This is a genomic window from Amycolatopsis sp. NPDC049691 (genome assembly GCF_040675005.1).
In the GTDB taxonomy this organism is placed as follows: Bacteria; Actinomycetota; Actinomycetes; order Mycobacteriales; family Pseudonocardiaceae; genus Amycolatopsis.
This window is the reverse complement of sequence record NZ_JBFANX010000028.1, coordinates 57,672-112,333: the sequence shown is the minus strand read 5'-3', so window position 1 is coordinate 112,333 and position 54,662 is coordinate 57,672. Positions and strand designations below refer to the sequence as shown.

At 69.1% G+C, this 54,662-nt stretch carries 61 protein-coding genes (2 of these 61 cut by a window edge); 18 read left to right on the top strand and 43 right to left on the bottom strand.

The window, feature by feature from the left end:
• Positions 1-331, top strand: the final stretch of a protein-coding gene (locus tag AB0J40_RS41760) for a BTAD domain-containing putative transcriptional regulator (protein WP_364465165.1). 2,831 nt of this gene lie to the left of the window's left edge; 331 of the gene's 3,162 nt are visible here — the last part of the coding sequence; its start codon lies beyond the left edge, outside the window; its stop codon occupies positions 329-331.
• Positions 332-402: 71 nt separating this feature from the next.
• Here AB0J40_RS41760 and AB0J40_RS41755 read toward each other — a convergent pair whose 3' ends face one another.
• Both AB0J40_RS41755 and AB0J40_RS41750 read right to left on the bottom strand, forming a co-directional pair.
• Positions 403-1,209 (bottom strand): ABC transporter permease, encoded by an 807-nt coding sequence (locus tag AB0J40_RS41755; protein ID WP_364465163.1) that lies wholly within the window; start codon positions 1,207-1,209, stop codon positions 403-405.
• A complete protein-coding gene (locus AB0J40_RS41750) occupies positions 1,206-2,192 on the bottom strand; it encodes an ATP-binding cassette domain-containing protein (RefSeq protein WP_364465161.1) in 987 nt (328 codons plus the stop codon). The genes AB0J40_RS41755 and AB0J40_RS41750 overlap by 4 nt, the downstream gene beginning before the upstream one ends.
• A 104-nt stretch (positions 2,193-2,296) precedes the next feature.
• On the opposite strand from AB0J40_RS41750, the gene AB0J40_RS41745 reads away from it, so the two are divergent.
• Together AB0J40_RS41745 and AB0J40_RS41740 are read left to right on the top strand one after the other, a co-directional pair.
• The gene (locus AB0J40_RS41745; RefSeq protein ID WP_364465159.1) at positions 2,297-3,313 is read left to right on the top strand and encodes an endonuclease/exonuclease/phosphatase family protein; all 1,017 of its coding nucleotides are present in this window, start codon (positions 2,297-2,299) and stop codon (positions 3,311-3,313) included.
• A 25-nt stretch (positions 3,314-3,338) separates the two neighbouring features.
• Positions 3,339-4,433, top strand: a complete 1,095-nt coding sequence (locus tag AB0J40_RS41740) for a hypothetical protein (RefSeq protein WP_364465157.1) — start codon at positions 3,339-3,341, stop codon at positions 4,431-4,433.
• Here the strand turns inward: AB0J40_RS41740 and AB0J40_RS41735 are convergent.
• A complete protein-coding gene (locus tag AB0J40_RS41735) occupies positions 4,387-5,208 on the bottom strand; it encodes a Sir2 family NAD-dependent protein deacetylase (RefSeq protein WP_364465155.1) in 822 nt (273 codons plus the stop codon). The genes AB0J40_RS41740 and AB0J40_RS41735 overlap by 47 nt on opposite strands.
• Positions 5,201-5,512, bottom strand: a complete 312-nt coding sequence (locus AB0J40_RS41730) for an antibiotic biosynthesis monooxygenase (RefSeq protein WP_364465153.1) — start codon at positions 5,510-5,512, stop codon at positions 5,201-5,203. Before AB0J40_RS41730 ends, AB0J40_RS41735 begins: the two co-directional genes overlap by 8 nt.
• Positions 5,513-5,563: 51 nt before the next feature.
• Between AB0J40_RS41730 and AB0J40_RS41725 the strand changes: the two genes are divergently transcribed.
• Positions 5,564-6,949, top strand: a complete 1,386-nt coding sequence (locus AB0J40_RS41725) for an ATP-binding protein (RefSeq protein ID WP_364465151.1) — start codon at positions 5,564-5,566, stop codon at positions 6,947-6,949.
• Here AB0J40_RS41725 and AB0J40_RS41720 read toward each other — a convergent pair.
• A complete protein-coding gene (locus tag AB0J40_RS41720; protein ID WP_364465149.1) occupies positions 6,935-8,341 on the bottom strand; it encodes a M1 family metallopeptidase in 1,407 nt (468 codons plus the stop codon). The genes AB0J40_RS41725 and AB0J40_RS41720 overlap by 15 nt on opposite strands.
• A 68-nt stretch (positions 8,342-8,409) precedes the next feature.
• Between AB0J40_RS41720 and AB0J40_RS41715 the strand changes: the two genes are divergently transcribed.
• Positions 8,410-9,156: an alpha/beta hydrolase gene (locus AB0J40_RS41715; protein ID WP_364465147.1), complete on the top strand. Its 747-nt coding sequence runs from the start codon at positions 8,410-8,412 to the stop codon at positions 9,154-9,156.
• Here AB0J40_RS41715 and AB0J40_RS41710 read toward each other — a convergent pair.
• From AB0J40_RS41710 to AB0J40_RS41690, 5 genes are all read right to left on the bottom strand, one after another.
• On the bottom strand, positions 9,146-10,102 hold the full coding sequence (locus tag AB0J40_RS41710) for an N-acetylmuramoyl-L-alanine amidase (protein WP_364465145.1): 957 nt from the start codon (positions 10,100-10,102) through the stop codon (positions 9,146-9,148). The genes AB0J40_RS41715 and AB0J40_RS41710 overlap by 11 nt on opposite strands.
• Before the next feature lie 62 nt (positions 10,103-10,164).
• Positions 10,165-11,040 (bottom strand): A/G-specific adenine glycosylase, encoded by an 876-nt coding sequence (locus AB0J40_RS41705; RefSeq protein ID WP_364465143.1) that lies wholly within the window; start codon positions 11,038-11,040, stop codon positions 10,165-10,167.
• 9 nt (positions 11,041-11,049) lie between these two features.
• The gene (locus tag AB0J40_RS41700) at positions 11,050-11,991 is read right to left on the bottom strand and encodes a nucleotide disphospho-sugar-binding domain-containing protein (protein ID WP_364465141.1); all 942 of its coding nucleotides are present in this window, start codon (positions 11,989-11,991) and stop codon (positions 11,050-11,052) included.
• 3 nt (positions 11,992-11,994) lie between these two features.
• On the bottom strand, positions 11,995-12,486 hold the full coding sequence (locus tag AB0J40_RS41695) for a carbonic anhydrase (protein WP_364465139.1): 492 nt from the start codon (positions 12,484-12,486) through the stop codon (positions 11,995-11,997).
• 99 nt (positions 12,487-12,585) lie between these two features.
• Positions 12,586-13,686: a LacI family DNA-binding transcriptional regulator gene (locus AB0J40_RS41690; protein WP_364465137.1), complete on the bottom strand. Its 1,101-nt coding sequence runs from the start codon at positions 13,684-13,686 to the stop codon at positions 12,586-12,588.
• Between the two features lie 177 nt (positions 13,687-13,863).
• Between AB0J40_RS41690 and AB0J40_RS41685 the strand changes: the two genes are divergently transcribed.
• From AB0J40_RS41685 to AB0J40_RS41675, 3 genes are read left to right on the top strand one after another with little or no spacing between them, the layout of a single operon-like run.
• Complete coding sequence (locus tag AB0J40_RS41685; RefSeq protein ID WP_364465135.1) at positions 13,864-14,775, top strand: zinc ABC transporter substrate-binding protein; 912 nt, start codon at positions 13,864-13,866, stop codon at positions 14,773-14,775.
• Between the two features lie 2 nt (positions 14,776-14,777).
• Complete coding sequence (locus AB0J40_RS41680; protein ID WP_364465133.1) at positions 14,778-15,623, top strand: metal ABC transporter ATP-binding protein; 846 nt, start codon at positions 14,778-14,780, stop codon at positions 15,621-15,623.
• A gap of 3 nt (positions 15,624-15,626) precedes the next feature.
• Positions 15,627-16,502, top strand: coding sequence for a metal ABC transporter permease (locus AB0J40_RS41675; RefSeq protein ID WP_364465131.1), 876 nt, complete (start codon positions 15,627-15,629; stop codon positions 16,500-16,502).
• On the opposite strand, the gene AB0J40_RS41670 is transcribed toward AB0J40_RS41675, so the two are convergent.
• From AB0J40_RS41670 to AB0J40_RS41660, 3 genes are read right to left on the bottom strand one after another with little or no spacing between them, the layout of a single operon-like run.
• On the bottom strand, positions 16,499-17,707 hold the full coding sequence (locus tag AB0J40_RS41670) for a DUF445 domain-containing protein (RefSeq protein WP_364465195.1): 1,209 nt from the start codon (positions 17,705-17,707) through the stop codon (positions 16,499-16,501). The genes AB0J40_RS41675 and AB0J40_RS41670 overlap by 4 nt on opposite strands.
• A gap of 37 nt (positions 17,708-17,744) precedes the next feature.
• Positions 17,745-18,917, bottom strand: a complete 1,173-nt coding sequence (locus AB0J40_RS41665) for a DUF445 family protein (protein ID WP_364465193.1) — start codon at positions 18,915-18,917, stop codon at positions 17,745-17,747.
• A 59-nt stretch (positions 18,918-18,976) separates the two neighbouring features.
• Positions 18,977-20,149: a DUF445 family protein gene (locus AB0J40_RS41660; protein WP_364465191.1), complete on the bottom strand. Its 1,173-nt coding sequence runs from the start codon at positions 20,147-20,149 to the stop codon at positions 18,977-18,979.
• Positions 20,150-20,326: 177 nt separating this feature from the next.
• Between AB0J40_RS41660 and AB0J40_RS41655 the strand changes: the two genes are divergently transcribed.
• Positions 20,327-21,238 carry a hypothetical protein gene (locus AB0J40_RS41655; protein ID WP_364465129.1) on the top strand — a complete coding sequence of 304 codons (912 nt, stop codon included), beginning with the start codon at positions 20,327-20,329 and terminating at the stop codon, positions 21,236-21,238.
• Positions 21,239-21,328: 90 nt separating this feature from the next.
• Positions 21,329-21,979: a class II aldolase/adducin family protein gene (locus tag AB0J40_RS41650; RefSeq protein WP_364465127.1), complete on the top strand. Its 651-nt coding sequence runs from the start codon at positions 21,329-21,331 to the stop codon at positions 21,977-21,979.
• On the opposite strand, the gene AB0J40_RS41645 is transcribed toward AB0J40_RS41650, so the two are convergent.
• From AB0J40_RS41645 to AB0J40_RS41615, 7 genes are all read right to left on the bottom strand, one after another.
• Positions 21,976-22,242, bottom strand: coding sequence for a hypothetical protein (locus tag AB0J40_RS41645; RefSeq protein WP_364465125.1), 267 nt, complete (start codon positions 22,240-22,242; stop codon positions 21,976-21,978). The two genes, AB0J40_RS41650 and AB0J40_RS41645, sit on opposite strands and share 4 nt — an antisense overlap.
• Positions 22,243-22,680: 438 nt before the next feature.
• Entirely contained in the window at positions 22,681-23,352 is a 672-nt protein-coding gene (locus AB0J40_RS41640) for an HD family phosphohydrolase (protein WP_364465123.1), read from the bottom strand.
• A gap of 72 nt (positions 23,353-23,424) precedes the next feature.
• Complete coding sequence (locus AB0J40_RS41635) at positions 23,425-24,063, bottom strand: hypothetical protein (protein ID WP_364465121.1); 639 nt, start codon at positions 24,061-24,063, stop codon at positions 23,425-23,427.
• A gap of 2 nt (positions 24,064-24,065) precedes the next feature.
• Positions 24,066-25,079 (bottom strand): hypothetical protein, encoded by a 1,014-nt coding sequence (locus tag AB0J40_RS41630; RefSeq protein ID WP_364465119.1) that lies wholly within the window; start codon positions 25,077-25,079, stop codon positions 24,066-24,068.
• A 183-nt stretch (positions 25,080-25,262) separates the two neighbouring features.
• A complete protein-coding gene (locus tag AB0J40_RS41625) occupies positions 25,263-25,844 on the bottom strand; it encodes a transglutaminase family protein (RefSeq protein WP_364465117.1) in 582 nt (193 codons plus the stop codon).
• A 73-nt stretch (positions 25,845-25,917) separates the two neighbouring features.
• Positions 25,918-26,523 (bottom strand): histidine phosphatase family protein, encoded by a 606-nt coding sequence (locus tag AB0J40_RS41620; RefSeq protein WP_364465115.1) that lies wholly within the window; start codon positions 26,521-26,523, stop codon positions 25,918-25,920.
• The gene (locus tag AB0J40_RS41615; protein WP_364465113.1) at positions 26,523-26,876 is read right to left on the bottom strand and encodes a hypothetical protein; all 354 of its coding nucleotides are present in this window, start codon (positions 26,874-26,876) and stop codon (positions 26,523-26,525) included. The genes AB0J40_RS41620 and AB0J40_RS41615 overlap by 1 nt, the downstream gene beginning before the upstream one ends.
• 122 nt (positions 26,877-26,998) lie before the next feature.
• On the opposite strand from AB0J40_RS41615, the gene AB0J40_RS41610 reads away from it, so the two are divergent.
• Positions 26,999-27,367: a VOC family protein gene (locus AB0J40_RS41610; protein ID WP_364465111.1), complete on the top strand. Its 369-nt coding sequence runs from the start codon at positions 26,999-27,001 to the stop codon at positions 27,365-27,367.
• A gap of 85 nt (positions 27,368-27,452) precedes the next feature.
• On the opposite strand, the gene AB0J40_RS41605 is transcribed toward AB0J40_RS41610, so the two are convergent.
• The 9 genes from AB0J40_RS41605 to AB0J40_RS41565 form a co-directional block, all read right to left on the bottom strand.
• Positions 27,453-28,712 (bottom strand): site-specific integrase, encoded by a 1,260-nt coding sequence (locus tag AB0J40_RS41605; protein WP_364465109.1) that lies wholly within the window; start codon positions 28,710-28,712, stop codon positions 27,453-27,455.
• The gene (locus AB0J40_RS41600; protein ID WP_364465107.1) at positions 28,712-28,903 is read right to left on the bottom strand and encodes a helix-turn-helix domain-containing protein; all 192 of its coding nucleotides are present in this window, start codon (positions 28,901-28,903) and stop codon (positions 28,712-28,714) included. The genes AB0J40_RS41605 and AB0J40_RS41600 overlap by 1 nt, the downstream gene beginning before the upstream one ends.
• Positions 28,904-28,915: 12 nt before the next feature.
• Positions 28,916-30,520 (bottom strand): replication initiator, encoded by a 1,605-nt coding sequence (locus AB0J40_RS41595; RefSeq protein ID WP_364465106.1) that lies wholly within the window; start codon positions 30,518-30,520, stop codon positions 28,916-28,918.
• Positions 30,520-30,906, bottom strand: coding sequence for a hypothetical protein (locus tag AB0J40_RS41590; protein WP_364465104.1), 387 nt, complete (start codon positions 30,904-30,906; stop codon positions 30,520-30,522). The genes AB0J40_RS41595 and AB0J40_RS41590 overlap by 1 nt, the downstream gene beginning before the upstream one ends.
• Entirely contained in the window at positions 30,903-32,456 is a 1,554-nt protein-coding gene (locus AB0J40_RS41585) for an FtsK/SpoIIIE domain-containing protein (protein WP_364465102.1), read from the bottom strand. The genes AB0J40_RS41590 and AB0J40_RS41585 overlap by 4 nt, the downstream gene beginning before the upstream one ends.
• Before the next feature lie 335 nt (positions 32,457-32,791).
• Positions 32,792-33,043, bottom strand: coding sequence for an AMED_5909 family protein (locus AB0J40_RS41580; RefSeq protein WP_364465100.1), 252 nt, complete (start codon positions 33,041-33,043; stop codon positions 32,792-32,794).
• Positions 33,024-33,290, bottom strand: coding sequence for a hypothetical protein (locus AB0J40_RS41575; RefSeq protein WP_364465098.1), 267 nt, complete (start codon positions 33,288-33,290; stop codon positions 33,024-33,026). Before AB0J40_RS41575 ends, AB0J40_RS41580 begins: the two co-directional genes overlap by 20 nt.
• A gap of 246 nt (positions 33,291-33,536) precedes the next feature.
• Positions 33,537-33,983, bottom strand: coding sequence for a hypothetical protein (locus AB0J40_RS41570; RefSeq protein ID WP_364465096.1), 447 nt, complete (start codon positions 33,981-33,983; stop codon positions 33,537-33,539).
• 19 nt (positions 33,984-34,002) lie between these two features.
• On the bottom strand, positions 34,003-34,230 hold the full coding sequence (locus tag AB0J40_RS41565) for a hypothetical protein (RefSeq protein WP_364465094.1): 228 nt from the start codon (positions 34,228-34,230) through the stop codon (positions 34,003-34,005).
• Between the two features lie 236 nt (positions 34,231-34,466).
• On the opposite strand from AB0J40_RS41565, the gene AB0J40_RS41560 reads away from it, so the two are divergent.
• The 3 genes from AB0J40_RS41560 to AB0J40_RS41550 are packed head-to-tail and all read left to right on the top strand — an operon-like array spanning position 34,467 to position 36,449.
• Positions 34,467-35,210: a DUF5919 domain-containing protein gene (locus AB0J40_RS41560; RefSeq protein WP_364465092.1), complete on the top strand. Its 744-nt coding sequence runs from the start codon at positions 34,467-34,469 to the stop codon at positions 35,208-35,210.
• Between the two features lie 8 nt (positions 35,211-35,218).
• Positions 35,219-35,689 carry an NUDIX domain-containing protein gene (locus AB0J40_RS41555; protein WP_364465090.1) on the top strand — a complete coding sequence of 157 codons (471 nt, stop codon included), beginning with the start codon at positions 35,219-35,221 and terminating at the stop codon, positions 35,687-35,689.
• A 16-nt stretch (positions 35,690-35,705) separates the two neighbouring features.
• On the top strand, positions 35,706-36,449 hold the full coding sequence (locus AB0J40_RS41550) for a hypothetical protein (protein ID WP_364465088.1): 744 nt from the start codon (positions 35,706-35,708) through the stop codon (positions 36,447-36,449).
• Positions 36,450-36,456: 7 nt separating this feature from the next.
• Here the strand turns inward: AB0J40_RS41550 and AB0J40_RS41545 are convergent, their stop codons facing one another.
• From AB0J40_RS41545 to AB0J40_RS41490, 12 genes are all read right to left on the bottom strand, one after another.
• Positions 36,457-36,921, bottom strand: coding sequence for a phosphoribosyltransferase (locus AB0J40_RS41545; protein ID WP_364465086.1), 465 nt, complete (start codon positions 36,919-36,921; stop codon positions 36,457-36,459).
• Between the two features lie 287 nt (positions 36,922-37,208).
• Positions 37,209-37,958 (bottom strand): DNA-processing protein DprA, encoded by a 750-nt coding sequence (locus tag AB0J40_RS41540; protein ID WP_364465189.1) that lies wholly within the window; start codon positions 37,956-37,958, stop codon positions 37,209-37,211.
• Between the two features lie 161 nt (positions 37,959-38,119).
• On the bottom strand, positions 38,120-39,520 hold the full coding sequence (locus AB0J40_RS41535) for an SIR2 family protein (RefSeq protein ID WP_364465084.1): 1,401 nt from the start codon (positions 39,518-39,520) through the stop codon (positions 38,120-38,122).
• A 573-nt stretch (positions 39,521-40,093) separates the two neighbouring features.
• Complete coding sequence (locus AB0J40_RS41530; protein WP_364465082.1) at positions 40,094-41,527, bottom strand: MBOAT family protein; 1,434 nt, start codon at positions 41,525-41,527, stop codon at positions 40,094-40,096.
• 53 nt (positions 41,528-41,580) lie between these two features.
• Positions 41,581-42,537 carry a 23S rRNA (guanosine(2251)-2'-O)-methyltransferase RlmB gene (rlmB, locus tag AB0J40_RS41525; protein ID WP_364465080.1) on the bottom strand — a complete coding sequence of 319 codons (957 nt, stop codon included), beginning with the start codon at positions 42,535-42,537 and terminating at the stop codon, positions 41,581-41,583.
• A gap of 28 nt (positions 42,538-42,565) precedes the next feature.
• Positions 42,566-43,954: a cysteine--tRNA ligase gene (gene cysS / locus AB0J40_RS41520; RefSeq protein ID WP_364465078.1), complete on the bottom strand. Its 1,389-nt coding sequence runs from the start codon at positions 43,952-43,954 to the stop codon at positions 42,566-42,568.
• Between the two features lie 42 nt (positions 43,955-43,996).
• The gene (locus tag AB0J40_RS41515; protein ID WP_364465076.1) at positions 43,997-44,683 is read right to left on the bottom strand and encodes an HAD family hydrolase; all 687 of its coding nucleotides are present in this window, start codon (positions 44,681-44,683) and stop codon (positions 43,997-43,999) included.
• Between the two features lie 22 nt (positions 44,684-44,705).
• Complete coding sequence (locus tag AB0J40_RS41510; protein ID WP_364465074.1) at positions 44,706-45,095, bottom strand: PPOX class F420-dependent oxidoreductase; 390 nt, start codon at positions 45,093-45,095, stop codon at positions 44,706-44,708.
• Positions 45,096-45,104: 9 nt separating this feature from the next.
• Positions 45,105-45,500: a PPOX class F420-dependent oxidoreductase gene (locus AB0J40_RS41505; RefSeq protein WP_364465072.1), complete on the bottom strand. Its 396-nt coding sequence runs from the start codon at positions 45,498-45,500 to the stop codon at positions 45,105-45,107.
• Positions 45,501-45,989: 489 nt separating this feature from the next.
• Positions 45,990-46,460: a 2-C-methyl-D-erythritol 2,4-cyclodiphosphate synthase gene (ispF, locus tag AB0J40_RS41500; protein ID WP_364465070.1), complete on the bottom strand. Its 471-nt coding sequence runs from the start codon at positions 46,458-46,460 to the stop codon at positions 45,990-45,992.
• Entirely contained in the window at positions 46,457-47,074 is a 618-nt protein-coding gene (locus AB0J40_RS41495; protein ID WP_364465068.1) for a 2-C-methyl-D-erythritol 4-phosphate cytidylyltransferase, read from the bottom strand. Before AB0J40_RS41495 ends, ispF begins: the two co-directional genes overlap by 4 nt.
• A 40-nt stretch (positions 47,075-47,114) precedes the next feature.
• Positions 47,115-47,606, bottom strand: a complete 492-nt coding sequence (locus AB0J40_RS41490; RefSeq protein ID WP_004559016.1) for a CarD family transcriptional regulator — start codon at positions 47,604-47,606, stop codon at positions 47,115-47,117.
• 275 nt (positions 47,607-47,881) lie between these two features.
• Between AB0J40_RS41490 and AB0J40_RS41485 the strand changes: the two genes are divergently transcribed.
• A complete protein-coding gene (locus tag AB0J40_RS41485; RefSeq protein ID WP_364465067.1) occupies positions 47,882-48,562 on the top strand; it encodes a hypothetical protein in 681 nt (226 codons plus the stop codon).
• A 39-nt stretch (positions 48,563-48,601) separates the two neighbouring features.
• The gene (gene radA / locus AB0J40_RS41480) at positions 48,602-49,960 is read left to right on the top strand and encodes a DNA repair protein RadA (protein WP_364465065.1); all 1,359 of its coding nucleotides are present in this window, start codon (positions 48,602-48,604) and stop codon (positions 49,958-49,960) included.
• Here the strand turns inward: radA and AB0J40_RS41475 are convergent, their stop codons facing one another.
• Both AB0J40_RS41475 and AB0J40_RS41470 read right to left on the bottom strand, forming a co-directional pair.
• Positions 49,961-51,022 (bottom strand): hypothetical protein, encoded by a 1,062-nt coding sequence (locus tag AB0J40_RS41475; protein WP_364465063.1) that lies wholly within the window; start codon positions 51,020-51,022, stop codon positions 49,961-49,963.
• Positions 51,015-51,608, bottom strand: a complete 594-nt coding sequence (locus tag AB0J40_RS41470; protein ID WP_364465061.1) for a sigma-70 family RNA polymerase sigma factor — start codon at positions 51,606-51,608, stop codon at positions 51,015-51,017. The genes AB0J40_RS41475 and AB0J40_RS41470 overlap by 8 nt, the downstream gene beginning before the upstream one ends.
• A 301-nt stretch (positions 51,609-51,909) precedes the next feature.
• On the opposite strand from AB0J40_RS41470, the gene AB0J40_RS41465 reads away from it, so the two are divergent.
• Together AB0J40_RS41465 and AB0J40_RS41460 are read left to right on the top strand one after the other, a co-directional pair.
• Positions 51,910-52,977 (top strand): hypothetical protein, encoded by a 1,068-nt coding sequence (locus AB0J40_RS41465; RefSeq protein ID WP_364465059.1) that lies wholly within the window; start codon positions 51,910-51,912, stop codon positions 52,975-52,977.
• Positions 52,978-53,069: 92 nt separating this feature from the next.
• On the top strand, positions 53,070-54,662 hold the 5' portion of the coding sequence (locus AB0J40_RS41460) for an AbfB domain-containing protein (RefSeq protein WP_364465057.1). 441 nt of this gene lie beyond the right edge of the window; 1,593 of the gene's 2,034 nt are visible here — the first part of the coding sequence; it begins with the start codon at positions 53,070-53,072; the stop codon falls past the right edge of the window.

Here is a 54,662-nt window from a genome sequence, read left to right as displayed (position 1 = left end):
CCTGCTGGCCGAGGGTCGTCCGGACGAGGCCGAGTCCCACGTGGCCATCGCGATCCGGGCGACGAACCGCCGCGGCGACATGCCGGACCTGGCCGGCTCGGTGGAGCTGCTGGCGATGGTGCGCGCGGCCCAGGGACGTCCGGAGCAGGCGGCGCGGGTGCTGGCCGCCTCCGCCGTCGTCCGCGGGCGCCTGGACCTCGGCAGCCCGGAGGTGCGAGCCTTGATCGAAGACCTGCGCGCGGCACTGCCGGACTACGACGCGCGTTACGAAGAATTCCGCACTATGTCCAAAAAGGACACGATCACCTGGCTGCTGGACGAAATCGGCTGAAGGGGACGTTCGCAGCCGCGAACGTCCCCTTCAGCTCCCCCTGGCGCGGGCACCCCCGTGTCGCGCGCCTTTCAGACCCGCCGGCGGTAAGCCCAAGTCGCCAGCGGGAAGAACACGATCACCGCGCCCGCCATCCACGCGAGCGCCCCGGCCAGCGGGCCGGCCACCGCGCCGCCGTTCATCAGGCCGCGCAGCGCGTTCGCCATCAGGCTGACCGGGCTGATGTCCGCCCAGGCCCGCAGCCACCCCGGCATCGTGGACGTCTGGACGAACACGTTGCTGCCGAAGGTGAGCGGCATGATGAAGACGAACATCAGGGCCTGCGCCGAGCCCGGCGACTTCATCACCATGCCGACGAACACCGAGCCCCAGCAGAAGCACAGCCCGAACGCGAGCGCGAGCAGGATCGCCACCGCGAACTCCGCCGGGCTGGTCGCGATGCGGTAGCCCATGATCGTGGCCACCACCATCAGCACCGTCAGGCACACGACGTACCGCACGATGTCCGCGAGCACCGCGCCGATCAGCGGTGCCGACCGGGCGATCGGCATGCTGCGGAAGCGGTCGAACACGCCCTTGGTGATGTCGGTGTTGAGGTTCGTCCCCACGGCCAGGCACGCCTGCAGGATGTTCATCACGATGATGCCGGGCACGACCATCTGCAGGTAGGCGTCGGTCGAGCCGGACAGCGCGCCGCCGAACAGGTACACGAACATCACCAGGAAGATGATCGGCATCAGGGTGACGTCGGCGAGCTGTTCGGGGTTCTTGCGGATCTTCAGGATCCCGCGCCACGCCAGGGAAAGCGCGTGGCCGAAGCCCTTGGCGGGGCTGATGTGCCGCGGCGGGGCCGGGCGGTCGAGCGCCAGCGTCGTCATGCCAGGCTCCCTTCGAGGGTCTTGTCCGAAGAAGACACCGGGGGCTGTTCGGCCGTATGTCCGGTCAGGGCGAGGAACACCTCGTCGAGGCTGGGCAGCCGCAGCGCCAGCTCGTCGGCGGTGATCCCGGCTTCGTCCAGCTTCCGGACCAAAGTGGACAGCAGGACGGGGTCGTTCACCGGCGCGGTGAGCAGGCCGGTCGTGTCGTCGCGGGTCGGCCGGACGCCGGAGAGGTCGCCGAGGATCCGGTTGACGGCGTCCATGTCGGACAGCTGGGTCGGCCGGACCTGCAGCGTCTGCCCGCCGACGCGGCGCTTGAGCTCGTCGGCGCGGCCGTCGGCGACGACGCGGCCGTGGTCGAACACGGTGATCTTGTCGGCCAGCTGGTCGGCTTCTTCGAGGTACTGCGTGGTCAGCAGCACCGTCGCGCCCTCGGCGACGAGGGTGCGGACGACGTCCCAGACCTCGTTGCGGGCGTGCGGGTCGAGGCCGGTGGTCGGCTCGTCGAGGTAGAGCACCTCGGGCCGGCCGACCAGGCTGGCGGCGAGGTCGAGCCGCCGCCGCATGCCGCCCGAGTACGTCCGGATCGGCCGCTTGGCCGCCTTGGTCAGCTCGAACCGCTCGATCAGCTCGGTGGCGCGGGCCTTGGCCTGGGCGCGGGAGTGGCCGTACAACCGTCCGATGAGGACGAGGTTCTCGATGCCGTTGAGGTCCTCGTCGACCGACGCGTACTGGCCGGTGAGCCCGATCAGGCTGCGGACCCGCACCGGGTCGGTGACGACGTCGTAGCCGCCGACGGTGGCTCTGCCGGCGTCCGGTTTCATCAGGGTGGCCAGGATCCGGACGGCGGTCGTCTTGCCGGCGCCGTTCGGGCCGAGCACCCCCACGACCTGCCCGAACGGGACCTCGAGGTCCACCCCGTCCAGCGCCTTGGTGTCCCCGAAGTGTTTGACCAGGCCCTCGGCCTGGATCGCGTGCGACATGGGCGTCCTCCTTCGCTGTCGCTGTGGTCTTCACTGTGGCCGGGGGCGCTGGCAGCACGCGCACAGCGCGCTGGCAGCGGCTGGCAGGCGCTGGTGGAGATCTTGTGGAGGTGTTGTCGGCGCCCGGGCCGCGCGGCGGTGGGCTCGGCATACTCGGCACCATGACGGTTGCGGAAGAGACGCGCGTCCGGCGGAAGAACCCGCTGGTCACGGCCCTGTTGGTGGTGCCGCTGGTGCTGCTGGCCGGCCTGGCCGCGCTGCGCCTGATCGGCTACGACGGCGACTGGTACACCCTGGCCGCGTTGTCGCTGACGCCGTTCGCGGCGGTCGCGGGCCTGCTGCTCGGCGGGCTGGCGCTGGCGTTGCGGCGGTGGTGGGTCGGCGGGACCGCGCTGGTGCTCGCGGTCGCGCTGGCCGTGCTGGTCGTGCCGCGGCTGTCGGCGAGCGATCAGCGCGAAGTGCACGGGAAGACACTGCGCGTGCTCGCCTCGAACCTGCTCTACGGCCAGGCGGACCCGAAAGCCGTCGTCGACCTGGTGCGCGAGCAACGGATCGACGTGCTGAACCTGGTGGAGATGACGCCGCGGGTGGTCGACGGCCTGACCGCGGCCGGGCTGTTCCAGCTGCTGCCGTACCGGGTGCTGCACCCGGCGCCGGGTGCGTTCGGCTCGGGGATCGTGTCGCGCTTCCCGCTGAAGGAGGTCAACCTGACCGGTGATTCGGCGGCCAAGCAGCCGGGCGCGCAGGCCGACCTCGGCGACGGCGTGGTGGTGGAGATCGTCGCGGTCCACCCGATCTCCCCGGACGTCGACACGCCGCAGTGGGAGCGCGAGATCAAGGACCTCTCCCGCGCGGCGGGCGAGCACGGCCTGCGCATCCTGGCGGGCGACTTCAACGCGACGCTCGACCACGCGGCGTTCCGCACGGTGCTGTCCCGCGGCTACAACGACGCGGCGGAGGAGCGCGGCGCGGGGTTGACGCCGACGTGGCCGTCTTCGTCGCCGGTGGTGACGATCGACCACGTCGTCGTCGACAACCGGGCGGCGGTCCAGGACTACCGCGTGTTCGACGTCGCGGGCAGCGACCACCGGGCGGTGTTCGCCGAAGTGCGCCTGCCGTGATCGCGTTCCTGGCAAGGTGGCCGGTATGCGAAGACTCGTGCTCGCCCTCGTCCTGGTCGCCGCCGCCTGCGGGCAGCCCGAGGCGGCGCCGGCGGACGATGGCCCGAAGAGCGCGCTCGGCTTCACCGCGCACGCGGGTGCGGTGGAGTTCCCGTCCGACACCGACTGGATCCCCACGACCGGCGGGCTGAACGCCCTGGTCCCGGTGGGTGGCTGCGTGCTCGGCATCGGCGACTACGCGACCGGCAACCGCATGCTCAACGCGAACTGGACCGGTGGTGCGGACTGCACGACGTTGCGGATCGGCCCGATCGGCGGCGGCCTCCCGGCGGTCGCCGCGGTACCGGACCCGGACGGCTCGGTGTTCGGCGTCCGCGCGAAGTTCTCGCACCGGGACGCCGGCGGCACCGTCACCGAGCTCGGCGAGCTGCGCGGCCGGCGTGACGTGCGGGCGCTGGCGCGTTCGGGCGGCAACCTGGTGGCGGTCGGGACGGCGTTCCTGGACGGGCAGACGACCCGGCCGGTCGCCTGGGTGTCGGACGACGGCGGCAAGACGGAACGCACGGTCGTGATGCCGCTCGCCGCGGGGGTGACCGGGGCGAACGGGCCGTCGACGGTGGCGGCCGCCGGGCCGGAGCTGCTCGCGGCCGGTTTTTCGAACCCGCGGCTGCAGCTGTGGGCCTCGCACGACGGCGGCGGCAGCTGGACGGTGTCGGAGCTGGCAACGCCGTCGGACGAGACGCTGGTGTACGGGATCCTGCCGGTCGGCGGACAGTGGCTGCTCTACGGCGAAACTTCGAACGGCTACGCGCAGAAACCGTTCGTGGTCACCGGGAAGCCGGGCAAATGGTCCACAGTGGACACTCCGGGGCCCGGCGGCGTCGTGGCGGGCACGCTGGACGGGCACGGCAACCTCGTGCTGGCCACGCGGACGCTCGAACCGAACCGGGGCAACCAGCGTCCGCGTTCCTGTTCGGCCGTGCTGGCGCGGGACGGTCAGGGCTGGCAGCGCGGGGAGCTGGGCTGCGCGGAATGGCCGGTGCGGGTGGCCACGACGCTGGCCGACGGCCGGGTCATGCTCGCCGGGAACCGCGACCTGTGGCTGCGGCCAGCGCGGTGAGTGTTTCCAGTGCGCCGGCGGGGATCGACACCCCGCGCCCGTGGCGGATCTCCGGTTCGCGGGGGTTGATGCGGATCAGTGCACCCGTCGCCGCGCTCGCCAGTTCGCTGTAGCGGCGGACCGTCGGGACCGCCTGACCCGCGCCCAGTTCCACCACCACGAGGTCGCGCGCGGTCCGGCGCCACGCCGTCAGCTCGTCGAGCTGGGCCTGGCTGCGGTCCGGGACCCAGTCGAAGTCGCCGAACATGAGGATGTTGGGCCGCGCGAGCCCGCCACACCGCGGGCACGACGGCAGGGGCGGCACGGCCCGCATGGTTTCTTCGTCGATGACGACGGCCGTTCCGGAAGCCGGCCAGATGTCGTCCGTGCAGCGGGAAAGGCACTGCAGGTGGTGGATCGAGCCGTGCGCTTCGGCGACGTGCTCGAAGCCGGCCTTCTGGAACTGTCCGTCCACATTGGACGTGAAGACGCGCACGGACGGCGCGAAGCCCAGCAGCAGCCGGAAACCCTCGTGTGGCACGGTCTTCCGGTACAGGTCGAGCCGGTGCCCGTAGAAACCCCAGGCCAGCTCGGGGTCGTCGGCGAAGTGGCGCGGGTCGGCCAGCTCCTCGAACCGCAGCCCGAGCCGGGCGTACGGCGGGTAGGCGCGCCAGAACCCTTCGCCGCCGCGGAAGTCCGGCAGCCCGGAGTCGACGCCCATCCCGGCGCCGGCGCAGATCAGCAGCGCGCCGGCGCCGTCCAGGAGCTCGGCGGCCCGCTCGAGCGCGTCACTCACCCGGCTTGGAACCGAGGACGACCTCGAACTCCAGCAGGTTGGCGCCGGTGGACACGGGCTTGGCGCGCTCGCCCGAGTGCGCCGCCGCGGCCGGGCCGCCCTTGGCCCACGCCTGGTAGGCCTCCTCGGTCTCCCACTTCGTGTAGACGAAGTAGCGGGTCTCGCCGGAGACCGGGCGCAGCAGCTCGAAGCCGAGGAAGCCGGGCTGCTGGTCGACGGAGTGCATCCGGGCGGCGAACCGCTTCTCCAGCTCGGGGCCGGCGCCTTCGGGGACCTCGATCGCGTTGATCTTCACGACACTCATGCCTCCCAGCGTAGTTGGCTCCGGGGTGTGACCCGTGCCACTGTGGAAGCCATGGGGAGCACCGAGCGCGACTTGGCCACCGACCTCGCCCGGATCGTCCGCGCCACCGCCGAGGAGGTCGAGGCCGGCCAGGGCAACGAGCTGATCGAGCGCGTGACCGGCCACCTGGGGGCACCGCTGCCGGAGGTGGTGGTCGTGACCCGCAACTGGCCGATGTGGGAACACGCCAACATCCAGCGCGGGGTCGACGCCTACCTCGCCGAGCACGGCACGGCCGTAGCCTGGTTCGGCGTCGCGGGCGGCCAGCGCACGCACGAGGACCTCATCGGGATGCTCGCCACCGCGCGCAGCAAGGGGATGTACGACCTCGGCTCGGTGGACTACACCACCACGGCGACGGGTCCGCACGACGCGACCGAGGCCGTGCAGCTGGGGCTGGTCGGGACCAGCGCGCCGGGCGGGGAGCCGGTGCTGCTCGCCATCCGCGGCGCGACCCCGCAGTGGGGTCTCGAGCAGTGCCGGCTGGAGGTCCTCGCGACGTCCCGGGCGACCGCCACCGAGGTGCGCAACCGCGTCGAGCAGCTGATGGCCGAACGCGATCTCCTGCGTGGGCAGGTGGTGGCCTTCGGCACCAGCGAGCACCGCGCCAACGAGCTGCTCACGTTCCTCCCGCGGCCGGCGTTGACCGGCGAGGAGGTCGTGCTGCCGGACGGCGTGCTCGACGCGATCGAGCGGCACACGGTCGGCATCGCCGAGCACGGCGAGCGGCTGCTGGCGGCCGGGCAGCACCTCAAGCGCGGGCTGCTGCTGCACGGCCCGCCCGGCACGGGCAAGACGCACACGGTCCGCTACCTGATGGGCCGCCTGCCGGACACGACGGTGATCATCCTGACCGGCACGGCGATGCGGTTCGTCGGCAAGGCCGCGGAACTGGCGCGGCGGCTGCAGCCGAGCGTGGTCGTGCTGGAGGACGTCGACCTGATCGCGCAGGACCGCAGCTACGGGCCGATGGTCCAGCCCCTGCTGTTCACGCTGCTCGACGCGATGGACGGCGTGGGCGGCGACGCCGACGTGACGTTCCTGCTGACGACCAACCGCGCGGGCGAGCTGGAGAAGGCACTGGCCGACCGCCCGGGCCGGGTGGACCTGGCGGTGGAGATCCCGCTGCCGGACGCGGCGGGCCGCGAGGCGCTGCTTCGCCTGTACTCGCGAGGTCTCCGGCTCGAAGCGGACCTGGCACCGATCGTCGAGGCGACGGAGGGGGTGACGGCGTCGTTCGCGAAGGAACTGCTTCGTCGGGCAGCGCTGCGGTCGCTGGCTTCGCGGCCGGACGAGGAGGTCGTGGTGGGCGACGAGGAGTTGACGGCGGCGTTGCGGGAGATGCAGGAGGCCCACAACGCGTTGACGCGGTCGTTGCTGGGTTCAGCTGCGCAGTGAACCCGGGAAGAGGTCGGCGTCCGCGGGGAGCTTCGTCCCGCGGAACCACTCGTTGAAGAACGGCTTCAAGTTCTGCCCGCTCACCGAAGAAGCCATCTTCTCGAAGTCGGCCCACGAGGCGTTCCCGTGGCGGTAGCGCGTCGGCCAGTCGCGCAGGAGCCGGTCGAACGCCGGGTCGCCGATCTGCCTGCGCAGTGCGTGCAGTGCCAGGATTCCCTTGTTGTACACGCCCTCGAACTCGTGGCCCTGGCCCATGCCGACCAGCTTCTGGCTCCAGAAATCCGTGCTGCCGCGGGTGATCTCGATCGCCGCGCGGTAGCGGTCGTCGAGGCTCTGGCCCTCGCGCTCGGCCCACAGCCACTGCGCGTACGACGCGAAGCACTCGTTCAGGCAGATGTCGGACCAATCGCGCAACGTCACCGAGTCGCCGAACCACTCGTGCGCGTTCTCGTGCACCAGCGTCGGCAGGTCCGCCCACTTCGCGTACGTCGGCCGGGTTTGCGTCTCCAGGGAGAAGTGGACGTCCTCGTTCAGGAAGATCCCGCCCGCCGCCGACTGCGGGTACGGCCCGAACTTGCTCGTCAGGAACCCGAGCACCTCCGGCAGGCGGTCGCCGATCGCGCGGCGGGCCTCGGCGCCCGGCGAGTACGCGTTCACGACCGGGGTGCCGTCCGGCAATGTCGACCTGTCGACACTGAACTTGCCGATCGCGATCGTCGTCAGGTAGCTCGCGACCGGGTTGGGCTCGGTCCACGTCCCCGGCGGGCCTTCGCGGCCGTTCGAGACCACCGTCCAGCCGGCCGGGACGTGCGCGGTCAGCGTGAACGTCGCCTTGTCGCGCGGGGTTTCGTCGACCGGGTACCAGAACGCCGCCGAGTGCGGCTCGCCGACCATGTACGCGCCGCCGTCGGCCGAGTGCTGCCAGCCGTTCTCGCTGCCGCCCTCGTGCGGGGTCTTCGCCGGGTCGCCGCCGTAGCGCACCCGCGTGCGGAACGTCGTCCCGGCGCGGATCGGCGACGCCGGCGTGATCACCAGCTCGAACGCCTTCTCGCGCGTGAAGTGCGCCGGTTGCCCGTCGACCTCGACGCCGTGGACGTCGAGACCGCGCAGGTCGAGGTCGAACCGGCTGAGGTCCTGGGTGGCCTTCGCGGTGACCGTCGTGTCGCCGTCGAGGTGGCCGCTCGGCGGGTCGTACGTGACACCCACCTGGTAGCCGAGGGCGTCGTAGCCGCCGTTGCCGTCGTCCGGGTAATACGGATCACCGGCGCCGGCCGCGCCCGGAAGCGGGTGCATGGGCGGCGGTGGGGGCGGCGCCGTGACGGCGTCACCGCTGCACGCCGCGGCGAGGACCACCGCGGCGCAGACGGCGAGGGCGGCGAGTCGGCGGCGCATACCCACCACCATAGGTGATGGATTGCGATCGCCCGGTCACGTTCCGCACCAGCCATTATGGTGGCCGCGTGCTCTGTTTCGGCGGCACCGGCGTGCCGATCGTTCTGCTCCACGGACTGATGGGCCGCGCGCGGACGTGGTGGCGGGTGGCGGAGTGGCTCCGGCCCTACGGCGCGGTGTACGGCCTCGACGCGCGCGGTCACGGCAGCGCCCCGCGCGTCGGGCCGTGGACGACCGAGCGGTTCGCCGACGACGTCGCCGCCGCCCTGCGGACGCTCGACGCCGGGCCGGCCGTGCTCATCGGGCACTCGATGGGCGGCCTGCACGCCTGGACGACCGCCGCGAAGTACCCGGAGCTGGTGCGCGCGGTCGTCTCCGAGGACTTCGCGCCGGACCAGCGCGGCCGGACCGTCGAGACGTGGCGCGGGTACTTCGAGAGCTGGCCGGTGCCGTTCGAGTCGCTGGACCACGTCCGCGCGTTCTTCGGCGACGCGGGCGAGTACTTCGCCGACTGCTTCGAGGAGCGCTCCGACGGGTTTCACCTCGTCGCCGACCTCGAAGACCTGTACGTCATCGCCGCCGAATGGGGCAGAAGGGACTACTGGGACGTCGTCGACGCGATCCGCTGCCCGCTGCTGCTCGTCGAGGGTGAGCACACGGCGATGCCGCCCGGCCAGCAAGCCGAAGTCGCTGCACGCGTCGCCGGCGCGAAGCACCTCGTGGTCCCCGGTTCGGCCCACCTGCCCCACGACGAAGCCCCGGAGACCTACCGGGGCGCCGTCGAAGCCTTCCTGAGCCAGGTCCTCAAGCGCTAGCGAGGTCCGCCCGCCAAGCCGCCGTGGAGCGGTCCGCGGGGACGATCAGCGGCCAGACGTCCGCGCCGAGGAAGCCGGTCTCGTCGGTCACCTTGGTCGCGGTGCACGTGTGGCGCGGCAACCCGGCCTGACCGGACAAAGCGGCCACGGCGTCCTTTGTGGACTTACCGAACACGCCGTCGGTCGGCACGTCGTACCCGGACGCGCGCAGGAACCGCTGTGCCTGCTGCACCTGACGGCCCGTGTCGCCGGGCTTCAGCAGCGGCCACTCGGCTTCGGCGCGCGCGACCGGGACGCCGAGGATGCGGCCGACGGCCGTCCGCAGCTCGGGCAGCCGGTTGTAGAGCACCTGGCCGGGGCATTCGGTCGAGTTGAAGTCGCGGTGGCCCTTGATGAATTCGGGCGAAATGCCGTACTGGTGGGCGATGTAGGCGACCAGGCCGACCAGCGAGTCCCAGAGCGCCTGTGGCACGTCGACCGTGCTGTAGAGGCCCTCGTTCTCGATGCCGATGACCTCGCTGTTGTGGTTGCCGACGTTCGCGCCCACGACGTGCTGGGTGCCGCCGCGCAGGATTTCCAGGCTGCGGTGCCTGCCCTCGGTGACGAACCCGCCGCGGCTGTTCGTGAACTGCTGGCCGCTGTCGATCCAGCCGTTGGAGTCCATGTGCAGGTTCTGGATGTACCGCGAGACGTAGAACGCGCGCGCCAGCGAGAAGTCGTTGTTCATCGGCGGATCGACCGCGTGGTGCACGACGATGTAGGTCGGCTTGTGGTTCTCCACCACGATCGGGCCGGCGGCGGGCCGTGCGCCCCATTCGGCGCAGCCGTGGATGGCCGGTGTCGGTACCGCCGCCGACGCCGTCCCGGTGGTCGTCATCCCCAGTGCGCCGGCCGCGGTCGCGGTCACCCCCGCTTTGAGCAGGGTCCGGCGGTCAACAGTGACCATGCGGGAAAGGTAGCTCCGCATCGCGCCGATGACAACTATTGACCAACTTTTGTTGTAGCGCGTTAGTGTTCGCCCGGGAGAGCGAAGAGGCCGCCGCTGGTCTGCTCCAGCAGGCCGTCGACGAGCAGGGAGTCCAGGCAGCGGTCGCGCTGGCCCCCGTCGTGCCACACGAGGTCGAGGCGCGCCTTCTCGACCGGGCCTTCACTGCCGCGCAGGACGTCCAGCAGCAGGCCGCGGACCTGCCGGTCGGTGCCGGCGAACTTCTGCACGGGCTTGGCCGGGCCGGCGTACTCGGGCCGGCCGGCGAGCTGCCACGCGCACTCGTCGTAGATCGGGCAGTCCGCGCACTTCGGCGACCGCGCGGTGCAGATCAGCGCGCCGAGTTCCATGATCGCCGCGGAAAAGCGAGCCGCTGGCGCGTCTTCGGCGGGCAGCAGCGCCTCGACGTCGGCCATGTCCCGGGTGTTCGACGCGGGCCCGGCGTCCCCGGCCCCGTGCACGGCCCGCGCGACGACCCGCCGCACGTTGGTGTCGACGACGGGCGCGCGCCTGCCGTAGGCGAACGCGGCGACGGCGCGCGCGGTGTAGGCCCCGATCCCGGGCAGCGCGAGCAGGGTGTCCACATCGGACGGAACGACGTCGCCGTGGTCGCGCGCGATGACCCCGGCGGCTTCGTGCAGCCGAAGGGCCCGACGCGGGTAGCCGAGCTTGCCCCAGGCGCGCACGACCTCACCCTGGCTCGAGGCGGCCAGCGCCGAGGGCACCGGCCAGCGCGTCATCCACTCGTGCCAGATCGGCTGCACGCGGGCGACCGGGGTCTGCTGGAGCATGATCTCGCTGACGAGCACGCCCCAGGCCGAGCAGCCCGGCTCGCGCCAGGGCAGGTCCCGGCCGTGCGTGGAGAACCAGTCGAGCAGTACGTCAGCGTCCACAGCCACGCGGCGAGGCTACTTCGCGTACTTCGGCAGCTCGCGAGCGACCTCGGCCGGCGACGGCAGTTCCGCGATCTCCGCGGCGACCGCCTGGGCCGCCTCGCGACACGAGTACGCGTTCCGAGCCTGCTCGGCGACGGCGTCCGCGCTCAGTTCCCCGGGCAGGAGCCGCACCCCGGCACCCACGCCGACCAGGGCCTCGGCGTTGGCGAACTGGTCAGCCCCCTGCGGCAGGACCAGCTGCGGGACACCCGCGGCCAACGCGCCCAGCGTGGTGCCGCTGCCGCCGTGGTGGACGACCAGGTCCGCCTGGGAGATCGCCGCCGCCTGCGGCACCCAGGACCGCGCTGTCACGTGGGCCGGCTGCGGCCCGAGCGGCACCCCGCCCGTGGCCACCACGATGGGCGTGCCGAGCGTGGCCAGCCCCTCGAGCGCCGTCTCGAGCACCTCCGGGGTGCCGAACGCCGTGCCGAGCGTCAGGTAGACCAGCGGCCCCCGGAAGCCGCCCGGCTCGGCGAACGGCACCGGGCGCAGCGCGATCCGGTCCGCTGTCGCGAGGAAGTCCTTGTCCTGCAGCGACGGCGGGCAGATGTCGAGGTGCGTGCCGCCGGTGGGGCGCTCGAACCCGATGCCCTCGGGGACGAAGCGGCCGAAGCCGTGCCACAACGCCGGGATCCCGGCCCGCTCCGCGGCGACGGCCACCTCCGGAACGCCCCACCCGTGCACGACGAGCTCGGGCCGCAGCCGCTCCAGGTCCGGCTCGAGGTCCTCGGCGTAGATCTCGTAGAACGAGTCCGCGGGCCGGAACGGGTGCAGCCCGAGCCGGCCCAGCGGCGCGTGGACGTGCTCGCCGGCGGCGAAGTGCACCTCGTGCCCGGCGTCCCGCGCCGCGACCGCGAGCGGGACCATCGGGTACGTGTGACCGGCCGACGCGAGCGCCGCGAAGAGGACTCGCAAGGTCTACTCGACCTCGGTGAGCCGTCCGGTCTTCACGTCGTAGACGAACCCGCGGACGTTCTCCGTGTGCGGCAGGTACGCACTCCGCCGCACCCGCTCCACCGACGTCCGGACGCTGTTCTCCACGTTCCGGAACGCCTCGACCGACCACGTCGGCCGCAGCCCGGTGTCGCTCTCCAGCTCGTCCTTGAAGTCGTCCTCGGTGACCAGCGACAGGCCGCACTCCGTGTGCTGGACGATCAGCACCTCGCGCGTGCCCAGCTTGCGCTGCGAAAGCGCCAGCGAGCGGATCATGTCGTCGGTCACCACGCCGCCCGCGTTGCGGAGGACGTGCGACTCGCCCTGCAGGAGACCGAACAGCTCGAACACCCGGATGCGGGCGTCCATGCAGGTCAGGATGGCCACCTGGAGCGAAGGCTTCGGGGACGACCGGTCGCCGGGCGTCACCTCGCCGAGTTCCTGGTTGCGCTTGAGCAGTACGTCGATCGAGGTCATCGGTCACCTTCCGGCCAGTGGCCCCGCGGCGCGGGCGGGCCACTCCATTTGACCGGGTGAGTACCCCGATGGGCAATGCACTACGAGCTAAGTCACGGGTCAGCCCCCGAACCAGGGCTCCTCGACCGTCCGCGGGGGTGCCGACGTGCGGCCGACGCGCAGCTCGGTCGGCAGCGTGATCACCTTCGGCGCGCTCCGCTCGGCCGAGCCGAGCAGCAGCCGTCCGGCCGTCTTGCCCTTCTCGAGCACCGGCTGGTGGACCGTGGTGAGGCCGATCCGCTCGGCTTCGGCGATGCCGTCGAAACCGGTGACGGTCAGGTCCTGCGGCACCCGCAGCCCCCGCCGCTCGGCCTCGGCCATCGCGCCGAGCGCGAGGATGTCCGAGGTGCAGATCACGGCCGTGATCTGCGGGTACGCGTCCAGCAGCTGCCGGGCGGCGGACGCGCCGTCGTCCACCGTGTGGTCGAAGCGCTCGACCACCGGGACGCCGGCCCAGTCGACGCCGGCCGCCGAGAACGCCACGGCGAGCGCTTCCAGCCGGGTGCGCTGGACGTGGAAGTGCGCGCCGCTCTGCCGGGCCGGGGAGACGAAGTCGTCGTTGCGCTCGCGGGCCAGGCGCATGCAGATGACGCCGACCTGCCGGTGCCCCAGCGTCACGAGGTGCTCGGCGATCTTGCCGACCGCCGCCGCGTCGTCCGGGCCGACGCGGTCGATGCCCTCGAGGCTCGGCTGGTCGATGATCACCGTCGGCACCGGGCGCTCCAGCACGGCGGCCAGGTGCGGGTCGTCGTCCGGGACGGAGTAGACGACGAAGCCGTCGACGCCCGCGCGGTGCACCGCGGCGACGTCTTCCCGGCCGGGGCTGGCGGGCACCAGGTGCAGGCCGACGCCGGCGTCTTCGCAGGCCAGCGCCAGTCCTTCGAGCACGCCGACGGCGGCGGGGTCGCGGAAGGCGTAGGAGAGGTTCTCGGTGAGCAGCAGGCCGACCGCGCCCGCCTTGCGCGTGCGCAGGGAACGGGCGACCGGGTCGGGGCCGGGGTAGCCGAGCCGCCGCGCGGTCTCGAGGACCCGGCGGCGCAGTTCCGGGGACAGCTGGTCCGGCCGGTTGTAGGCGTTGGACACCGTGGTCCTGGACACACCGAGCTCCGCCGCGAGCGACGCCAGTGTCGCCTGCCTCCGGGTGCGAATAGGACGTCCCATCAGCAAACCGTAACGGTTCAGATCGTTTTCCTGAAGAGACACCCCGGGTGGTCGATGTCTCGATCCGCATGCATGAAGACGCATACACCAAACCACGATCGGATGGCCAGGAAGTCATCCGGATGGGGTAAGGTGAATCTGACAACGGTTTCCATTAGCGTCTCCAGGAGTCCTTCGATGAGTTCCCGCCGCACCAGGAGCGTGCTCGCCGCCGCTTCGGCTCTCTCCGTCCTCGCGCTCTCCGCGTGCTCCGGCGGAACTTCCGGCTCGGACGGCGGCGCCCAGTCCGGCGGGTCCGACAAGGTCAAGGTCGTCGCCTCGACCGACGTCTGGGGCAGCGTCGTCAGCGCCGTCGGCGGGGACAAGGTGGAGGTCAAGTCGATCATCCACGACCCGTCGGCCGACCCGCACTCGTACGAGACGACCGCGGACGACGCTCTCGCGGCGAAGGACGCGAAGCTGCTGCTGTCCAACGGCGGCGGCTACGACGAGTTCTTCGACAAGCTCACCGCGCAGGCCGGGGACGCGAAGAAGCTCGTCGCCTACGACATCGCCGCGACCGGCGACGAGAACGAGCACGTCTGGTACGACCTGCCGGGCGTCGACAAGGTCGCCGACCAGGTCGCCGCGCAGCTCGGCGAGCTGCAGCCGGCGTCGAAGCAGGCGTTCACCGACAACGCGGCGGCGTTCAAGGCGAAGGTCGACGAGCTGGAGAAGCGGCTCGGCGAGCTGGGCGCGGCGCACCCGGGCACGAAGGTCGTCGTCACCGAGCCGGTCGCGCACTACCTGCTGAAGAGCGCGAAGCTGACGGACGCGACGCCGAAGGCGTTCTCCGACGCCGTCGAGAACGACACCGACGTCCCGGCCGGCGCCGTCAACGAGTACAAGCAGCTCATCGCCACCAAGCAGGTCAAGGCGCTGATCAACAACGCGCAGACGGTGACCCCGCTGACCCAGGACGTCGTCGGGCAGGCGAAGGCCGCCGGGATCGGCGTCGTCGACGTGACCGAGACGCTGCCGCAGGGTGTGACCGACTACATTGGCTGGATGACCGGGGAAGTAGACGCGCTGGCTGGGGCGTTGAAGTAGCCATGTCTCCCGTCTCAGAGGACGTACGCCCCGCGGTCCGGGTCCGCGGGGCGGGGCTCGCGTTCGGACCCCGGACCCTCTGGTCGGGGCTGGACCTCGTCGTCGAGCCGGGGGAGTTCCTCGCCGTGCTCGGCCCGAACGGCTCCGGCAAGAGCAGCCTGCTCAAGGCACTGCTCGGCATGCAGGGCCTGTCCGCGGGCACGGTCGAGATCGCCGGCGGCCGCCCGGGCGGCGCGAACCGCAAGGTCGGCTACATCCCGCAGCAGCGCGCGATCGACGAGTCGCTGACGCTGCGCGGCGTCGACCTGGTCGGCCTCGGCCTCGACGGGCACCGCTGGGGGCCGGGCCTGTTCGGCATGGCGGCCCGCCGCCGGCGCGTTTCCGAAGCGATCGACGCAGTGGGCGGGACGCGGTACGCGAAGCAGCCGGTCGGCCGGCTGTCGGGCGGTGAGCAGCAGCGGCTGCGGGTGGCGCAGGCCCTGGTCGGCGACCCCGAGGTGCTGCTCTGCGACGAGCCGCTGCTGTCGCTGGACCTGGCGCACCAGCGCGCGATCAGCGAGCTGATCGACTCCCGGCGGCGCACGGCTGGCACGGCGGTGCTGTTCGTGACGCACGAGATCAACCCGGTGCTGCCGTTCGTCGACCGCGTGTTGTACCTGGTCAACGGCCAGTTCCGGATCGGCAAGCCGGACGAGGTCATGACCACCGAGACGCTGTCGGAGCTGTACGGCACCCGCGTCGAGGTGCTGAAGGTCGGCGGACAGATCCACATCGCGGGCGCGCAGAGCGCGTTGTGCGAGCAGGAGCCGCACCACCACGAACACGACGTCGAAGAGCAAGTGGGCTGAGTCTTGGATCTGTTCGACTTCGGCAAGACCTGGGAGCTGATCACCGAGCTCCCCGGCGTCCAGACGGCCCTGCTGGCCGCTCTCATCCTCGGCCTGGTCGCGGGGGTGCTGGGCCCATTGATCGTGATGCGGCGCATGTCGTTCGCGGTGCACGGGACGTCCGAGCTGGCGTTCACCGGCGGCGCGGCGGCGCTGCTGCTGGGCATCGGCGTCGAGTACGGCGCGCTGATCGGCGCGGTGGCGGCGGCGCTGCTGCTGGGCGTCCTCGGCGCGCGCGACGCGGACCGCGACTCGGTGATCGGCGTGATCCTGTCGTTCGGTCTCGGGATGGGCGTGCTGTTCCTGTCCTTCTACAAAGGACGGTCCGGGAACAAGTTCGGCATTCTCACCGGGCAGATCATCACGATCGACTCGACGAACCTGACCTTGTTCGTGGTGTCGTCGGCGGTGGTGCTGGCGGTGCTGGCGCTGGTGTACCGGCCGTTGCTGTTCGCTTCGGTGGACCGGAACGTGGCCGTGGCGCGCGGGGTGCCGGTGAAGACGCTGACGGTGGTGTTCGCGCTGCTGGTGGGGGTCTCGACGGCGTTGAGCGTGAAGGTCGTCGGCTCGCTGCTGGTGGTGGCACTGATGGTGACCCCGGCCGCGGCGGCCGCCCGCGTGACGGCGTCACCGTGGAAGGCGACGGTGCTGTCCGTGGTGTTCGCGGAGGTGTCGGCGCTCGGCGGGATCGTGCTGTCGCTGGCGCCGGGGCTGCCGGTGAGCGCGTTCGTGACGGCGATTTCGTTCTTGATCTACGTGGTCTGCCGGGTGATCGCCTGGCGGCGCGACCGCCGGACGCGGGTGCGCGCGGTGGAACCGGCCCTCGTCGCGGCGGCCTAACCCAGCATCAGCAGGACCTGGAGTTCGCCGACCACGAACCCGATCACCCCGCCGACCGCGATGAGCTTCCACTCGTCCTGCCGGAACGCCGGCCGCAGCAAGCCCTCGAACTCCAGCGGCGTCAACGCCAGCATCCGCTGCTCGATCACCTTCGCGACGTCCATCGCCTCGGTCAGGTACCCCTCGGCGTACCGGGCCGTGTCCGGCAGCTGCTCCAGCGCCTTCACCGCCGCCGCGTGCTTCATCTCCTTCAGGCGCGTGCCGCCCATCGTGCGGGAGAAGGGCACCTGCTTGTCGACCGCTTCGGAGACGGCGTGCTCCACCAGCGCCGCCAGCCGGTCGGCGCGCGGCCCGCGCAGCACCGCGTCCAGCAGGTTCTGGACCGTCAGCACCTCGTTCGCGATCAGCTCGCCGTACTGCCGGGCCACCTCCGCTCGTCGCCGCTGGAACTTGCCCTGGAAGATCATCCGGCCCAGCCGGACCGGCTCGCGCGGGACGAAGATCAGCTTGATCGCGAGCCAGTCCGTGAACAGCCCGATCGCGCCGCCGAAGATCGGCAGGACCAGCGGTTCGCGGGTGAACGCCCACACCAGGGTCTGGACGAGCCCGAGGCCGAACCCGAAGTAGATGCCCATCCGCGCGATGAACGCCATCTCCGGGCGGGACGTCTCGCGGATCAGCCGCACCAGCAGCGCGCGGTCGCGCGTCAGCCGCTGGACCGTCATGTGCTGGACGTCGAGGACCTCGTCCAGGTTCTCGCGGACGTCGTCGAGGAACTCCCGGACCAGCCGCGGCGCCGCCGCCTGGACCTGCTTGATCAGCATCTCCTGCGCCAGCGTCGGCATGACCTCCCACAGCCGCGGGTGGTGTTCGGCGAGGACTTCACGCGCGATGTGGTCGACCGCGCGCAGCAGCGGCTGCTCCAGCTCGCTGGTGATGATCACCGGGTCGATCCGGCCGAAGACCTCGCGCAGGTCCAGCAGGTTCGCCGTCAGCAGCTCGGTCGCGACGGCCGCCATCCGCCCGCCGTGCTTCGGGACGACGCCCTGCCAGCCCAGCAGCGGCGGGATCCCGACGAAGTCGAGCGGCCGGAACATCATCTCGATGGCGACGCGCTTGGTGACGTACCCGATCAGCGCCGCGATGAACGGCATCGCCGCGTACAGCGGCCAGTGCAGCGCGAGGTCGTGCAGGACCGCGTCCAACTCCGACCTCCTCATGCCGAGAGCGAAACCGTACCGGCTACCCCAGCAGGGCGAGCACCTGCAACTCGCCGACGAGCCCGCCGATCACCGCGCCGACGGCGATCAGCTTCCACTCGTCCTGCCGGAACGCCGGCCGCAGCAGCTGCTCGAACTCGAGTGCGCTCAGCTTCTTCATCCGGTCGACGATCGTGTTGCGCACGTCGAGGGCGTTGATCGCGTAGTTCTCGGCGTACCGGATCGTCTCCGGGACGCGCTCCGCGGCCTTCGCCGCCGCCGTCTGCTTCATCTCCTGGAACTTCTTCGTCCCGACGGCGATGGCGACGAACGGCTTGACGACGCTGGCCTGCGCGTCGATCGTCTTCTGCACCTCGCGGGTGATCATCGCGAACAGCTTGTCGGACTTCGGCCCGCGCAGCACCGCTTCCAGCAGGTTGGGGATGGTGATGATCTCGCGCGCGATCATGTCGCCGTAGTCGGCGGCGACCTGGTCGCGGCGCTTCTGGAAGATGCCCTGCCAGGTGTAGAGGCCGAAGAACCGCTTCGGCTCGCGCGGCAGGAAGATCATCTTGAGCGCGAGCCAGTCGGTGAACCAGCCGATGCCGAGGCCGAACAGCGGGAGCACGATCGGCGACTTCGTCAGCGCCCACACCACCAGCTGGACGCAGCCGAGGACGAACCCGAACCAGATGCCCGAGCGCGCGATGAACCGCATCTCCGGCCGCGAGATGTCCCGGATCAGCCGGTTGAGCAGCGCTTTGTCGCGGACGAGGTTCGTCACGACCATGTGCTTGAGGTCGAGGACGTCCTCGATGTTGTCGGCGATCTCCCGCATGATCTTCGTGATCGCCTTCGGCGCTTCGGCCTGGACGCGCTTGAGCAGCAGCTGCTGCGCGCCGTTCGGCAGGACCTCCCACAGCCGCGGCTGGTAGGTCTCCATCACCTCGCGCGTGACGTCTTCGACGACCCGCAGCAGCGGCTGCTCGATCTCCTTCGCGACCTGCGCCGGGTCGAGCCGGGCGAAGATCTCCTTGGGGTCGACGAGGTTGGTCGTCAGCATCTCGGTGGCCGTCGCCGCCATGCGCTCGGCGTTCGCCGGCAGCACGCCTTGCCAGCCGAAGGGCTTGACGCCGACGAACTCCAGGGGCCGGAACATCATTTCGATGGCGACGCGCTTGGTGACGTAGCCGATCAGCGCCGCGATGAACGGCATGGTGACGTACACCTGCCAGTGCGTGCCGAAGTCCACGCGCGCACGCTATCGGCCCGGCGTCAGTGCAGCAGGAGCAGCACCTGGAGTTCACCCACCAGGCCACCGATGACCGCCCCGACGGCGATCAGCTTCCATTCGTCCTGCTTGAACGCCGGGCGCAGGATCCCTTCGAACTCCAGCGGGGTCAGCTGCTGCATCTTGCCGACGATCGTGTTGCGGACGTCGAGCGCGCCGGTGGCGTAGCTCTCGACGTGCTTCACCGTTTCGGGGAGGTATTCGATCGCTTTGGCGGCCGCCGCGCGTTTCATCTCCTGGTACTGCCGCCCGCCGATGGTCAGGGCGACGACCGGCTTGGCCAGGCTGACCTGCGCGTCGATCGTGCGCTGGACCTCGCGGGTGATGAGCGCGAACAGCTTGTCCGCGCGCGGTCCGGTGAGCACCGCCTCCAGGACGTTCCGCACGGTGAGGACCTCGTCGGCGATCAGCGCGCCGTAGTCGGCGGCGACCTCCTGGCGGCGCTTCTGGAACATGCCCTGCCAGCGGAAGAAGCCGAACCCGCGCGGCTCGCGCGGGTAGAAGATCATCTTGAGCGCCAGCCAGTCCGTGACGAAGCCCGTGACGAAACCGAAGACGGGCATGATCAGCGGCTGTTTCGTCAGCGCCCAGGCGACGAACTGGACGAGCCCGATCACGAAGCCGAACCAGATCCCCGAGCGCGCGATGAACCTGAACTCGGGCGCGGCGACCTCGCGGATCAGCCGGCAGGTCAGCGATTTGTCGCGCACCATGGCGCCGATGAGCATGGCGTTGACGTCGAGGACGTCGTCGATGTTGGTCGAGACCTCCCGCAGCAGCCGCTTGACGACCTGCGGCGCCTGCGCGCGGACCTGGTCGACGAGCAGGCGCTGCGCGCGCGAGGGCAGCATTTCCCAGAGCCTGGGCTGGTAGGTCTCCATGACTTCGCGCGTGACGTCTTCGACGGCCTTGAGCAGGGGCGCTTCGAGCTCTTTGACCATTTCCTCCGGATCGAGGCGGCTGAAGATCTCCTGCGGGTCGACGAGGTTGCGGGTCAGCAGGTCGACGGCGGTGGTGGCCATCCGCCGCGCGTTCGCCGGGATGACGCCCTGCCAGCCGAAGACGGGCTTGATGCCCTTGAACTCCAGCGGCCGGAACATCATCTCGATGGCGACGCGCTTGGTGAGGTAGCCGATGAGCGCGGCGATGAGCGGCATGGTGGCGTAGACGTGCCAGTGCGCGGCGATGTCAGCGAGTATGTCCACAGTGGCCTCCTCGCTTTGACCGCTGGTCAACACCGGTCAGGATGCCATGCGTCACCGGGGGTTCCAATATCCGTGATGCATCCGTTTGGCGGTACGTGCGAACGGGTCCCAGCTCATTAAGGTGGCGCGATGGTCGCGCCTGAGAAGCCCCAGTCCGCCCCGAAGACCGCCCAGTTCGCCGTGGGTGTCCGCGGCTACAACCAGCGTCAGGTCGACGAACGCCTCGCCGCGCTGGAGAAGGACCTGCGCGAGACGTCCCGCAGCCGCGACGAAGCCGTCGCGACGTCGGCGGACCTCTCCAAGGCCCTCGCGTACGCGCAGAAGGAGCTCGCCGAGACGAAGGCCGCGCTCGCGCGGATGAGCTCGAGCCCGTCCGGCGCGGGCGCGATGGCCGAGCGCGTCCGGATGATGATGCAGCTGGCCGAGGAGGAGATCGCGGACCTGCGCGCGGCGGCGGAGGCGGACGCGGCGTCGACCCGCGAACAGGCCGACAAGTACGCGCACGAGACCCGCCGCACGGCCGACAAGCTGGCGAAGGACGCGGAAGAAGAGCGCGCGCGCCTGCTGTCGGAGGCGAAGGGCGAGATCGAGAAGCTGAACGCGGCGGCGGGCGCGAAGCGGGTCGAGCTGGCGGCGGCGGCCGAGCGGGCCCGCAAGGAAGCGGACGCGGCGGCCGAAGCGGCGGCGGCTTCGTTGCGGGAGGAAGCGGACCGGAAGGCCGCGGAGGAGCTGGCCGCGAAGAAGAAGGCGTTCGACGACGAGTACGCCGCGAAGAAGAAGGCCTTCGACGACGAGATCTCGCGGAAGAAGCAGGAGACCGAGGCGGCGCTGGCTTCGGCCCGGTCCCAGCAGGCCGAGGCGGACCGGAACCGGAAGCTGGCGCTGGACCTGCGGTCGAAGGTCGCCGAGCGGATCGCGGCGACGGATGTCGCGGTGCAGGAGGCCATGCGGTTGCTGGCTCCGGAGCCCGCGGCCGCGGAGAACGGCGACCGCAAGCCGACTCCCGCTCCTGCGGCGAAGGCCGCACCGGCGAAGGCGTAAATCCCCCGGCCGGAGAGGTGGCCGAAGCTCGTGGGTGGCTGGCAGTCTGCATGACAGCTGCTTGATCACCCACGAGAACGGACCCGCCGCATGCTCCTCGAGACCGAACGGGCCGCCGTGTGCGCCTACGCGCGGCGGATGGTCGGGGACGGCCTCGTCGTCGGGACCTCCGGGAACGTCTCGGTCCGGGCCGGCGACCTCGTCGCCGTCACCCCGACCGGCGTGCCCTACTCCAGCATGAACCCGGCGGACGTCCCGGTCGTCGACCTCGGCGGCGAGGTCGTCGACGGCTCGCTCAAGCCGACCAGCGAGCTGCCGATGCATCTGTCGGTCTACTGGGACGTGCGCGATCCCGACGGCGAGCCCGTCACCGCGGTCGTGCACACGCACTCGCCGCACGCCACCGCTGTCTCCACCCTCGTGCGCGAGGTGCCGCCCATCCACTACATCCTCGCCACGGTCGGCCCTTCGGTGCGCGTCGCGCGCTACGCCACGTACGGAACGCCGGAGCTGGCCGCGGCGGTGCTGGAGGCCATCGAAGGGCGCCGCGGCTGCCTGATGGCCAACCACGGCACCCTCACCTACGGCGACGGCCTGGAGGCGGCCTACCACCGGGCCCAGCAGCTGGAATGGGCGTGCCGGGTCTGGCTGCTGGCGCAGGGCGCGGGCCGGCCGGCGCTGCTGCCGCCGCCCGAGGTGGCGAAGGTCGTCGACCGGCTGCGCGGCTACGGCCAGACCTAGTGCGGGACGACCTGGTTGGCCACCATGATCATCCCGGCCACCAGGGCGAGGAAGGCCACCACGGCACCGATCGCGGCCGCGGGCTTCCCACGCCGCCGCCCGATGCAGCCGAGGACGCCGAGGACCACGCCGGCGAGCCCGAACGGGAACGCGACGTAGGCCCGGAACCCGGTCATGTCCACCGGCAGGAACGGCAGCACGAGCCCGAGCAGGCCGAGGACGAGGGCGGCGATGCCGAGCCCGGGTCCCTTCGGCGGGGGCAAGGGGCCGCCGGGGTTGGGCCACGGCTGCTGGTACCCGTACGGCGGCGCGGCCGCGCCAGGGTAGGGCGGTTGGCCGAGCGCGCCCGGGTAGGGCTGGCCGGGGGCGCCCGGGTATGGCGGTTGGCCGCCCGCACCCGCGTGCGGCGCGGACGCTTGTGGCGGAAGGCTTCCGTGCGGCGCGGCCGCTTGTGGCGGAAGGCTTCCGTGCGGCGCCGCCTCCGGTTGACCGGCGCCCGGGTACGGCGGCCGGCCACCCGCGCCCACGTGCGGCGCGGCCCCCTGCGGCGGAACGCCTCCTTGCGGCTGCCCACCCACCGCGTCCGGGTCTGCCGGATTCGGCTCTGCTCCTGGGCCCTCGGTCATGCGGACTCCTCACTTCCGGAGCCGCCTGCGTATCAAACCCGCCGCGCCGCCGCCGGGGAATTCACGAAAAATTGCCTAGGACGCCAGCGCGTCGACCGCGTGGACCGCGTCCAGCAGCTCCGCCACCGTCGGGTCGTCGACCGCCTCCTTGATGCACTGCCACAGCTGGAGGTTCGCCATCGCCCAGCGCGAGTACGTCGCCGCCGCCTCGGGGTTGTAGAAGTAGTACCCCTCGTCGTGGACGTCGCACTGCTCGCCGACGATCTTGTCCGCCAGCTCGCGCAGGCTCAGCCCGTTCTCGCGCAGGTACCGGTGCGCGAGCACCACCGGCGTCACCGGCAGCGCCTTGAACAGCGTGTCCGCGTCGCTCAGCGCCTGCGCCTCCAGGGAAATGTCGCGGCCGCGCGTGGCCATCTCGGCTTCGTCGACGATTTCGTCGATCCACCGGGCGACGCCGGCGGGCACCCCGCACTCCGCGAGGATCTCCAGCCGCAGGCTCCGGCCCGCCGCCGCGGGCGAATTGCGGAGCACCAGGTAGTTGACGTCGTGCACCAGCGCCGCGACCTCCACCACCGCGCGGTCGGCGCCGTTGTGCTGGGCGAAGCCGGCCGCCTTCGCGCGGACGAAACTCACATGGTGCCAGCCGTGGAACGGCAGCCGTTCGGCATAACGGCGGCAGAGCCGGTGAACCCGGTTCGCGACGGCGTCGACGATGACGTGGTCGATCGTGCTTTCCTGCGTGCGCATACACCTCTCCGATCCCGGCCGTGGTGTTCAGACGGGTGGAGTAATGGTAAGCGCCGTGACGCCGGTGGGTAGCTAGATGCGGTCGGCCAATTCCCCCAATCGGACCTCTACCGGAACGTGACGATGACCGATTCCCGTGGCGGGATCGAAAGAAAGGCTGAAACTGCTCACCGGGCGTGATTTCACCAGGAACGTCATCGTGCCGTCGGCCGCTTCGGGGATGCGGTGGAATTCGTCGGCCAGCATGGTGGCGCAGGCACCGGCCCGGCACAACGTCCGGCGCCGCAGCCGCGCGCCCGCGATCAGCCCGGTGCCGGCGTCGATCGTCGTTTCGTACCTCTCGTGCAGGTAGTCACCACGGAGAATGGTGGTGCAGAAGTGGTATCTGTGGTTGTGCACGGAATCCGCGTAGCCCTCCCGCCAGTCCTCCTGCGCCTTGTATTCGTGCAGCCAGAAGGAAAACGGGTCGGTCGGCGAATCGAGCAGGCACCACGCGAAGTGCGTGGTCGTTTCCCGGGACGAACGCAGGATTTTCACGGATTCCGCGGTGGTCAACGCGCGCAGCTGCGAGCGCAGCTCCTCGCGCAGCCCGGGCTGGGCGGCCCACGGCCGGAACCACTCGTCGACGGCACGCCAGCCGGCGGCCAGTGGGAACTCGGCCGCGCGCAGGCGCGTGGCCAGTTCGGAAAGGGGGGACAGGCGGGTGAGCAAGGTCAGCTCCCTAGCTCGGCGACTTCGGAGAACTCCGCGCGGAAAGCGTGGAACTTGCTTTCCAGCGCACGGAACTGCTCCTCGGACAGGGGGGATCCGGTGATCTTTTCGAACAGCGCCAGGAAATCCGTCCGCGTCGTCGCGGACGTGATGCGGAAGTGGCGGCCGGTCCGGGACTGCGAGACGCGCACGAACTCGGCGCGCTCCATGTTGTAGAGGAAGGAACCCTCGGTGAACCGCAGGGACCGCGGGTACAGCTTCGTGGCGCCGCGCACGTCGCTGTAGAGCGACACCCACACGCTGTCGTCGAACAGTTCGAGCCGGTCCAGCGGCGGGTCGGCGACCACGGTGATGTCGACCGACGCGCAGCGGCTGCGCGCCAGGAAGAGGCCGACGAGCCCGATCCGGATCTCTTCGTCCAGCCGGGTCTGGATCTGTTCGGAGTCGACGTCGCCGGCTTCGCGGCGCAGCAGGTAGCGGGCGCGCCCGCTGATCGAGCTGGCGTCGCGCGGGTCGGCGATGACGGCCCGGAGTTCGCGTTCGGTGCGGGAAAGCAACAGGCGGGCGGCCGCGTGCCGCCCGGAGAAGCCGCGGAAGAAGTACTGCCGGGTCGCGTTGAGGTCGGCCATCAGCAGCCGGTTGAAGCCGGGGTCGGGGTCGGTGGTCGCCTCGAACACGTCGGTGGGGAAGAACTCCTTGTTCAGCGCGCGGTATTCGGCGCTCAGGTCCTCCAGCGCGCGCCTGCTTTCCTCGATCACCGGGGTCACCAGCGCCTTCTGCGACGCGCTGGCGGTGATCAGCGTGGTGCCGAACCCCACGATCGCGGAGATCAGGGTGCCGGTGCCCAGCGACGTCACCAGGTTCTTCCCGGTGCCGGGGTCCATCAGGCCGGCGAGCCACAGGCTGAGGCCGGCGACGACGACGAGCACCGTGAGGAGCAAGCTCGTCCTGGTCCAGAAGATCTCCTGCAGTGGGGTACGGCGGCGGGGTCCGCCATCCGCGACCACGTGCTTCACCTCCCTCGAGCCACCCGAACGGACGTAAGCTGAAAGTGTCTGTTCGAGCGCGGGGAGTCACTTTACGCTCCCTACGGGACGCGCGAAATAAGAAGTTCGGGGGACAGAGCTGACGGACAGACGTCACTCTCGGCAATAATTAACCAGCTTGGCGCGGTTTTCGAAAATCGCGGAAAACCGGCTTCAGAGCGTGGCCGGGAGCCCCTTTTCGTACCAGTCCGGGCCGGGTTCGGCGGTCATCAGGAACTCCACGACGACCGGCACGGGGGCCGGGTGGATCTCCGGGTGATCGCGTTCGCCGCGCGCGAAGTCCACCGGCCAGGCCAGTTTTTCCTCGTCGAGCGAAAACTCCCCGCGCGCGCCCGTGCGGTTGCCGCGGGCGTCGAGACGTGCCCATTTGCTGTGCAGGTACACGGCATTCAGCCCGTGCAGCGCGGACAGCTCCTGGTAGCAGAACCCGGCCGGAATCCCTTGTGCGCGCAGCAAAGCGGCGAGCAGGTGCGCCTTCGCGTGGCAGATCCCGACGCGCTCGCGCAGGACGTCCGACGCCCGCCAGGTGACGCGCGGATCGCGTGCGTCGATCACGTGGTCGACCTCGTCCCGGACGAACCGGAACGCGGCCTCGGCGCGGGCGACGGGATCGTCCCCGGCGGTCCGGAGGGCGTCGGCTTGGGCGCGGACGGCCGGGTGGTCGTGATCGACGACGGCGTCCGCGGCGAGGTAGTCGCTCAGCCGAACGGAGGTAGGTGCGGGAACCGGGCTCATCCGGCCATCCTGACAGCTGCGGCCATTCGGGCGAGCCTCTTTTTCCGGGGTGGCGACGCTCCGCGTTCGCCGGTTACGGAAGGTAAAAGTCGGGTGAGAAGCCCGTCCAGCGCAGATCCGCGGTCAGGTGCGCGACGTCGTTGTACGTCAGCAATGCGGCGGGCCGTCCCGGCGAGTAGCGGATCACGGTCAGCGCGGCGTTGGCGTGGTTGAGGGCGAGCCACCGCCACGGCGGCGCGTCCTGCGAGGCGCGCACGAGCCAGCCGGCGAGGAAGTTGTGCGTGACAAGCACTTCGTACCGCGTCTCGGCGCCCGGCACGGGCCCGGTGAACCGCCGTTCGGCCTCGGCGGCGAGCTCTTCGTCGGCGGGCGGGAGCCGTCGGACGAAGGCGTGCAGGAGGTCGCCGGAGGTCTCGGGCAGTTCCTCGCGCATCGGCGTGTAGGGGACGAAGTCGTCGGCCGCTTTGTCGACGTAGACGGGGACGCCGGGCAGCTGGGTGGCGATGAGCGCGGCGGTCTGGCTCGCGCGCGTCAGGGGACCGTGGTGGACGGCGTTGATCGGGATCTCACGCAGGCGCCTGCCGAGCAGGAGCGCCTGACGGCGGCCGGCTTCGGTGAGGTCGCCGGTGGGTGCCGCTTCGCCGTGGCGGGTGAGGAAGAGGTACCGCGTCGCGAGCATCAGCCGACGGGGACGAGGGCACCCTGCGGGCCTTGGCTCGGCGTGAACTGGGCGAGCAGCCGGATCGGGGCGGGGTGCGGTGGGAGGACGGTCGAGGCGAACGGGGTGATCGTGTGCTCGTAGCCGCTGTTGGTGTGCAGGTGGACGCTCACGTGGACGTTGCGGTCGGCGGGGATTTCGAAGCTCACCGAGCCCCACGACACGACGTACTGGCGGCCGTCGATGCTGGCGATCGGGGCGTACGCGCGGACCGTGTGGCCGAGGTGCGGGATCTCGACCGCGAGCAGCCGGCGGGGGCCGTCGTGGTGGTCCACGTACGGGATCACGCCCGGTGTCCTGGCCAGCTCGGTCATTGCGGGTGCCCCTCTCGATCGTGCTCATGCTGCCAGGCGGCTTCGGGGAGCGGGCGGTTGACTCATGTCAGGATCCTGACATACAGTGGTTCGTGTAAGGAACCTGACATGAGGAGTACGACATGCCCGTCACCGGCCCCGACTTCGTTTCGCTCCAGGCGCGCGATCTCGCCGCTTCGCAGGCGTTCTACGAGAAGTACCTCGGCCTGGTCCGCTCGCCGGCCGGACCGCCGCACGCCGTCGTCTTCGAGACGAAGCCGATCGCGTTCGCACTCCGCGACGTCGTCCCCGGCACGGATCTCGACTCCGTCGCCCAGCCGGGCATCGGCGCCGCGATCTGGCTCCACGCAACGGAAGTCCAGGCGATTCACGACGCATTGGTCGCGGACGGCCACCGGATCGTGGCCGAGCCGATCGACGGCCCCTTCGGCCGGACGTTCACGTTCGCCGACCCCGACGGCTACCGGATCACCCTCCACGACCGCGCCTGACCGGCCGTCGCTGCGTGTCGGGAGGGCGTCAGAACTGGTAGTACAAGGCATGGAACCGCGCTTGACCTGCGGTTCATGACCTAGATCATGCCGCCAGGCCGTCATCAGGCCGTGCCGGGGGTTCAGGCCGGACGCCGAGCACGTTGTCGACGGCCCGCCGGGTCCGGTCCTTGCTCGACGGCATGAGGTGCGTGTACGTCCGCAGTGTGAACCCGGGGTCACTGTGGCCGAGGTGTTCGGCGAGTGCGGTGATGGACTCCCCGGCGTCCAGCAGTGTCGAGGCGTAGAAGTGCCGCAGCGCGTGGAACCCGTCGACGCGCTTGACCCGGGGAACTTCAGCCTTCTTCAAGGCCGGTCCCCACGCCCACTGGTTGTAGACGGGCCGGGAGACGGCGGTCCGGTCCCGCGTGTAGACGATCACGCGCGCCGAGACGAGTTCGCCGCCGGGATGCTGCCAGGGCAGCGTGACGACGATCGGCGGGAACTTCGCGACGTGCTCCTCTATGTCTCGGGCGACCGACGAGGGCAGCGGGACTTCGCGGATCTTGCCCCGCTTGGGCGGCCCGAAGCACGGCTTGCCGTAGACGAACTTCACCTGCCGCTGGACCGTCACCATGTCTTCATCGAAGTCGACGTCGTCGAGGGCCAGGCCGAACGCCTCGCCCTGCCGCAGGCCGAGCCCAGCGCCGAGGGACACCGTGACCTTGTACCGCTCGGAGATGGCGTCGCGCACGGCGTGAACCCGGTCGGTTGTCCACGGAACGATCTTGCGCGCGGGAATGGCCGGCTTCCGCACGGACGACGCGTTGCACGGGTTCTTCCTGATCAACTCGTCATCGATCGCAGCGTTGAAGATGCTCTGCACGTGGACGAAGAGCACCTGCCGGTAGCTCGCGGCCAGCTTGCCGTCCTGCAGCGCCCGGTCCCACTCCCGGATGCTCGACGGCTTCACCATGTCCAGGTACTTGTCCCCGAGGTAGGGATAGATGTGGTTCTTGAGCCGGACACCGACCGACTCACGCGTGGACTCCTCGAAAGTCTGCGTGCGCAGCCACTTGTCCGCGTACTGCCGAAACGGCACCTTCCCCGCCTCAGGGTCTGTGTACACCCCCTGATTCATCTCGTGCTCGACCTTGGTCAGGAAGTCGTCGGCCGCGCGCTTCTGCTTGTCCGCGAACGACTTGCTCCGCTCCGCGCCGGTCGGATCCTCGTACCGCACCCGATAACGCTTCCCGATGCCGTACAGCTCGGTCTTCTCAAGCACCGGCTTGCCGCGCCCGTTGAGCACGACCTTGCCCGCGTTGTCCTTCTTCGGCCGGTACCAGCGGTCCTGGACGTGTCCCATCAGGCAGCCTCCAGCCCGGCCACCCATGCCCGGACCAACGCGGCGTCGTACCGCAGGTGCCGTCCAACCTTGCTCACCGGCGGCCCCTCGCCCCGCCACTTCCACTGGTAGAGCGTCTTCACCGGCACGCGGAGGTAGGCAGCGACGTCCTCAACTGACCAGAGCTGGTCAGTGCTTTCGAAGTTGTTCATGGTTCCCCCTGGTTAAGCCGCGAGCTGAGTTGCCGAAGTTTCCGGACCGTCCCCTGGTGGTCCGGCGGCCGCGAGTAGCGCCCGGTCGTATTCGGCCTTCCACGTGATCCGTTCCGCGATCGCGCGCATGACCAGGTGTGGCCGGGGCGGTACCTGCGGGTCTCCGGGCTCGACCTTCCGCCACACGAGCCGGGCCGGGTCCGGTTGCGGCTTCTCGATCCCGATCGCGGCCAACGCCTGCGTGACGAACGCCTTCCGGTCGGCTTTGTGGTCGTCGAGGGTCTTGCCCGACCACTTGCGCGACACCAATACCCGACGCCCCGGCAGCCCCAGCGTGGTCCGCCGATGAGCCCGTCCCTTGCAGTGCCCCGGGGTGGTCTTGCTGCCCGCGCCCTTGGGCTGAACCCCGTACAGGAGCCAGACCGCGCAGCGAGGCGAGCACGGGGTGACCGACAGCTCGGCGTGCAGCCGGTCGTGGTGATCCCGCAGCCGCGCGGTATCGGCCTCGACCACCTCACCGGTGGACTTGGTCAGGTACTTCGTGAGGTAGCCGATGTGGCGGCCGGCCTCTTCGGTGCCGCCGAGGATGCCCTTCGAATGCACCTGCTGCCCGAAGGTCACCACGTGCGCCGGGTCCTCCACCTGGTCCACGGCGTCGTCCCAGGTGATCAGCGGCTCGCGGGTATCCGGGTCGAGGAACGCCCGGGTGTCCGGGTCCCAGACCGGCAGCCGGTCGACGTAGACCACCTGGTCGTGGTAGGGCCACCAGACCTGGTGGTAGGTGGCTTCGGTGACCTGGCGGATGACGTCGTGCGGGATCGCCCCGCGGATCGCCGCGTGCAGGTGCGGAGCGGTCCGCTTCTGCGGCTCGACGGTCGCGAAGTACTGCGCATCCCAGCCCACGACCCGGCGCAGGTTCTGCCACCACCTATCCACCAGCGCGGAGAAGTGCACGGCATCCCGGGCGGCCCGCCGATAGTCGTACCGCGACGGGTCGACCGGCGCACCGTCGCGGACCGGGCCGTAGGTGTCGCAGGTCAGCGTGACGAACATCGACGGCCTGAATTTCCCCGCGAACTCTCGCCCGACCGTCGTCTTGACGACCTTCCGCCGGGGCAGGTTCGGCGCGTCCTGCCGACGACGGGTCGACCGCTTCACCGCCCGCTTGGTCGGGACGTCGAGGGCGGGCAGCCGACCGCGTATCCCGAGTTGCCGAAGTTCCGCATCCACACCCGCGATCTCATCGCGAAGTTCCTCCGCCTCCGCCTGGTCGTGCTCGACCACCTCCCGATAGGCCGCCGCCAGGTCCGCCCGGTAGGTCAGCAGCTCCTTGTGATCCTCCGACGGTGGCTTGGGGGTGAGGTCGGGTTCTTCGGTCAGGTGCCACCCTTCGCGGCACTGGGCTTGCCGAAGCGCCTTCGCCTTCCTGGCACACGGCAGGCAGACCGATTCCACGGTGGAGCCGCACGGGACCGGGACGTAGCGGAGTTCGCCGGTGATGGTGTCGCCGACTTCCATGGTGAAGGGCCGGACGCAGACGCCGTGCTTCTCTGCCGTCGCGCGGATCACGTCGGCGGCCAGCGGTGTCCGCATCCGTTCGGCGCGTGTCTCGGTCATCAGGCCGCCACCTCCCCGGGCGTCGACCAGCCACGCAGCAGATAGACCGGCATGTCCTGCTTCGCCCCGGCCGGGAGGTCGGGGAAGATGCTCGGCTCGAACCGGACCACGCCGTAAACCTGGACCGGGATGCCGCAGGGCGTCCGGCCGGTGATCGAGATGTGCACCCACTTGCCGTCACACAGCCGCCACAGCCGGGCCGAGACGTCCTCGAGCGTCTGCGTCCACGCCAGCAACGCCCGCGCGACCTCGGGGAGTCCGTCGACGTCGAGCTGGACGGTGATCGGGCTGGACCAGGCGTTGACGTCGACCGAGGCGGCCGGCGGCAGCTGGTGGGAGTCGAGGTGGTCGCGGATGGCGTCAAGGAAGATCATCAGCCGGTTCACGCGGCCACCCCCTCACCGCCGTGTCGCAGATCCGCGACACCACCATTGGTCACGTACGCCTCCAGCGCCTTCACGGTGCCGTCGGAGACCCACCCGGCCCGGACACGCAGCGGTTCGCGGATGCCCTCGCCCCACACGTAACCCACACCGGCCTCCGAATCGCCAATGCGGTTCGCCCACGCCCCGCGCTCGTACGCGCCATCCCCGAGGACCATCCCGACGTGCGTCTTGGACGTCACGCGCAGGCACACCCGCCGGGTGAATAGCTCGCGGACCGGGACGGTGTCTTTGGTGGGCTCCTGGACGTAGCCACGGACCGAAATACCCAGCGCACGCCCCTGCGTCGTCAGCAGCGCGACGCGCTCCACAATGGCCTCACGGGTCTTGCGGTCGGTGTACTTGGTCAACGCGCCAATCTCGTCGAACTCCAGCAGCTCCAACGGATACTCCGTCGACACCGGAATAGTCCGGAGCCGACCGGCGAAGGCACGCTTGCGCGATTCCATCTCCTCCACCAGGCCGTCAAGCAGCTCGACCGCGTCCTTGCCGCCCACGGCGTAGCGGGAGAAGATCCCGCGCCCGTAGGCCAGTTCCATGCCTTTGGGGTCGATCCCGGACATGCGCACCACACCGGCCCGGATCGCCGAGGCCGCCGCCACAAGTGGGCACCACATCACCGAGTTCTTGCCCGCGCCCGAGGCACCAGCGGTAAGACAGTGCGCGCCGGAGCCCAGCAGGGGCACCCGCCAGTCACGCCCGTACTCGGTCCGCCCGGCCCAGACGTTGCGCAGGTCCACGCCGGTCGTGTCGACGCCGTCGGGGACCTGGGGGCCGGCCACCCCGTCGGCGAGGAGGTCACGGCGTTGGAAGTCGATGGACACGACGTTGGGGGCCAGTTCGCGGACCTGGCAGCGAGTGACCTTGCGGGCGACGGCCAGGGCACGGGCGGCGTCGTCGAAGTCCTCCGGCTTCTGGCCGGGCACCAGTTCCACCCGCACCTCGTCCCACGAGGCACCGGAACGCACACCGAGCACCTTCGGCATCCGGGTGCCGGAGCGAGTCGAGGCCGAGCGGGACAGGGCGCGTCGACGGCCGACGAGGTTCACGTTCACCACCACCGGCAGCGCCTCGTCCCGCACGGACAGGCCGCATGCGTGCAGCCACTCCGGCAGCTTCCGCCCGTACACCGCCCACCGAGCCCACCACGAGCGCAGGAGCCGCCCGCACCACTGATCGAACGAAACGGAATCGATCACCCACCACGCGACGAGGACCGCCGCGACGCTGCCCAAGATGATCGCCAGGGAGAACCAGCCGAACAGTTCGCACCAGGCGTAGACCGCGATCACGGCGAGGCTGGTCCGCCACCGGGTCACGACCTGCGCGAGCATCCACACGACGGCCTTGCACAGCCACCACAAGGCCACGAACACCACAGCCGCCGCAGCCAGAGCTTCCAGAATCGAGGCCAGGGCGCGGCCGACCTTGTGCAGCACCCACACACCGAGCCCCAGCCCAACCAGGGCCACTATCGCGAGGCCGGGAGACATCACCGACCACCCCGCTTCACGCGGAGGTCCAGCGGCAGCATTCCCAAGCACGGGGCGCATTTGGTTTCGCCGGGCAGGAGTTTGGCGAATCGTTGGCAGGAGGCGCAGCGCGTTCGGGTGACCCCCGTTGACGCTCGCCGGTTGTCGTCGTTTAGCGTTGTCATTGTTCACTTCCGCTGGTTGTGGACAGCGCAGGAGCGGCAAGGTTGGTAGCCAGGCACCGCTTCTGCGCCTTAACGGATCACACGCACCCGCAACAGGACGTGCTTCATCACCGCACGCTGAAGCGCGCGTTTTTCGCTACTACTGTTGACTTTTCGGTCGTCTACATGCGACTAATCAGCAGGCGTCCCTTCCGCCTGGAGTTCTGCCGAGATCTCACCCGCTTTCCGCTCCTCGTATCCGGCCCAGTACAACGCCTCGTGGTGGTGACCCCGGTCGACGTCCGCGACAGCCTTGTACAGCCGTGCGTTGCCGAGCCGGAACGCCAGCCACACCGACGGGTTCGCGTCGCTCGGTGGCCGGCGGTCCATCACGACCTCGTGGGCGTCCCGCAGCGTCTTCGGCTCACCCCTGCGCACCGTCACGCCTCCCCGCGCGGGCTTCCAGCAGCGCCGCCAGGTCCTCGGCGTGATCGCGGAGCCGGCGAAGGAACACCGCGCATCCCATCCAGGCGGTCTGGTCCTCCGGCGGCACCAGCGTCACCACGCACAGCCCACCAGCCATCACCAGGACCGGCGGATGCGACGCGCCCGTCCCGGTCTCCTCCACCGTCACCTCGGTCCCCGCCCCGACCGTCCAGCGCAGACCCAGCCCGTCCCACGTTGCCGTCATGCTGTTCCCATTCCCGGGCCAGGTCGGCGAACCCCTCGGCCGCCGACTCCAGCGCCGCCACACACCACCACGGCAACCCGCGCACCTGCGCCAGCTCGTGCCACGCCCGCGACACCCGCCGAGCAGCATTCGCCGTATTCGTCGCACTCACCGGCGACAGCACCGCACGGCCGTGCTCCCACGCGGCCATGTAGTCCCGATACGCCTGCTCCCACGCCTCGACCCGCTCGCGGAAGCCCATCCCTGTCACGCCGCCTTCGCCGTCTCACCGGACCCACCGGACCGAGACGCCTTGCTCACGGCCTGCTTGAAGCCGGTCGCGCGAAACACGTAGGACTGGTACTTGAACTCACCCTGCCCCGCCACGCGCGGCTCGGCCGTAAGACCGTCCAGCTCGATCGGCCGCATCCCGGGCAGTGCCTCCGAGGTGGTCGGCACCGGCTGGACATCGGCAAGAAGGGTGATCTCGAACGAGGCCCGCTTCGCCCGCGTCTCCGCCGGGTCGGTGACCATGACCTTCCACTGCCGCTTCCCGGTGATCTCGTCGACCCGCTGCCGCACCGGGCGATTGGCGGCCCGGTCCTCCCGCGACTGGTACTCGTTGTCGGGCGACACCTCGCCCACCATCACCAATCCCTGCGTGAACGCGTCGTCGAAGTCGATGCTGAACCGGTGTCCCTTGTCGATAGCCATGCTGAATCCCTTGTGTCTTCTATTGGTTGGTAGCTTCTGGCGGTTCTCCGCCTCGTGCCGCTGCGGCGTCCAGTGCCGCGCTCACCTCGTCCAGTTCCCTCCGCAGTACGGCGATGGCGTCGGAGTCCACGAGCAGGACCACCGGGAACGCCTTGCCGAACCGGACTTCCGCGCGGTTTGCGTACGTCAGCGCCCTGACACGAATCGGCAGATCAGCCGTGACGTGGATCTGAACCGTGTCGCGCATGCCACGCCGCGCCTACGCCGCACGTCGGCGAGGTACCGCCCGCTTGTCCAAGCCAGCCGGCCGGACAGTGGTTTCAGTGGTCACGCCTTCCTCCTCGGTGTCCTGGCACCGGGCCTGCCCCGGCAACCTGACACCCAATCTCCGCCAAAACGCGGGACGTGATCACCACGTGGCGGGACATCTTGGGACGTCCCTGGTAACGTCGAAGACGTCCCTACACGTCCCGAGGGGTGCCGATGCCGAACGAACGCCTGCGTGACGCGCTATTGCGCAACGGCCTGACGCTGGAGCAGGTCGCCAAGGCCGTCGGGGTCGATCAAAAGACCGTCGAGCGCTGGATCACCAAGAACCGGACGCCCTACCCCAAGCACCGGCACAAGATCGCCGCCATGGCGCGCGAGTCAGAGACCTACCTGTGGCCGGACTCGGTAGCCCCGGAGCGCAAGGCCGAGACGGCCGCCGCCGAGCTGGTACAGGTCTTCCCGCACCGCAACGCCGTCCCCGTCGAACTGTGGGATCGGCTGATCAAGGACGCATCGGAGACCGTCGAAATCCTGGTACACGCGGCGTTGTTCCTGGTGGAACGCCCGCGGTTCATTAAGGACCTTGCAGCCAAGGCCGAGGCCGGCGCTCGAATCCGGCTCGCGTTCGGAGACCCCGAGGGAGACAGCGTCGCCCTGCGCGGCGAGGAAGAGCAGTTAGGCGACGGGACGCTCGCGGCGCGCATCCGCAACGCCCTGGCGTCCTACCGACCGTTGGTTGGCGTTGACGGTGTGGAGATGCGGTTCCACAACACGACGCTCTACAACTCAATCTTCCGGTTCGACGACGAGATGATCATCAACACGCACGTGTACGGGTTCCAGGGGGCCCACGCCCCCTCCCTCCACCTGCGGAGACTCTCTGCGGGGGACCTCTTCGAGACCTACTCGGAGAGCTTCGAGTCAGTCTGGAACCTCGCCAAGCCGGCCACCTTCTAGGAGGCAGCATGACCCGAGTCGACTACTACAACGACCCCAACGCGCCGAAGGCCAACAGCATCGCAGTGGCGGTATCTGCGTTCATCCAGGACGACGATGGCCGGATCCTGATGATCAGGCGCACCGACAACGGCCTGTACTCCATCCCAGGCGGCCAGCTGGAACTCGGCGAGACTCTGGCCGAGGCGGCGGTCCGAGAAGTCCGCGAGGAAACAGGCATCGAGTGCAAAGTCACGGGGGTAATCGGACTGTACTCAGACCCGAGGCACGTCATCGCCTACGATGACGGAGAAGTTCGGCAGGAGTTTTCAATCTGCTTCCGCGCGAAACAGGTGAGTGGGACTCTTCGGACCAGCAATGAAAGCAGCGAGGTTGACTGGATCTCACCCAATCAAACTAGCTCGATACAAATTCACCCAACTATAAAACTACGAATCAAGCATGGCTTAGCAGAAGAAAAGTCAACCTTCTTCAGTTAGTGGAAATGTGAGTGCAATGACAGGTGTAACTGGTACGCTTAACTTGCTGAAGAGGGCAGACGACGTTCTTGGCGTCCTTGACGCATTGTCCGAGGAAAAAATCAAAAAACTGACGCTCTTCGAGGTGGACCCCAAGCCGGCGGGTCGCAGCCCTGGCCTCGGCAAAAGTCCTGAAATTCAGGAGTTCGTACCGCAAGCGCTTGAGCTCAGGGAGAACTTCAATATTCCTTACTGGATGAGTATTTTCTTTGTTGCGACAAACTCGGGTAAGGAGATACCGGAAAGGGTACTAGACTCTGCTACTTTTCATGTCGAAACATCGACTCAAAAGAAGGTGGAGATTGCAACCTCATCGGACCTTGTCAAAGAGATCGATGCGACTATTGCACTTTTGCCTGCCGACTATTCATTGATGGTTAGCTCGAAGGTGCTAACCGTGGAAGATGAATACAAACACGTTCCCATGCTTGACTTCCGATTGAAGTCGACGCATTCAAATCACTCGGTCGTGTCAAATGTTGTCCGGCGACTGGGGCTTCCCGGCGTAGTGTTGGATTCGGGACGTTCGTATCACTTTTACGGTGCGAGTCTGATCACTGACACTGAGCTTACGCAATTCCTTGCGAAGGCTCTGCTATTTACCCCGCTCATAGATTATCGCTGGATCGCACACCAGTTACTTGAAGGCGCATGCGCACTTCGGGTGTCACCTGGTGGCGCAGAACAGATAACACCTCGCGTGATCGAGATCGTTGCCTAGTTGTCATTCAATCGATAAGCCAGTCCATCGCGCGCGGGAAAGTAAAACGCATTTTCTCTTGTCGCTGCCACACGCGAGCTGATGCTTCATTAAACTCGGGGTTGATGCGACGAGCGAGTACCAAGATGGCTACTACGGTTGCCCCAGCCAGAGCTAGTGCAGATGCAGCACTCTGCGCGCGAGAACCTGTTGTGTAAACATCGTCTAATAAGAGAACCCTGCGTCCGTGTATATCTCCATGAACTGAAAAACCTTCATCGCTCATCACTCGCGAACCTAGATCAACCCGCCCTCGACGAAGGGGTTGTATATAGGGCGCGCTGAAGCTATCAGTACCTTCAATGATTTTTTGCAAAGAATCGGAAGGTTCAGGACGTGTCGATGGGACGGTCACGACACAATCGAAACCTTCTGTCACATCTTCGAGAAGCGCAAGGTTATAGTGTAAGAACAAGTCCAATATCAGCGCCACGAACCGACCATACGACGGCTCGAACTTCTCGCGTCCTGGCTTATAGTAGCTAAGAACATCTCTCAAAGCGGAGGGCTTGCGATACATAGAGATGGGTATGACAAGCTCGCATGGCCGAGAAAGCGACTCCGACATCTCCATGCAGTTCGAACAGAGAGGAAAACGCTCATGTCGCCAGCTCCGACAAATTGGACAGATATCTGTACCATCGGAAGGAATGCTGACAAGCAGATCGGCTAAAGCCGACTCTAGCTGTAGCGCCTGCTCTAGTCTTAGTTTAGAAAGCACTATACGTACGCTCTTCTAAGTTCGTCGACCACGTCATCGGAAGACTCGACTATTCCGACATTCTCTTGCATTGCGAATAATCTGATCCACGAATGCTTTTCGGCGGCCGCCCGCCAGAACAGTACCCGTCGCCCTTGTTGCAGCGCAAATTCCACCTCGGTTCTGCTGCCACTTTTTTCCTCCCCGTCGACCAAGAGGCTAACCTTAGAAAGAGCGCTGATCACAGAGTTTCTTGCGACGAATGAACTGGGAGTTGGTGGCGAAGATGGGGGGAAGTAAGTCAGAAGGACGCCATTGTCAAGAATTTTCTCGGCGAGAACAGCATTTTCTGGAGGGTAAAGAGGGTAGCCTATTCCAAAGCCTAAAACCCCGACTGTTCTTGCGGACAAATCGATGGCAGCCCTGTGTGCCGCGGTGTCAATCCCACGAGCAAGGCCCGAAATAACGCAGAACCCACTCTTGGCGACTGCTGAGGCTGCTTCATAGGAGAAGTCGAGGCTGTCACGTGATGCTCTTCGGCTTCCAATGATCGAAATCGAACTATTGTCTTCGGGAGAAAGTTCACCCCGCACCCAAATCAACGGGGGACAGTCGTATGACTCTCGTAGATTTCGAGGGAAGTTATGGTCGGTGACCAGGTACAAGCTCAGTCGCGAGTCTTGCTCGGTAAGCTTTCGTGCTGTTGAGAGCCAAAAATCGACCCGGCGTTCATCGAGTCTCTGATCAATATATCGAATAAACTCATTCATTCGTTCTGAGACTCGGCGTACTCCGGTCGAACGAGTCCTCAAGACGTCGGTCAGGTCCCGCGGATGTGCGGGAACTAACTCCAAAGCGGCGAGGACGGTCGCTGCCGCATCAACTGAAGACGCATCATCTGCGTCAAGTAGTTTACCGAGAAGTCCTATTGTCATGTCGGACCACTCAAATACATCGTTTGGCGAACCATTCTCACCGCAGCCGATACGGCGACGCGAGGGTCCAAGTCATTCAGCAGTTTCCAATCGTCCTGCCGGACAGTTGAATCGTCATCTAATGAGAGAAGTTCTGGCATAGTACGTCCGGACCAGGCGGCTCGGGCCGCGCCGCCGGTGTGAGCCAACGGGATAACCGGCACGCCCATTCCTAAGGCAAGCTCTATCTCATCCATGGTTCCGTCTGCGCCGCCAATTACTACCATCGATCGGCTCTGGTCGATAACATGCCTCCTAAGGTCTGCTTGGTCATAGTTCGTGTATATTGCCGTGCCTACTCGTTCTTTCAGTGCAGGGGCCTCGCCGCTCTTCTGGCGAAAGAAGAGCTCAATAGAGAACGGATCGTAACGGTCGGTCATTCGCCTTTCTCGACCAAACTCATAGGAAACAATCATTGCCGCTTTCCCGGCGAGACTGATAATTCCTAACTCAAATTCAGCGAGCCGACTTCCGAGTAGTTTTGCAACCTCGGTAACATCTCCGCTGTCGGGGGCGCCTCCAGAGACGAAAATCTTCTTCTTCTTTGTCCGTCTGACCAGGCGACTAAGAAATTCATTGAGTTGTTCAAAATCGTCTACTTCGCAGACGCCAATATTGCTGTTCTCCAGGTCCACGACGCGTAAGTCGTGCAGCCTGCGCTCGGCTGGGTCATCCGGCCGACGCAGTACTGTAAAGTGCTCGGCGTACTCGCTTTTCTGAAGTGACCTAGAGAGCTTAAGTAGAATTTCTATGTTCGGATCAGTGAAGCTGAATCCTAGGAATAGCATTGACTTGGTGAGGTATGTCGCCTTCAAGGTGGCCCATAAGCGCGGATAGGTCAACTCGTAGCGCTCGTAGTCGCTGCGTGTAATAACTGGAGGGGTTAGCCATCTGGCTGGCCCCCCGCTAGATAGGCTTCCGTGCATTTTTGTAACGCGCCGACGTTGAGGGACGTTTCGTAGAAGCAAGTCGCCATCAGAGGTAATTACACGAGCTTGAGGAATGCTATCCTCGATAAGGCAATCGTAGTTTGTGGTCCAGATATCATCAATGTCAAGCTGTTCGAGCAGCTTGTGTCCGACGCTTGACTTAGTCTCGACCTCGTTCAGTCGACCGAGTATGAGATTGTTTAGAACCGATCTTCCGCCTGGCTCGGTTTGAACGAAGTACTGCGCGAGCAGCGGAAGGTCGGAGAAGTCCTCAGGTACGCGAACCTTAGCGCGGACGTCCTCCAGCAACGAATTCCAACTCGGATAGCCGGCCCCCATCGACAAGCCTGCGCCGACAAACAGAGCAGCGTTACCCGAGAACACAGCTTCCCCATACTGTGTCAACATGTCACGCTCGGTCATTGGCATGGCCTGAGTATAGTCGGCATCTAATTCCCAGGTGCTACGTCAAGTTACCGTCTTCACTTTGCACCCAGACGTGGCGGCTGCCGAACTTGGCTCTATGGGATCAAGGCGAGCCGCCGGCGGCGGCGCGCTGGTCACCTTGCGTTGGCGGGCTCCGGCCCCGTGCGACACGGACGGCCTGCCGCTCCGCTCCGGCCGCCGGTCGCGGGCCGAGCCCGCCGAGTGCAGCCGGGCACAGCGCGCCGCCGAGAGGTCTACCTCAGCTCCAAGAGGCCAGCTCGGGCAGATGGCCGGCTACTCGATGTCCGTCACCAGCCCCACCGACCCGAGCGCCGGATCGTCCAACGGCCGTCGCACCGCGTCAAGGCTGGGAAGCGTGCCTTGACCCGGCGCGACGGCCGCTGAGGATGGCTGCTTATCGGGACGATGGGGGAGGAGTGGCCGAGGCCCGCTCAGGCCGTCTCCAGGCCGTCTGAGGACGGGCACCGGCGAGAAGTGCGGAGAACTCGCGAGACCTGAAACCGCAGGTAGAAGGCAGTGCAGGCGACCGAAGCGCCACCCGTCCAGGGGCGGCCGTCAGAACTGGTAGTAGAGGAACGGGCTGAACGTGCCCGTCGCGATCAGGATCGCCGCGTACACCAGCCCCACCGTCATCACGCCGATGCGCAGCGCCGTTGCCGGGCGGCTTCGGGACGACTCCAGCAGCGGTCCCGTCACCGGGTGGGCCGGCAGCAGGAACACCGCCAGCGCCGCCAGCAGCAGCACCAGCCGCTGGTTCGTGAACGCCTCTTCGACGCCCGCTCCCAGGCCGTCGAGGTCCGGGATCAGCATGTGGCCGATCATCGACAGCGCGTGGCCCAGGTCGGCCGACCTGAAGAACACCCAGCCGAACACCACCAGCAGCATCGTCAGCGCCCGGCGGCCCAGCCGCGACCAGCGGGACGACGGGTCCAGGTCGAAGCCGAACCGTCGTTCGATCACCAGCAGTGCCCCGTGGTAGCAGCCCCACACCAGGAACGTCCACTGCGCGCCGTGCCAGAAACCCGTCAGCACGAACACGATGCACAGGTTGCGGTACGTGTGGGCGGCGCCGTTCCGGTTGCCGCCCAAGGGGATGTACACGTAGTCGCGGAACCAGCGGGACAGCGACATGTGCCAGCGGCGCCAGAACTCCGTGATCGTCACCGACGAGTACGGCCGGGCGAAGTTCTCCGGCAGCCGGAACCCCAGCATGCGGCCCAGGCCGATCGCCATGTCCGAATAGCCCGAGAAATCGAAGAACAGCTGGAGCGTGTAGCCGATCGCGCCGAGCCACGCTGTCGCGAACGTCATTTCGTCCGGGGGCACCTTGAAGCACGCTTCCACCAGCGGGCTCAGCGAGTCCGCGATGATCGTCTTCTTGCACAGGCCCAGCGCGAACCTCGGGAAGCCCGCCGCGATGTCGTCCAGCCGGTGCGAACGCAGCTGCGGCAGCTGGTCGGCGATCTCCCGGTACCGCACGATCGGGCCCGCCACCAGCTGCGGGAACATCGCGATGTACGCCGCGAACGACACCGGGTTGCGCAACGCCTGGCGCTCGCCGCGGTAGATGTCGACCACGTACGAGATGTGGTGGAACGTGTAGAACGAGATGCCGATCGGCACCACCAGGCTCGCCACCGGCACGCTGCCGCCGAACCAGTGCGCGACCGCCGCGATCTGCTGCGTCGCGAACCCCGCGTACTTCCAGATCAGCAGCACCGCGACGTCCAGCGACACCACCGCGATGAGGATGCGGCGCCGCCGGACGCCGTTGACGTCGAACGGGTTCGGCGCCAGCAGCGGGCCGGCCAGGAAGTTGACCACCATGCAGCCGAGGAGCAGGAACACGAACGGCCCCGCGCCGATCGTGTAGAACAGCAGGCTGCCGACCGCGACGATGCCGTTGCGCCAGCTCCGCGGGCACACCAGCACGGCGACGAGCACCGCCGGCATGAAGTACCACAGGAACAGTGGCGATACGAACGACATCGGGTCCCCTCGGCTTTATCCGATGGTGACCTTAACCCGACCGGGTGGTGCCGTCAGACCCGACCGGCGACACGGCGGCGGCGCGCGACCTCGGCGAGCAGCACGCCGGCCGCGACCGAAGCGTTCAGCGACTCCACGCCCGCCGCCATCGGGATCGACACCGTCGCGTCGCACGTCTCGCGGACCAGGCGCGACAGGCCGCGGCCCTCCGAGCCCAGCACGATGACCAGCGGGTCGGCCGCCAGCTCCAGCTCGTCGATGTCCACCGACCCGTCGGCGTCCAGGCCGACCAGCATCAGGCCCTCGTTCGCCCACGCCTTGAGCTGACGGGTGAGGTTGGTCGCCACCGCGATCGGCAGCTTCGCCGCCGTGCCGGCGCTCGTGCGCCACGCCACCGCCGTCATGCCCGCGCTGCGCCGCTCCGGCAGCAGCACGCCGTGCGCGCCGAACGCGGCCGCCGAGCGGATCACCGCGCCCAGGTTGCGCGGGTCGGTGACGCCGTCGAGCGCGACGAACAGCGGCACCTCGCCCGAGTTGCGGGCCGCGGCCATCAGCTCGTCCGGGTGGGCGTACTCGAACGGCGGGACCTGCAGGCCCAGGCCCTGGTGCACCGCCCGGTTCGTCTTGCGGTCCAGTTCCTCGCGCGGGATCTCCAGGATCGAGATGCCCTTGTCGCCGGCGAGCCGGACGGCCTCGTTGACGCGGTCGTCGATGTCGATGTTCAGCGCGACGTACAGCGCCGTCGCCGGCACGTCCGCGCGCAGCGCCTCCACCACCGGGTTGCGCCCGGCGATCAGCTCCGGCTTGTCGGCCTTCTTCTGCCGGGCCTGGTCGCGCTTGGTCGCGGCGTTGGCCTGGCGGTACGCCTTGTGCCCGGGCCGGTCCTCCGCCTTCGGGGTCGGTCCCTTGCCTTCGAGGGCCTTGCGGCGCTGCCCGCCCGAGCCGACGACGGCACCCTTCTTGGTGCCCGCCTTGCGGATCGCGCCCTGGCGCCGCGAGTTGCCTGCCATGGTGAAAGTTTCCTTGCTCGTAACGGGATCAGTCGGACTTGACTGTCCACTGAGGACCGTTGGGGGTGTCCTCCACCACGATGCCCGCCTGCGAGAGGCGGTCACGGGCGGCGTCCGCGCGGGCGAAGTCCTTCTCGGCGCGGGCCTGCTGGCGCTCGGCCAGCAGCCCTTCGACGATCCGGGACAGCGCGTCCTTGGTGGGCGTGTCGGAACCGCCCGCCTCGGACCAACGCGCGGACAGCGGGTCGAGGCCGAGCACGTCGGTCATCGCGCGGACGGCCGCGGCGAATTCGAGTGCCTTGGAGGTGTCGCCCGCGTCCAGGGCGGCGTTACCGTCCCGGACCGTGGTGTGGACCACGGCGAACGCCTGCGGCGTCGCCAGGTCGTCGTCCAGCGCGTTGGCGAACTCCGCCGGGATCGTGCCCAGCGCGACCTCGCCGGACTGCGCGGCGCGGCGCAGGAACGTCTCGATCCGCCGGTAGCCCTGCGCGGCTTCGGACAGCGCGCCGTCGGAGTACTCGATGGTCGAGCGGTAGTGCGGCTGGACCAGGTAGTAGCGCAGCTCCGGCGCCCGGTAGCGCTCCAGCATCGACGGGATCGACACGGTGTTGCCGAGCGACTTCGACATCTTCTCGCCCGACATGGTCACCCAGGCGTTGTGCAGCCAGAACCGCGCGAAGGCGTCGCCCGCCGCGTTCGACTGGGCGCGCTCGTTTTCGTGGTGCGGGAAGACCAGGTCGATCCCGCCGCCGTGGATGTCGAACTCCGCGCCGAGGTAGGCCGTCGCCATCGCCGAGCACTCCAGGTGCCAGCCCGGCCGGCCGTGTCCCCACGGCGTCGGCCACGACGGCTCGCCCGGCTTCGCGCTCTTCCACATGGTGAAGTCGCGCGGGTCGCGCTTGCCGCGGGTCGGCGTCTCGCCCTGCTGGACGTCCTCGAGGACCTGGCCGGACAGCTTCCCGTACTCGTCGAACGACTTCACCGAGAAGTAGACGTCGCCGTCCGCGACGTAGCCGTGGCCGCTCTCGATGAGGCGTTCCATCAGCTCGACCATCTGGGTGACGTGCCCGGTCGCGCGCGGGTTGATCGACGGCGGCAGGCAGCCGAGCTGCTCGTACGCCTCCTCGAAGGCGCGCTCGTGCGTCGCGCCCCACTCCCACCACGGCCGGCCGTGCTCGGCGGCCTTGGTCAGGATCTTGTCGTCGATGTCCGTGACGTTGCGGACCAGCAGCACGTCCAGTCCACTGTGGACGAGCCAGCGGCGCAGGACGTCGTAGTTCAGCACGCCGCGGACGTGCCCGATGTGCGGAACGCCCTGCACGGTGGCACCACACACGTAGATCGACGCCGTTCCGCTACGGACGGGGTGGAACTCCCGCACGCTCCGGGTCGCTGTGTCGAAAAGGTGAAGGGCCACCCTGAAAGGGTACGGGGTGGGTGTGGGGGAGGTCGCAGCCGGTTAGCCGACGCCGTAGCCGCGCAGGGCCGTGAGCAGGGCGTCCGGCCGCTCCGCCGTGGGCAGCGGGTCGACCAGCGCGAACTCGCAGCCCAGGGCGCGGGCGCCGCCGTCGGCCTCCTCGCTGTCGCCGACCATCAGCGTCTCGGTGGCCGGGACGCCGAGCGACTGCACTGCCCGGCGGAAGATCTCCAGCTCCGGCTTGACGGCGCCGACCTCGAAGGACAGCACGAACTCGTCGACGTAGGCGTCCCACCCGCGTGCGGTGAAGGCCGGCCGGATGTCGAAGGCGATGTTGCTCAGCACGCCGACCTTCAGGCCCCGCTCGGACGCCGCCTTCAGCGCGGCTTCGGTGTCCGGGTACGGCGTCCACTGGCTGGGATCGATGAGCCGGTTGTAGAGCGCTTCGGCCTGGTCGCGGTGCGGGACGCCCGACTTCTTGAGCACCTCGAGGTAGACCTTCCGGTGCAGCGCGGGGTCGCGGTCGCGCTCCCGCCAGGCGTGCACGTGCTCGGCGTCCAGCTCGACGACCTGCCCGACGGGAGCGGTCATCCGGCGCATGAGCTCGGCCTGCGCCTCGATGTCGAGCGGCTCGCCGTCGTGGTCGGTCAGTTCGGTGAGCCAGGACTCGTCCTGCTCGAGCCGGAAGAGCGTGCCGGAGAAGTCGAACAACACGGCCCTGATCGTCATGGTTTTCAGCCTAACGGGATCTTCAGGCCGAGTGCCCTGTGATGTGTTCGGGGACAACGCGCACCAGGACGCGCACGACGTCGGCCGGCTCGGGTGGGAAGGTCGTGCCGGTGTACTTGCGGGCGAGTTCGTCGTTCAGCTCGCGGCCGCCTTCGGCGGTGACTTCGGCGCGGCCGCGGATCTCGACGTAGTTCTCGGGATCGGCCAGGTCGAAGACGGAGAGCGAGACGCGGGGGTCGCGCCGGATGTTGCGCTCCTTGCGCCGGCCCCGGACGGTCACGAAGAGGACGGTGTCGCCGTCCCGCTTCGCCCAGACGACGGAGCTCTGCGGCGAGCCGTCGGCGTTCGTGGTGGCGACGACGGGGTAGTTGGCGCCGTCGAGCAAGGCCTTGGTGGCTTCGTTGAACTTCACACCCGGACCCTATTTCACGTTGCCGGCGATCTTGTCGACCTTCAGGCGGACGACGACGCGTTCGGTTTCGGGGCCTTCGGGCGGCGGGTCCTGGGCGAGGTACTTGTGGCTGAGGGTCTTGGGGAGGGTCTTGCCGGGGTCGGGGGTGATCGTGGCGGTGCCGCGCAGCTGGGTGTGGCGGTAGGGATTGGTCGCGTCGGTGATGGAGACGCTGAGGCGGGGATCACGGCGCAGGTTGCGGACCTTCCGGCGGTCTTCGGTGGCGCTGAAGACGAGGTCACCGTCGTCGAGGCCGATCCAGACGACGGAGGTCTGCGGGGCGCCGTCGGGGTCGAGGGTGGCGACGGTGGCGAAGTTCTTCCCGTCGATCAGGGCGCGGACGGCGTCCGGGAGGGTGAGGGCCATATCACGCCGAACCGGCCTCGGCGGGGGCCTATTCCGCGGCTGAGACTCAAGCGCTCCAACCGGCGAGGGGTGACTAGGTGGAGTGCTGGCCAGCGGGTTTGAAGGGGCGCGTTCGCCGAGGCAGCGTAGGCGGCTGTTGTAGGCCTGTTGCTCGACCGCCAGTGGCGGTTTTCCTCACCGGTGTCCAGATCCGATCGCAGCCGGTGTGGCGGTAGGGATCGACGGCGTCGGTGATGGAGACGCTGAGGCGGGGATCACGGCGCAGTTGCGGGGGCCGGGCCGGCTCGCGAGCACCCCCGCCCTCCTCTGGGGGGCGTGCCCTTGTCCAGCGTATCGGGGGCGGCCGACAAAAAGCCGAAATCCGAGCGGCTGCGGCCGAGTTGTCCACATCTCGGCCCGGCTGTGGACAACTCGGACCGGCGCGACCCTCGGCCCGGGCTGCCTCGGAACGGGCCGTATTCCGGACCAGCGCCGCCGCGCAAAGCAGGCCTATTCCTCCGCCGCCAGCAACAGCGCCGTGGCGAAGGCCGCGATCCCCTCACCGCGCCCCGTGAGGCCCAGCCCGTCCGAAGTCGTCCCCGACACGCTCACCGGTCCCCCGACCGCCTCCGACAGCACCTTCTGCGCCTCCTCGCGCCGCTTCCCCACGCGTGGCGCGTTCCCCACGATCTGCACCGATGCGTTCCCCACCCGCCAACCGGCGGCGTGGACCAGTTCCCGGACCTCGGCCAGCATGTCCGCCCCGTGGGCGCCGTCCATCCGGGGGTCGCCCGTGCCGAACACCGCTCCCAGGTCCCCCAGGCCGGCCGCCGACAGCAGGGCGTCGCACAGCGCGTGTGCTGCCACGTCGCCGTCCGAATGGCCCGCGCAACCGTCCACCTCCGGCCACAGCAGGCCCGCCATCCAGCACTCGCGGCCGGCCTCGATCGGGTGGACGTCGACCCCGTTGCCGATCCTCACAGCGTCTCCTCGTTCTTCGGTGCCGCCGCGATCGCCTCGGCCAGGGATAGTTCGAAATCCGTTGTGACGCGCATCGCGTCCGGGTGCCCGTCGACCAGTGCCGCGCCGGTGGCGTCCCACGGGTCGGCCGCCGACAGGAACGCCGGCAGCCGGTAGCCGATCGGGGTCTGGGCCGTGCGCAGGCGCGTGCGGTCCTCGGTTCCGACGATCAGGGACGAATCGGTCACCTTCACCGTGTCCGCCATCGGCAGCACCGGGACGACGACCGGGTCGTCACCCACCGCAGTGATGACATTGCGCACAGTCTCCGCAGGAATGAAGGCCCGCAGAGCGTCGTGGAGGAGTACAACTGAGTCACGGGGAAGATCGGGCTCGACGGCGGCGAAGGCCTGCCGGAGCGAGCCGGGGACCACCCGGCAGTCCAGGCCGGTGACGGCCTCGGAAAACAACGACGCACACCGCTGGGGGGCCGCCACGAGCACCAGATCGATCTCCGGTACGCCGAGCAGCCCCCGCACGGTGTGCGTGAGTAGCGCCTCACCATGGACCGGCGTGAGAGCGAGCTCTCCGTCGGAGGCATGATGTGCGACGGTCACGATCGCGACGACGTTCATCGGTTCGCGATCGTAGAGGCACCCGTGGGATGCCCTGGGCTCAGACCGTCGCGGTTTCCAGAACTTCGTCGAGGAGGACTTCAGCCTTGTCCTCGTCGGTGCCCTCCGCGAGCGCGAGCTCGCTGACCAGAATTTGCCGCGCCTTGGCGAGCATGCGCTTCTCGCCTGCCGAAAGCCCGCGGTCCTTCTCTCGCCGCCAGAGGTCGCGCACCACTTCGGCCACCTTGTTCACATCGCCGGAGGCGAGCTTCTCGAGGTTGGCCTTGTACCGACGAGACCAGTTGGTTGGCTCCTCGGTGTGCGGAGCACGCAGAACGTCGAAGACCTTGTCCAGTCCTTCTTGCCCGACGACATCGCGAACGCCGACGATCTCGGCGTTGTCAGCGGGCACGCGAACCGTGAGATCCCCTTGCGCGACCTTGAGGACGAGGTACTTCTTTTCCTCGCCCTTGATCACGCGGGTCTCGATGGCTTCGATGAGTGCGGCACCGTGGTGCGGGTAGACGACGGTCTCTCCGACCTTGAAAACCATGTGTCCTCTGCCCCTTTCGCTGACTCCATCCTAGCACGGTCCGCCAGTGCCCACCTAGCGGGCCGGACTCGTCCTCGCAGGTCAGCGGCCTGGGCGGGGGTTGACAAACGTCCGACGCCCGTGCTCATGCAGGTGATGGGGACGCGTTTCCCGAGGTGGTACGAAATCCTTTGTGGACGGTTGATCTTGGGCGCAACGCGGACCGGTTCTGCCCGGGAGATCGCGCCCGGCTAGTCTTCGCGGGGACGAGGCCGTGAAACTGGAAGGACTGCGACGTGAGGCTGCAGAATCGTCGCGTGCTCGGCGCGGGCGTGCTGGCGCTCGGTGCCGCGCTCGTGCTCGCCGGGTGCGGGGCCGGCCAGATCACCCAGACCGACTCGCAGCAGCCCGCCGTCAACGGCACGTATGCCCAGGTCAAGACCATTGTCCTGCGTGACGCCGCGGTGCAGTACCCGACGTCGGGCCCCGGCTACCCGGCCGGCGCGACCCCGTCGCTGACGCTGACGGTCGTGAACATCGGCACCCAGGACGACTCGCTCATCTCGGTGACGACCGAGGACGGCACCCAGGCGACCGTGGGCGGCTCGAAGGCCGTCGTCGCCGGGCACTCCCTGGTGATCGGCCCGGACGACGCGGTCGAGTCCACCAACGAGGTGCAGACCACACCGCCGAGCGCGCCCTCGTCGACGGGCACGTCCGCGAGCTCGACTCCCACCAAGTCGGAGACCAACACCCCGGGCAGCCTGACGGCGTCGTCGACGTCCGAGGTCCCGTCGTCCGGCCCGGCCGCGACGCCGACAGCGCCCGAGAAGGTCGGCCAGGCCACGGTCAAGCTGCCGGCGCTGAAGCAGCCGCTGTGGCCGGGGCAGACGATCAAGGTGACGTTCGTCTTCCAGAACGCGGGCCCGGTCACCGTGGAGCTGCCGGTCGCGGCTCCGGCGCACGTCAAGGAGTAGGTCCCCGGTTTTGTCGGTGGTCGCCGATAGCCTCGCGGGGTGAAGAAGGGGACCACCTACCGCTGCGGGAGCTGCGGGTACGAAGCGGCCAAGTGGCTGGGCCGGTGTCCGGAGTGCCAGGAATGGGGCTCGTTCGAGGAACGCGGGGCGCCGGTCAAGCCGGCCATCCAGCGCGTCGCCGCCGGGGCGCCCAGCGCACCCGCGCGGCCGATCGGCGAGGTCGACGTCGAGGCCGCGCGCGCCCGGCGCACCGGTGTCTCCGAGCTCGACCGGGTGCTCGGCGGCGGTCTCGTCCCGGGCGCTGTCGTCCTGCTCGCCGGTGAACCCGGGGTCGGCAAGTCGACCCTGCTGCTCGAGGTCGCCTACCAGTGGGCGAAGACCGTCGACAGGTCCCTCTACGTCACCGGCGAGGAGTCCGCGGGCCAGGTCCGGTTGCGCGCCGAGCGAACGGGCAACGTCCACGACCGCATGTACCTCGCCGCCGAGAGCGACCTCTCCGCCATCCTCGGCCACGTCGACGACGTCAAGCCGGGCGTGCTGATCGTCGACTCGGTGCAGACGATGGCATCTCCGCAGGTCGACGGCTCGCCGGGCGGGGTCACGCAGGTCCGCGCGGTGACGTCCGGGCTCGTCGCGCTCGCCAAGGAGCGCGGGCTGCCCGTCGTCCTGGTGGGGCACGTCACGAAAGACGGCTCGGTCGCCGGCCCGCGCGTGCTCGAACACCTGGTGGACGTCGTGCTGCAGTTCGAGGGCGACAAGCACTCGACGCTGCGGATGGTCCGCGGCATCAAGAACCGCTTCGGCGCCGCCGACGAGATCGGCTGCTTCGAGCTGCAGGAAGAAGGCATCGTCGGGGTGCCGGACCCGTCCGGGCTGTTCATCAGCCGCACGGCGGAGCCGGTCCCCGGCACGGCGATCACCGTCTCCCTCGAAGGCAAGCGGCCGCTGCTGGGCGAGGTCCAGGCGCTGGTGTCGTCGACGTCGGCGCCGCAGCCGCGGCGCGCGGTGAGCGGGCTGGACTCGGCGCGCGTGGCGATGGTCCTGGCCGTCCTCGAGAAGCGCGGCGGGCTGAAGCTCGGCGACAAGGACGTCTACGCCGCCACGGTCGGCGGCATGAAGATCACCGAGCCCGGGATCGACCTCGCGCTGGTGCTGGCGCTGACGTCGAGCTTCGGAGACGTCGCCCTGTCACCCCGGCTGGTGTCCGTCGGCGAGGTCGGGCTGGCCGGTGAGATCCGCCGGGTGCCGAGTGTCGGGCGCAGGCTGGCCGAGGCCGCGCGGCTGGGTTTCACGCACGCACTGGTCCCGCCGGACTCGGGGAAGCCGCCGGCGGGAATCCGCGTGTTGGAGGTGGCGAACGTCGCGGACGCGTTGAACGCGGCCAGTCACGCCCGCTGATCACCCCGACGCCCGGGTGATCGAGAACGAGTACACGGCGTCCGGCTCGCCGAGCTTCTGCGCGTTCGGCGGGAACACCGGGATTTCCGAGGACATCGTGACGGTCGTCGACGGGTACGCCGGGGAGCTCGGCGGTATCTCCGACGTGCTCATCGGGATGTTGCTCGGCTGACCGGTCACCGAGAACACGCCGTCGGCCGCGGCCATCAGCTGGGCCGTCGACGGGTCGAGGTACAGGCGCTGGCCCTTGTCCTTCCCGACGACGACCGTCGCGGGACGCCCGTCGGGCGTGTGCCCGGCCTCGGCGTAGATGCCGGGCAGCGCGGTCAGCGCGTCCCGCAGGGCGATCCGGACGTCCTTGCCGACCAGGCCCAGCCCCAGCACGCTGCGCACCATCGCGATCGACTCGGCCGGAGCCCCGTGGTTGTCGCGGAGCAGGGCCTTGGCCACCTGCGCGCGGTCGGGGGTCAGCGAGGCGACGAACGCCGCGTCCGGCGCCAGCCAGTTCGTGGGCGGCCGGCCGGGGAACACGCCGCCGGGGCCGTACTCGTCGAGGGGGGCCCGGTTGAGGCGGACCTTGGCCTGCGTGGCGGCGTCCAGCCCGCTGATCCCGCCCGTCCACCTCGTGCGGCGGTGCCAGACGCCGGTGGGATCGGCGGGGATCCACAGCTCGACCATCTGCTGGAACTTCGACGGCAGCCCGAAGGTCATCTGGCTCACCCACGCGAGCTTCTGCGCGTAGTGGAATTCGCCGGGCGCGAGCGGCCGGTCGGGGTCGGCGAGCTGCGCGGCGGGGTGCGCCGGTTCCGGCGCCGGCGGGCGCAGCGAAACGACGATCCCGAGCCCGCCGACCAGCGTGACGACGGCCGCGGCCACCGCGATCCACCGCCAGGTGCCACGCCGGCGGGGCTGGGGCGGTGCTTCGGCGGTGCCGGCCGCGGCCATCAGGGACGCGCGCGCGAACGCCAGCCCGTCGTCCTCCTCGACGTCGTCGTGCAGGTCGGACAGGGCCGCGTCGAGTTCGGCGTCGGACCAGATCTTCCGGACGTTGTCTTCACGCAAGGTCCTGCACCTCCTCTTGAGCCGGGGCGTTCGTCCTGAGCCAGCGTCTGATCCGGTGCAGCCGGGACCGGACGGTACCGGGTGGGATGCCGAGGGCTTCGGCGACCTCGGCCGGTTCGAGCCCGGCCCAGGAGACGAGCAGCAGCGTGTCGCGGTCGGCGGGGCTCAGCTTGGCCAGCGCGCCGGCGAGCTGGGCGGCGCGGACCTGGGCGTCGACCTGCTCGGCGACGCGGCCGTCGTGCGCGGCGTGGGTGTGGTCGCCGGTGCGCGCGAGCCGCGCGGTGGCCTGCAGCCCGCGCAGCTCGGACCGCACGTGGTGGCGCAGCAGGTTGGTGGCGATGCCGTAGAGCCACGACCGCGCGGTGCCGAGCTCCGGCCGGTAGGACTCCCGCCGCCGCAGGGCGACGAGGAAGGTCTCGGCGACGAGGTCGTTGGCCGGCTCCGGGCCGACGCGCCGGGCGAGGTAGCGCCGCAGCGCGGCGGCGTGGGCGTCGAAGAGCCGCCCGAACGCCGGCCCGGGCTCACTTCCGCCCAGGTCCGGGCGGTCGGGCCCCCAGAGCTCCGATCCCTCGTGGATCACCTGCATGCCCCCCGTTGCCCGCAGCGCGCTTCAGCGTTCACGGGCGAACCTACTTTCGTCGTGCGCCGTTCGGGACGGGTCCGGCCGGGCCCCGAGCGTCGAAGGCGATCTTCCGCCCTGGTCGGCCCGGCGAGTCGCGCATTCGGCGGAAAGGACTGGACCACGTCTTTCGCCTGGTGCGCGTACTTCGTTACCGAGTACCGGAATGTCGAGACTATGACCTTGATCTCAATTGCTCCGGGTTGGGCGCTTTCCTAGGTTGGTGGAGCGACCGTCCGGGAGGGGCGGGTGCGGGGGAGGGGAATCCATGCGCGTTCGCGCGGTGCTTTGCGGTGCTTTTTTCACGGTGGTCGTGTCGGTGCTGAGCCCGGCGGCCGCACTCGCGGCAGGCAGCGCTCCCGGCGCGGCGGCGCTCGCGGCCAGTCCGGCCGCGGACCGGGTCTGGGTGCAGTACCTGGCGCAGCGCGACCCGCGGTCGCTCGTCCGGATCGCGGCCTGGCAGGCGCTGCTGTCGAGCGACCCGGACGCCGCGATCGCCCAGTTCCTGACCTCCGGCTACGACTACGCGGTCCGGCTGTCCGCGGAGCGGAAGGCGCGCAACGCGGACTTCGCCAAGCGGGTTCTCGCGGCCTTCACCGCCGAGTTCGCGCCCGAAGTCCACGCCGCGGCGCAGTACGCCGTGAACAGCCGGAACGACGCCGATCGCGAGCTCTTCGCCAACGGCGGGTTCGAAGCCGCGAAGCAGCGTGACGCGGCCGCCCGGCAAGCGCGGGGCGACCAGGCCAAGGCGCTCTCGGACGCCGATCGCGTCTTCGTCCGGGACCTCGCCGAGCGCGACCCGGGTGCGCAGGTGCGGGTGAGCGCGGCGTACGCGGTGCGCGCCGGCGCGACGGACGACGACCTCGTCGAGTTCTTCGCCAGCGGCTGGGCGTTCGGCGCCCGGCTGGACCTCGAATCCTTCCGGCAGCGGTCCGCCGACGACGACGCGCGGTGGCGGGTCACGGTCACGGGGTTGCTGGCCGACGCCGCCGCGGCGGAGGAGGCCGCCAAGAACGCCTCGGCCGAGCTGGCCGAACAGGCCCGCGCCAACGCCGTCGGTGCCTGGCAGGCCGTCGGCAGGCAGACCGCGCCCGCACTGTCCTATTGGGACGATGCGCGGCGGGTCACCGACGCGCAGGCGGCGAACTGGGCGGCGGTCACCGCCGCCGCGAACGCCGCCACCGGGCCGAACTGGGCCGCCGTGGCCGGCCCGGCGGGGGCGGCGGAAGCCGACTGGACCGCGGAGCGCGACTTCGCCGTTCAGCAAGCCGCCTATTGGACTTCCTTGCTGCAGCAGGCACTCGACGGCGAACAGCGGGTCCGCGCGGGCAACTGACCGCACCCGATCCGTTCTCCGGTCCCGCTCGCCGCGGGACCGGCGGAACCGCGCGTCCGCGTGGATCGCGCACGACACCACCCGAGGGGAACATGAGAAGGCGAACGAATCTGGCGGTCGCAGCGGCCGTCACCCTGGCCGTGGCCGGCGGGCTCACCGGGGTCCCGGTGCCCGCCGTCGCGGCGGTCCCGGTCCCGGCCGCGAGCGCGGCCACGGCCGCCGCGCCCGAGTCCACGATGGAGGACAAGGTCCGGGCGGCCGCCGTGCTGGGCATCCTGGCCGGCGACGACCTCCTGGTGCTCAACGACCGCAACTTCGTCATCGCGCTGTGGCGGCAGGCCACGGGCCGCGAGGTCCGGGCCTCGGCGGAACTCGCCTTCTCGGGCACCGACCTCGAGTGCACGCAGTGGATCAAGACCGGCATCCACGAGGCCAAGAAGCGCGACGACGCCAACGAAATCCGTGACGCGGAGATCGCGCGGCAGGCCCGCGAACTCAAGCAGCACGCCGCGGCGACCATCGGGATCGCCGCGGAACCGGAGCTGCTCGTGCAGAGCTACCGCGATTTCGTGTACGCGCTCTGGCAGCGGGCCACCGGGCCGAAGGTGAAGGCCGCCGCGCTGGCCGCGTTCGGCGGTGACGAAGCGGCCCAGAAGGAGTTCCTGCTCAACGGCATCGTCACCGCGCACGCCCAGGACCAGCAGGACGCGATCGACGCCGACCAGGCCGCCAGCGAGGCGGAGAAGGCGCGGATCGCCGCCCGCAACGCCAAGGCGAACGCCGCCGCCGTGCTCGGCATCGTCGCCACCGAGAGCGTGCTGGTGCTGTCCGACGAGAACTTCGTCCGCGAGATCTGGAACCGGGCGACGCCGGGGACCGAGGTCGCGATCGCGGCCGAGACCGCGTTGCGCAGCAGCAACCCGGCCGACTGGAAGGCGTTCATCGACACCGGCATCTACGACGCGAACCGGCGGGACATCGCCATCGCGCTGCAGAAGAAGGCGGACGCGGACCGCAAGCGCCTGAACGAGCTCAAGGTGAAGGCCGAGAACAGCGGGATGCACCCGGCGCTGGTCGCGGCGGCCACCACCGCGCTGGCCGGGGACGCCGGCGCGGTCGACCGGTTCCTGCGCATCGGCCAGTACGAGGACGGCGTCCTCCGGCAGTCGCTGAGCGCCCAGACGCCGGGGTCCCGCGGCGCCCACATCCGCGCGGCGACGGGCTCGCAGGCCGTCATCGACTTCGGGCCGGTCGCTCCCCAGCCGGCCGACGGCGTGCCCTTCACCTGGAAAGTCGTGCCGGGTCTCGCGGACTTCGACTGCCACTCCTTCGAGTCGGTCACCAGCCCGGGCACGTACCTGCGGCAGCTCGACTTCAAGGTGCTGGCAGCGGCGAGCGACGGCTCGGACCGGTTCCGGTCCGACGCCACCTGGTGCTCGCGGTCCGGCACGGACGCCGGCACGGTCACCTTGGAGTCGAAGGGCGCGCCCGGCCGGTTCCTCCGGCACTACGGCGGGCTGCTCTACGCGGCGGACAAGAGCGGCGCCCACCCGTACGACGCGGTGAGCCTCTTCGAAGAGGACCGGCTGTGGCGCGTCGACGGCGAGAACGCCACCAGCTCGGCGATCCACCGGCGCTGGCTCAACGACGACGCCGTGCGTGCGCGCGTCGGCGACCCGGTCGCG

Excerpts from the sequence above, each read along its gene's own strand:
- AB0J40_RS41620 (WP_364465115.1), bottom strand. The coding sequence starts at position 26,523 with ATGCTCGCGACGCGGTACCTCTTCCTCACCCGCCACGGCGAAGCGGCA.
- AB0J40_RS41555 (WP_364465090.1), top strand. The coding sequence starts at position 35,219 with ATGACCCGAGTCGACTACTACAACGACCCCAACGCGCCGAAGGCCAAC.
- AB0J40_RS41680 (WP_364465133.1), top strand. The coding sequence starts at position 14,778 with ATGTCTCCCGTCTCAGAGGACGTACGCCCCGCGGTCCGGGTCCGCGGG.
- AB0J40_RS41755 (WP_364465163.1), bottom strand. The coding sequence starts at position 1,209 with ATGACGACGCTGGCGCTCGACCGCCCGGCCCCGCCGCGGCACATCAGC.
- AB0J40_RS41515 (WP_364465076.1), bottom strand. The coding sequence starts at position 44,683 with ATGACGATCAGGGCCGTGTTGTTCGACTTCTCCGGCACGCTCTTCCGG.
- AB0J40_RS41625 (WP_364465117.1), bottom strand. The coding sequence starts at position 25,844 with ATGAGCCCGGTTCCCGCACCTACCTCCGTTCGGCTGAGCGACTACCTC.
- AB0J40_RS41595 (WP_364465106.1), bottom strand. The coding sequence starts at position 30,520 with ATGACCGAGACACGCGCCGAACGGATGCGGACACCGCTGGCCGCCGAC.
- AB0J40_RS41640 (WP_364465123.1), bottom strand. The coding sequence starts at position 23,352 with ATGCGCACGCAGGAAAGCACGATCGACCACGTCATCGTCGACGCCGTC.
- AB0J40_RS41530 (WP_364465082.1), bottom strand. The coding sequence starts at position 41,527 with ATGTCGTTCGTATCGCCACTGTTCCTGTGGTACTTCATGCCGGCGGTG.
- AB0J40_RS41710 (WP_364465145.1), bottom strand. The coding sequence starts at position 10,102 with ATGGTCACTGTTGACCGCCGGACCCTGCTCAAAGCGGGGGTGACCGCG.
- AB0J40_RS41650 (WP_364465127.1), top strand. The coding sequence starts at position 21,329 with ATGCTCCTCGAGACCGAACGGGCCGCCGTGTGCGCCTACGCGCGGCGG.
- AB0J40_RS41575 (WP_364465098.1), bottom strand. The coding sequence starts at position 33,290 with ATGACGGCAACGTGGGACGGGCTGGGTCTGCGCTGGACGGTCGGGGCG.
- AB0J40_RS41720 (WP_364465149.1), bottom strand. The coding sequence starts at position 8,341 with ATGCGCCGCCGACTCGCCGCCCTCGCCGTCTGCGCCGCGGTGGTCCTC.
- AB0J40_RS41690 (WP_364465137.1), bottom strand. The coding sequence starts at position 13,686 with ATGGGACGTCCTATTCGCACCCGGAGGCAGGCGACACTGGCGTCGCTC.
- AB0J40_RS41685 (WP_364465135.1), top strand. The coding sequence starts at position 13,864 with ATGAGTTCCCGCCGCACCAGGAGCGTGCTCGCCGCCGCTTCGGCTCTC.
- AB0J40_RS41570 (WP_364465096.1), bottom strand. The coding sequence starts at position 33,983 with ATGGCTATCGACAAGGGACACCGGTTCAGCATCGACTTCGACGACGCG.
- AB0J40_RS41495 (WP_364465068.1), bottom strand. The coding sequence starts at position 47,074 with ATGAACGTCGTCGCGATCGTGACCGTCGCACATCATGCCTCCGACGGA.
- AB0J40_RS41535 (WP_364465084.1), bottom strand. The coding sequence starts at position 39,520 with ATGCCAATGACCGAGCGTGACATGTTGACACAGTATGGGGAAGCTGTG.
- AB0J40_RS41665 (WP_364465193.1), bottom strand. The coding sequence starts at position 18,917 with ATGCCGTTCATCGCGGCGCTGATCGGCTACGTCACCAAGCGCGTCGCC.
- AB0J40_RS41695 (WP_364465139.1), bottom strand. The coding sequence starts at position 12,486 with ATGACCTCGATCGACGTACTGCTCAAGCGCAACCAGGAACTCGGCGAG.
- AB0J40_RS41660 (WP_364465191.1), bottom strand. The coding sequence starts at position 20,149 with ATGCCGCTCATCGCCGCGCTCATCGGCTACCTCACCAAGCGCGTCGCC.
- AB0J40_RS41610 (WP_364465111.1), top strand. The coding sequence starts at position 26,999 with ATGCCCGTCACCGGCCCCGACTTCGTTTCGCTCCAGGCGCGCGATCTC.
- AB0J40_RS41730 (WP_364465153.1), bottom strand. The coding sequence starts at position 5,512 with ATGAGTGTCGTGAAGATCAACGCGATCGAGGTCCCCGAAGGCGCCGGC.
- AB0J40_RS41550 (WP_364465088.1), top strand. The coding sequence starts at position 35,706 with ATGACAGGTGTAACTGGTACGCTTAACTTGCTGAAGAGGGCAGACGAC.
- AB0J40_RS41655 (WP_364465129.1), top strand. The coding sequence starts at position 20,327 with ATGGTCGCGCCTGAGAAGCCCCAGTCCGCCCCGAAGACCGCCCAGTTC.
- AB0J40_RS41615 (WP_364465113.1), bottom strand. The coding sequence starts at position 26,876 with ATGACCGAGCTGGCCAGGACACCGGGCGTGATCCCGTACGTGGACCAC.
- AB0J40_RS41560 (WP_364465092.1), top strand. The coding sequence starts at position 34,467 with ATGCCGAACGAACGCCTGCGTGACGCGCTATTGCGCAACGGCCTGACG.
- AB0J40_RS41740 (WP_364465157.1), top strand. The coding sequence starts at position 3,339 with ATGCGAAGACTCGTGCTCGCCCTCGTCCTGGTCGCCGCCGCCTGCGGG.
- AB0J40_RS41585 (WP_364465102.1), bottom strand. The coding sequence starts at position 32,456 with ATGTCTCCCGGCCTCGCGATAGTGGCCCTGGTTGGGCTGGGGCTCGGT.
- AB0J40_RS41600 (WP_364465107.1), bottom strand. The coding sequence starts at position 28,903 with ATGAACAACTTCGAAAGCACTGACCAGCTCTGGTCAGTTGAGGACGTC.
- AB0J40_RS41605 (WP_364465109.1), bottom strand. The coding sequence starts at position 28,712 with ATGGGACACGTCCAGGACCGCTGGTACCGGCCGAAGAAGGACAACGCG.
- AB0J40_RS41465 (WP_364465059.1), top strand. The coding sequence starts at position 51,910 with ATGCGCGTTCGCGCGGTGCTTTGCGGTGCTTTTTTCACGGTGGTCGTG.
- AB0J40_RS41565 (WP_364465094.1), bottom strand. The coding sequence starts at position 34,230 with ATGCGCGACACGGTTCAGATCCACGTCACGGCTGATCTGCCGATTCGT.
- AB0J40_RS41750 (WP_364465161.1), bottom strand. The coding sequence starts at position 2,192 with ATGTCGCACGCGATCCAGGCCGAGGGCCTGGTCAAACACTTCGGGGAC.
- AB0J40_RS41725 (WP_364465151.1), top strand. The coding sequence starts at position 5,564 with ATGGGGAGCACCGAGCGCGACTTGGCCACCGACCTCGCCCGGATCGTC.
- AB0J40_RS41540 (WP_364465189.1), bottom strand. The coding sequence starts at position 37,958 with ATGAATGAGTTTATTCGATATATTGATCAGAGACTCGATGAACGCCGG.
- AB0J40_RS41490 (WP_004559016.1), bottom strand. The coding sequence starts at position 47,606 with ATGGTTTTCAAGGTCGGAGAGACCGTCGTCTACCCGCACCACGGTGCC.
- AB0J40_RS41505 (WP_364465072.1), bottom strand. The coding sequence starts at position 45,500 with ATGGCCCTCACCCTCCCGGACGCCGTCCGCGCCCTGATCGACGGGAAG.
- AB0J40_RS41470 (WP_364465061.1), bottom strand. The coding sequence starts at position 51,608 with ATGCAGGTGATCCACGAGGGATCGGAGCTCTGGGGGCCCGACCGCCCG.
- rlmB (WP_364465080.1), bottom strand. The coding sequence starts at position 42,537 with ATGGCAGGCAACTCGCGGCGCCAGGGCGCGATCCGCAAGGCGGGCACC.